General features: G+C 67.3%; 40 protein-coding genes. 20 read left to right on the top strand and 20 right to left on the bottom strand.

Annotated features, from left to right (window positions below):
- The first annotated feature begins 139 nt into the window (after positions 1-139).
- From ACYZGB_RS20110 to ACYZGB_RS20100, 3 genes are all read left to right on the top strand, one after another.
- Positions 140-3,637: a transglutaminase family protein gene (locus tag ACYZGB_RS20110; RefSeq protein ID WP_462390615.1), complete on the top strand. Its 3,498-nt coding sequence runs from the start codon at positions 140-142 to the stop codon at positions 3,635-3,637.
- Between the two features lie 184 nt (positions 3,638-3,821).
- Positions 3,822-6,452 carry a circularly permuted type 2 ATP-grasp protein gene (locus tag ACYZGB_RS20105; protein WP_462390614.1) on the top strand — a complete coding sequence of 877 codons (2,631 nt, stop codon included), beginning with the start codon at positions 3,822-3,824 and terminating at the stop codon, positions 6,450-6,452.
- Between the two features lie 144 nt (positions 6,453-6,596).
- Positions 6,597-7,529 (top strand): transglutaminase family protein, encoded by a 933-nt coding sequence (locus ACYZGB_RS20100; protein ID WP_462390613.1) that lies wholly within the window; start codon positions 6,597-6,599, stop codon positions 7,527-7,529.
- On the opposite strand, the gene ACYZGB_RS20095 is transcribed toward ACYZGB_RS20100, so the two are convergent.
- The 8 genes from ACYZGB_RS20095 to ACYZGB_RS20060 all read right to left on the bottom strand — a co-directional run bounded on the left by ACYZGB_RS20095 (position 7,495) and on the right by ACYZGB_RS20060 (position 13,025).
- Complete coding sequence (locus ACYZGB_RS20095) at positions 7,495-8,457, bottom strand: alpha-E domain-containing protein (RefSeq protein ID WP_462390612.1); 963 nt, start codon at positions 8,455-8,457, stop codon at positions 7,495-7,497. The two genes, ACYZGB_RS20100 and ACYZGB_RS20095, sit on opposite strands and share 35 nt — an antisense overlap.
- A complete protein-coding gene (locus tag ACYZGB_RS20090; protein ID WP_462390611.1) occupies positions 8,451-8,606 on the bottom strand; it encodes an alpha-E domain-containing protein in 156 nt (51 codons plus the stop codon). The genes ACYZGB_RS20095 and ACYZGB_RS20090 overlap by 7 nt, the downstream gene beginning before the upstream one ends.
- Positions 8,600-8,755 carry an alpha-E domain-containing protein gene (locus tag ACYZGB_RS20085; RefSeq protein ID WP_462390610.1) on the bottom strand — a complete coding sequence of 52 codons (156 nt, stop codon included), beginning with the start codon at positions 8,753-8,755 and terminating at the stop codon, positions 8,600-8,602. The genes ACYZGB_RS20090 and ACYZGB_RS20085 overlap by 7 nt, the downstream gene beginning before the upstream one ends.
- A gap of 104 nt (positions 8,756-8,859) precedes the next feature.
- Positions 8,860-10,017 (bottom strand): zinc-binding metallopeptidase family protein, encoded by a 1,158-nt coding sequence (locus ACYZGB_RS20080; protein WP_462390609.1) that lies wholly within the window; start codon positions 10,015-10,017, stop codon positions 8,860-8,862.
- 253 nt (positions 10,018-10,270) lie between these two features.
- On the bottom strand, positions 10,271-10,588 hold the full coding sequence (locus ACYZGB_RS20075) for a BON domain-containing protein (RefSeq protein ID WP_063459148.1): 318 nt from the start codon (positions 10,586-10,588) through the stop codon (positions 10,271-10,273).
- 129 nt (positions 10,589-10,717) lie between these two features.
- Positions 10,718-11,110 carry a hypothetical protein gene (locus ACYZGB_RS20070; RefSeq protein WP_462390608.1) on the bottom strand — a complete coding sequence of 131 codons (393 nt, stop codon included), beginning with the start codon at positions 11,108-11,110 and terminating at the stop codon, positions 10,718-10,720.
- A 70-nt stretch (positions 11,111-11,180) separates the two neighbouring features.
- Entirely contained in the window at positions 11,181-11,345 is a 165-nt protein-coding gene (locus tag ACYZGB_RS20065) for a DUF1328 domain-containing protein (RefSeq protein WP_082836264.1), read from the bottom strand.
- A gap of 276 nt (positions 11,346-11,621) precedes the next feature.
- On the bottom strand, positions 11,622-13,025 hold the full coding sequence (locus ACYZGB_RS20060) for a sensor histidine kinase (RefSeq protein WP_462390607.1): 1,404 nt from the start codon (positions 13,023-13,025) through the stop codon (positions 11,622-11,624).
- Between the two features lie 121 nt (positions 13,026-13,146).
- Between ACYZGB_RS20060 and ACYZGB_RS20055 the strand changes: the two genes are divergently transcribed.
- The gene (locus ACYZGB_RS20055) at positions 13,147-13,779 is read left to right on the top strand and encodes a response regulator (RefSeq protein WP_063458834.1); all 633 of its coding nucleotides are present in this window, start codon (positions 13,147-13,149) and stop codon (positions 13,777-13,779) included.
- Positions 13,780-13,909: 130 nt separating this feature from the next.
- Here ACYZGB_RS20055 and ACYZGB_RS20050 read toward each other — a convergent pair whose 3' ends face one another.
- The 4 genes from ACYZGB_RS20050 to gpmA all read right to left on the bottom strand — a co-directional run bounded on the left by ACYZGB_RS20050 (position 13,910) and on the right by gpmA (position 17,600).
- Positions 13,910-14,332: a response regulator gene (locus ACYZGB_RS20050; protein WP_462390616.1), complete on the bottom strand. Its 423-nt coding sequence runs from the start codon at positions 14,330-14,332 to the stop codon at positions 13,910-13,912.
- A gap of 113 nt (positions 14,333-14,445) precedes the next feature.
- Positions 14,446-15,195, bottom strand: coding sequence for a HesA/MoeB/ThiF family protein (locus ACYZGB_RS20045; RefSeq protein WP_462390606.1), 750 nt, complete (start codon positions 15,193-15,195; stop codon positions 14,446-14,448).
- 103 nt (positions 15,196-15,298) lie between these two features.
- Positions 15,299-16,735: a S41 family peptidase gene (locus tag ACYZGB_RS20040; RefSeq protein ID WP_462390605.1), complete on the bottom strand. Its 1,437-nt coding sequence runs from the start codon at positions 16,733-16,735 to the stop codon at positions 15,299-15,301.
- Between the two features lie 121 nt (positions 16,736-16,856).
- A complete protein-coding gene (gene gpmA / locus ACYZGB_RS20035; protein WP_137748153.1) occupies positions 16,857-17,600 on the bottom strand; it encodes a 2,3-diphosphoglycerate-dependent phosphoglycerate mutase in 744 nt (247 codons plus the stop codon).
- A gap of 87 nt (positions 17,601-17,687) precedes the next feature.
- On the opposite strand from gpmA, the gene ACYZGB_RS20030 reads away from it, so the two are divergent.
- From ACYZGB_RS20030 to ACYZGB_RS20015, 4 genes are all read left to right on the top strand, one after another.
- Positions 17,688-18,095: a rhodanese-like domain-containing protein gene (locus ACYZGB_RS20030; protein WP_462390604.1), complete on the top strand. Its 408-nt coding sequence runs from the start codon at positions 17,688-17,690 to the stop codon at positions 18,093-18,095.
- Between the two features lie 79 nt (positions 18,096-18,174).
- Entirely contained in the window at positions 18,175-18,435 is a 261-nt protein-coding gene (gene grxC / locus ACYZGB_RS20025; RefSeq protein ID WP_063458839.1) for a glutaredoxin 3, read from the top strand.
- 107 nt (positions 18,436-18,542) lie between these two features.
- A complete protein-coding gene (secB, locus tag ACYZGB_RS20020; protein WP_063458840.1) occupies positions 18,543-19,001 on the top strand; it encodes a protein-export chaperone SecB in 459 nt (152 codons plus the stop codon).
- A gap of 63 nt (positions 19,002-19,064) precedes the next feature.
- Complete coding sequence (locus ACYZGB_RS20015) at positions 19,065-20,078, top strand: NAD(P)H-dependent glycerol-3-phosphate dehydrogenase (protein ID WP_462390603.1); 1,014 nt, start codon at positions 19,065-19,067, stop codon at positions 20,076-20,078.
- Positions 20,079-20,098: 20 nt separating this feature from the next.
- On the opposite strand, the gene ACYZGB_RS20010 is transcribed toward ACYZGB_RS20015, so the two are convergent.
- Together ACYZGB_RS20010 and lysA are read right to left on the bottom strand one after the other, a co-directional pair.
- Positions 20,099-20,785 carry an N-acyl amino acid synthase FeeM domain-containing protein gene (locus ACYZGB_RS20010; protein WP_462390602.1) on the bottom strand — a complete coding sequence of 229 codons (687 nt, stop codon included), beginning with the start codon at positions 20,783-20,785 and terminating at the stop codon, positions 20,099-20,101.
- 181 nt (positions 20,786-20,966) lie between these two features.
- The gene (gene lysA, locus ACYZGB_RS20005) at positions 20,967-22,211 is read right to left on the bottom strand and encodes a diaminopimelate decarboxylase (protein WP_462390601.1); all 1,245 of its coding nucleotides are present in this window, start codon (positions 22,209-22,211) and stop codon (positions 20,967-20,969) included.
- 113 nt (positions 22,212-22,324) lie between these two features.
- Here lysA and ACYZGB_RS20000 point away from each other — a divergent pair, with 113 nt between their 5' ends.
- Positions 22,325-23,272 carry a LysR family transcriptional regulator gene (locus ACYZGB_RS20000; RefSeq protein WP_462390600.1) on the top strand — a complete coding sequence of 316 codons (948 nt, stop codon included), beginning with the start codon at positions 22,325-22,327 and terminating at the stop codon, positions 23,270-23,272.
- An 87-nt stretch (positions 23,273-23,359) separates the two neighbouring features.
- Here ACYZGB_RS20000 and coaD read toward each other — a convergent pair whose 3' ends face one another.
- Both coaD and ACYZGB_RS19990 read right to left on the bottom strand, forming a co-directional pair.
- Positions 23,360-23,863: a pantetheine-phosphate adenylyltransferase gene (gene coaD, locus ACYZGB_RS19995; RefSeq protein ID WP_462390599.1), complete on the bottom strand. Its 504-nt coding sequence runs from the start codon at positions 23,861-23,863 to the stop codon at positions 23,360-23,362.
- 175 nt (positions 23,864-24,038) lie between these two features.
- Positions 24,039-25,265 carry a helix-turn-helix transcriptional regulator gene (locus ACYZGB_RS19990; protein ID WP_462390598.1) on the bottom strand — a complete coding sequence of 409 codons (1,227 nt, stop codon included), beginning with the start codon at positions 25,263-25,265 and terminating at the stop codon, positions 24,039-24,041.
- Positions 25,266-25,498: 233 nt separating this feature from the next.
- On the opposite strand from ACYZGB_RS19990, the gene ACYZGB_RS19985 reads away from it, so the two are divergent.
- The 8 genes from ACYZGB_RS19985 (at position 25,499) to ACYZGB_RS19950 (ending at position 33,629) form a co-directional block, all read left to right on the top strand.
- A complete protein-coding gene (locus ACYZGB_RS19985; RefSeq protein WP_462390597.1) occupies positions 25,499-26,425 on the top strand; it encodes an IPTL-CTERM sorting domain-containing protein in 927 nt (308 codons plus the stop codon).
- 186 nt (positions 26,426-26,611) lie between these two features.
- Positions 26,612-27,406, top strand: a complete 795-nt coding sequence (locus ACYZGB_RS19980; protein WP_462390596.1) for a DUF3667 domain-containing protein — start codon at positions 26,612-26,614, stop codon at positions 27,404-27,406.
- Positions 27,407-27,481: 75 nt separating this feature from the next.
- On the top strand, positions 27,482-28,747 hold the full coding sequence (locus ACYZGB_RS19975) for a helix-turn-helix transcriptional regulator (RefSeq protein ID WP_462390595.1): 1,266 nt from the start codon (positions 27,482-27,484) through the stop codon (positions 28,745-28,747).
- A gap of 73 nt (positions 28,748-28,820) precedes the next feature.
- The gene (locus ACYZGB_RS19970) at positions 28,821-30,560 is read left to right on the top strand and encodes a TPM domain-containing protein (protein WP_462390594.1); all 1,740 of its coding nucleotides are present in this window, start codon (positions 28,821-28,823) and stop codon (positions 30,558-30,560) included.
- Between the two features lie 16 nt (positions 30,561-30,576).
- Positions 30,577-30,897 (top strand): hypothetical protein, encoded by a 321-nt coding sequence (locus tag ACYZGB_RS19965; RefSeq protein ID WP_462390593.1) that lies wholly within the window; start codon positions 30,577-30,579, stop codon positions 30,895-30,897.
- Positions 30,898-30,967: 70 nt separating this feature from the next.
- Positions 30,968-31,438, top strand: a complete 471-nt coding sequence (locus tag ACYZGB_RS19960; protein WP_462390592.1) for a lysozyme inhibitor LprI family protein — start codon at positions 30,968-30,970, stop codon at positions 31,436-31,438.
- Positions 31,435-31,875: a hypothetical protein gene (locus ACYZGB_RS19955; protein ID WP_462390591.1), complete on the top strand. Its 441-nt coding sequence runs from the start codon at positions 31,435-31,437 to the stop codon at positions 31,873-31,875. Before ACYZGB_RS19960 ends, ACYZGB_RS19955 begins: the two co-directional genes overlap by 4 nt.
- A 56-nt stretch (positions 31,876-31,931) precedes the next feature.
- Positions 31,932-33,629: a DUF4832 domain-containing protein gene (locus ACYZGB_RS19950; RefSeq protein ID WP_462390590.1), complete on the top strand. Its 1,698-nt coding sequence runs from the start codon at positions 31,932-31,934 to the stop codon at positions 33,627-33,629.
- A gap of 71 nt (positions 33,630-33,700) precedes the next feature.
- Here ACYZGB_RS19950 and rsmD read toward each other — a convergent pair whose 3' ends face one another.
- From rsmD to ACYZGB_RS19935, 3 genes are read right to left on the bottom strand one after another with little or no spacing between them, the layout of a single operon-like run.
- The gene (rsmD, locus tag ACYZGB_RS19945; protein WP_462390589.1) at positions 33,701-34,387 is read right to left on the bottom strand and encodes a 16S rRNA (guanine(966)-N(2))-methyltransferase RsmD; all 687 of its coding nucleotides are present in this window, start codon (positions 34,385-34,387) and stop codon (positions 33,701-33,703) included.
- Entirely contained in the window at positions 34,384-35,733 is a 1,350-nt protein-coding gene (locus ACYZGB_RS19940) for a M16 family metallopeptidase (RefSeq protein WP_462390588.1), read from the bottom strand. The genes rsmD and ACYZGB_RS19940 overlap by 4 nt, the downstream gene beginning before the upstream one ends.
- Positions 35,734-35,755: 22 nt before the next feature.
- Complete coding sequence (locus ACYZGB_RS19935; RefSeq protein WP_462390587.1) at positions 35,756-37,213, bottom strand: M16 family metallopeptidase; 1,458 nt, start codon at positions 37,211-37,213, stop codon at positions 35,756-35,758.
- A gap of 28 nt (positions 37,214-37,241) precedes the next feature.
- On the opposite strand from ACYZGB_RS19935, the gene ftsY reads away from it, so the two are divergent.
- The 3 genes from ftsY to ACYZGB_RS19920 all read left to right on the top strand — a co-directional run bounded on the left by ftsY (position 37,242) and on the right by ACYZGB_RS19920 (position 42,621).
- Positions 37,242-38,654, top strand: coding sequence for a signal recognition particle-docking protein FtsY (gene ftsY, locus ACYZGB_RS19930; RefSeq protein ID WP_462390586.1), 1,413 nt, complete (start codon positions 37,242-37,244; stop codon positions 38,652-38,654).
- A 141-nt stretch (positions 38,655-38,795) separates the two neighbouring features.
- Positions 38,796-41,444 carry an EAL domain-containing protein gene (locus ACYZGB_RS19925; RefSeq protein ID WP_462390585.1) on the top strand — a complete coding sequence of 883 codons (2,649 nt, stop codon included), beginning with the start codon at positions 38,796-38,798 and terminating at the stop codon, positions 41,442-41,444.
- Positions 41,445-41,547: 103 nt separating this feature from the next.
- Positions 41,548-42,621: a hypothetical protein gene (locus ACYZGB_RS19920; protein WP_462390584.1), complete on the top strand. Its 1,074-nt coding sequence runs from the start codon at positions 41,548-41,550 to the stop codon at positions 42,619-42,621.
- Positions 42,622-42,693: 72 nt separating this feature from the next.
- Here ACYZGB_RS19920 and cutA read toward each other — a convergent pair whose 3' ends face one another.
- Entirely contained in the window at positions 42,694-43,041 is a 348-nt protein-coding gene (gene cutA / locus ACYZGB_RS19915) for a divalent-cation tolerance protein CutA (RefSeq protein WP_462390583.1), read from the bottom strand.
- Positions 43,042-44,007: the final 966 nt, after the last annotated feature.

Below are 44,007 nucleotides of genomic sequence, written 5' to 3'. Positions count from 1 at the left end.
GTAAAAGACTTGGACAAGAAGCTCATGCGCTATATCCGCCACTACAACAAAGACCCCAAGCCCATCAAGTGGAAGCACGACGATCCGCAGCGCCGATACCGCCAATTTCAATGATTCAGTGGACTAGCATGGCCTGCATATGCCCATCCACGCCGCGCTCCACCACGTCACGCATTACCAATACGACCGGCTGGTAGGCCTCGGGCCACAGACCATCCGATTGCGGCCCGCGCCCCACTGCCGCAGCAATGTGATTTCGTACTCGCTCAAGGTCGAGCCCGCGCAGCACTTCATCAACTGGCAGCAGGACCCGTTTGCCAACTACCAGGCACGGCTGGTCTTCCCCGAGAAGACGCGCGAGTTCAAGGTCACGGTGGACCTGGTGGTGGAAATGGCGGTGTACAACCCCTTCGACTTCTTCCTGGAGCCCGAGGCCGAGAACATCCCGTTCAACTACAGCAGCGATGTGCAGCAGGAGCTGGCACCCTACCTGGCCACCGACCCGATGACGCCGCTGGTGCAGGCCTATCTGGACAAGGTGGACCGCAGCAAGCAGCGCACCATCGATTTCCTGGTCAAGCTCAACCAGCAGGTCTCGCAAGACATCCGCTACCTGATCCGCATGGAACCCGGCGTGCAGACGCCCGAGGAAACGCTGCAAAAGGCCAGCGGCTCGTGCCGCGACTCGGGCTGGCTGCTGGTGCAGCTGCTGCGCCACCTGGGCCTGGCGGCGCGGTTTGTGTCGGGCTACCTGATCCAGCTCACACCCGACGTGAAGGCGCTCGATGGCCCCAGCGGCACCGACCACGACTTCACCGACCTGCACGCCTGGTGCGAGGTCTACCTGCCCGGCGCGGGCTGGATCGGCCTGGATGCCACCAGCGGCCTGATGGCGGGCGAGGGCCATATCCCGCTGGCCTGCACACCCCAGCCCTCGGGCGCCGCGCCGATTGAAGGCGGCGTGGACAAGGCCGAGGTGGAATTCAGCCACGAGATGCGCGTGACGCGCATCTTTGAATCGCCCCGCGTGACCAAGCCCTACACCGAAGACCAGTGGCAGGCCGTGCTGGCGCTGGGCGAGCGGGTGGACGCCGACCTGGTGGCGGGCGACGTGCGGCTGACCATGGGCGGCGAGCCCACCTTTGTGGCTGTGGGCGACCGCGACGCGCCGGAGTGGAACACCGACGCGCTGGGCCCCACCAAACGCGGCTTTGCCACCGAACTCACGCACAAGCTGCGTGCCGAATATGGACAGGGCGGCTTCCTGCACTTTGGACAGGGCAAGTGGTACCCGGGTGAGCAGCTGCCGCGCTGGGCCCTGTCCATCTGCTGGCGCGCCGACGGCCAGCCCGCGTGGCAGAACCCCGCGCTGTTTGCCGACGAACGCAACCCCTCGCACTACACCAGCGCCGACGCCGAGCGTTTTGTGCGCCACCTCACTCGCAAGCTGGGCGTGACGGACCGCTACATCCAGCCCGGTTACGAAGACACCTTCTACTACCTGTGGCGCGAGCGGCGCCTGCCGGTCAACGTGGACCCGTTTGACGCGCGCCTGGACGATGAGCTGGAGCGCGCACGCCTGCGCCGTGTGTTCGAGCAAAAACTCGACAGTGTGGTGGGCTATGTGCTGCCGCTGCAGGCAGGCGAAGGCGCGGGCACGCTGGCGGGCAGCGTGTGGAGCACCGGGCCATGGTTCTTCCGCGACGACCGCATGCTGCTCATCCCCGGCGATTCGCCCATGGGCTACCGCCTGCCGCTGGACGCCCTGCCCTGGGTGAAGGCATCGGACACCGAGCACCTGATCCCGCAAGACCCGACTGCGCCCCAGGGCCCGCTGGCCGCTGCCACCACGCTGCGGGCGCGGTATTCCGTGCCATCCGGCCCGATCACTGGCGACCGCGACCTGCCCTACCTGGCGGGCGCCACCGCGCCTGGCGAGGCACGGCGCGTAACGCAGAGCACTGCGGGTGGTGATAACGCGCGCCTGTCCGGTCAGCCCGACCCGCATACGGGCGTGCAGCCCCCGGGCAAGTTCCAGTCGGCCGCAGGCCTGTCGCGCACGGCGCTGTGTGTGGAGGTGCGCGACCCGCGCCGCGCCAGCGGCCCCAAGGCCGAGAAGGTGGGCGAGAAATACGGCGTGCTCTATGTCTTCACGCCACCGCTGTCGCGCCTCCATGATTACCTGGACCTGCTGGCCGCCATCGAAGCCACGGCCGAAGAGCTGGGCATGAAGATCGTGCTGGAAGGCTACCCGCCCCCGCGCGACGCACGCCTGAAGGTGCTGGCAGTCACGCCCGACCCGGGCGTGATCGAAGTGAACATCCACCCCGCCAGCCATTGGAAGGAGCTGGTGCAGCACACCGAGTTTCTGTACCAGGCCGCGTGGGAGACGCGCCTGTCGGCCGAGAAGTTCATGACCGATGGCCGCCACACCGGCACCGGTGGCGGCAACCACTTTGTGATGGGCGGCGCCACACCGGCCGACTCGCCGTTCTTGCGCAAGCCCGAGCTGCTGGCCAGCCTGCTGCTGTACTGGCACAACCACCCGAGCCTGAGCTATCTGTTCAGCGGCCTGTTCATCGGCCCCACCAGCCAGTCGCCGCGTGTGGACGAGGCGCGCAACGACCAGCTGTACGAGCTGGAGATTGCACTGCGCGAGATCGAATCCAACCGCGCGACCTATGGCCAGGACATGCCGCCCTGGCTGGTGGACCGCACGCTGCGCAACATCCTGGTGGACGTGACGGGCAACACACACCGCAGCGAATTCAGCATCGACAAGATGTTCTCGCCCGACAGCAGCACCGGCCGCCTGGGCCTGCTGGAGCTGCGCGCGTTCGAGATGCCGCCCCATGCCCAAATGAGCGTGGTGCAGCAGCTGCTGCTGCGCGCCCTGATCGCCCGCTTCTGGAAGACGCCCTACCGCGCGCCCGCCGCCCGCTGGGGCACCGAGCTGCACGACCGCTGGATGCTGCCCACCTTCATCCAGCAGGACATGCACGACGTAGTGGCCGAGATGAACGCCGCAGGCTACGCGTTTGACGCGGCCTGGTTTGCGCCACAGTTCGAGTTCCGCTTCCCCATGGTCGGCACGGTGAAATCGATGGGCGTGGAGCTGACCCTGCGCAACGCGCTGGAGCCCTGGCATGTGATGGGCGAGGAAGGCTCGGCCGGTGGCACCGTGCGCTACGTGGACTCGTCGCTGGAGCGCATCGAGGTGCGCGTGACGGGCATGAACGAAAGCCGCCATGTGGTCACCGTCAACGGCCAGCCGCTGCCGCTGCAAAGCACGGGCACCACCGGTGAATTTGTGGCGGGTGTGCGCTACAAGGCCTGGAACCCGCCCTCGGCCCTGCACCCGACCATTGGCGCCCATGCGCCGCTCACGTTCGACATCGTGGACACCTGGATGAACCGCTCGCTGGGCGGCTGCCAGTACCACGTGGCGCACCCGGGCGGGCGCAACTACGACACCTTCCCGGTCAACGCGTATGAGGCCGAAAGCCGCCGCCTGGCGCGCTTCTCGCGCATGGGCCACACGCCGGGCAGGCTGGCGGTGCCGCCTGCGACCATCGAGCTGCCGGGCAGCCGGGAGTTTCCGTTCACGCTGGATCTGCGGCGAAAAATGCGGCCGTAGAGCCCCCCCCTGAGTCGCTGCGCGCCGTCCCCCCCAGGGGGACGACGCCCTTGCTGTGGGGCGGCCCTTGCTTGGCGTCTCTGGCCTGGGCCGTGCCGGTTTCGACGGGGGTGGGTAACCCGCAGAGTGCCGGAGACCAAATGCCCGAAAATCGAGTGCAGTGACAAACCCCAACGACCGCCTCTTGCCCAACGACCTCCCCGAAAGCGCGGCCCAGCTGGCTGCTGCGCTGGCGCCCACCGCTGCGGCCGGGCATTTTGATGAGCTGCGGGGCGCTGCGGCTCCCGCGCGCACGGCCCCCACCGACCGCATGGCGGGTGCCGCATCCGCTCCTGTTTCAATAGCTAACAACCAAGACCTGTCGCGCCCATGGGCCGATTTTTTTGAACAACTGGGGCCCGACGGCTTCCCCGACCTGGACCGGCGCATGGCGAGCCTGCAGCGCCAGGTGCGCGACAACGGCATCACCTACAACGTCTATGCCGACGCCGACGGCCCGCAGCGGCCCTGGTCGGTGGACCTGTTCCCGCTGATCCTCTCGCAGGGCGACTGGGCGCACATCGAGCGCGGCGTGTTGCAGCGCGCGCGCCTGCTTGACCGCGTGATGGCCGATGTGTATGGCCCACAGGAGCTGCTGCGTACGGGCCTGCTGCCCAGCGCGCTGGTGCAGGGCCACCCCGGCTACCTGCGCCCCATGCACGGCGTGCAGCCGGTGGGCGGCACGCACCTGCCGATTGCCGCGTTCGACATGGCGCGCGACGCGCAGGGCGGCTGGTGGGTGGTCACGCAGCGCACGCAGGCGCCATCGGGCCTGGGGTATTTGCTGGAGAACCGGCTGCTCATCTCGCGCCTGTTCCCCGAGGCCTTCAGCCAGATGCATGTGCAGCGCCTGGCCGCCACCTACCGCGCGCTGCTCGACGGGCTGCGGCAGATGAGCCCGGCGGGGCAAGATGCGCGCATCGTGCTGCTCACGCCCGGCCCGTACAACGAGACCTACTTCGAGCACGCCTACCTGGCGCGCTACCTGGGCCTCACGCTGGTGGAGGGCAACGACCTCACCGTGCGCGATGCGCGCCTGTACCTCAAGACGCTGCACGGCCTGCAGCCGGTGCACGGCATCCTCAAGCGCCTGGACGACGAGTTTCTGGACCCGCTGGAGCTGCGCAGCGACTCGCGCCTGGGCGTGCCCGGCCTGCTGCAGGCCATTCGCGCGGGCAATGTGCTGGTGGCCAATGCGCCGGGCTCGGCCTTCCTGGAGTCGTCGGCCATGCTGGGCTTCATGCCCGCGCTGTCGCGCCACCTGCTGGGCGAGGAGCTGGCCCTGCCCTCGCTGCCCACCTGGTGGTGCGGCGAGCAGGCGGCCCAGCAGGCCGTACTGCCCCAGCTGCCCCACAGCGTGATCCGGCCCACCTGGCCCAGCCTGCAGCGCCCGCCCGTGCTGGGCGGCACCTTGTCACCGCAAGACCTGGCCCGGTGGACGGAACGCATCCAGGGCCAGGGCGACGAATACACCGTGCAAGCCTACCTGCCGCTGTCGCAGTTGCCCACCTGGCGCACCGAAGGCGGTGGTGGCAATGGTGGCGGCAGCCACATCGCGCCACGCTCGGTGATGCTGCGCGTGTTTGCCGTGTGCGACGGCCCCGGCTCGTGGCGCGTGCTGCCTGGCGGGCTGGCGCGCATTGCCACCGACGAGCGCGAGATCGCCTCGATGCAGCGCGGCGGCAGCAGCGCAGATGTGTGGGTGCAGACCGATGGCCCGGTGGACACCACCACACTGCTCGCGCACAACCAAAGCGCCCCTGCCGTCGTGCACCGCAGCCGCCAGGTGACCAGCCGCGCGGCCGAAAACCTGTTCTGGCTGGGCCGCTACACCGAACGCACCGAAAACGTCACGCGCCTGGCGCGCATTGCGCTGCAGTGCCTCAATGGCGAAGACCAGTCATCCCAGCCGCTGCTGGCCTGGCTGAGCGCCCTGGCCGTGGGCCAGGGCCTGGTGCTGCCGTCGGTGCCACCCGCCACGCAGGCGCGGCGCGTGTTCGAGCGCTCGCTCATCGCCGGGCTCACCCAGCCCGCGCTGGTCACCAGCGTGGGCTACAACCTGCGCGGCATCCTGGGCGCGGCATCGGCCGTGCGTGACCGCCTGTCGCAGGAGCATTGGCACCTGATCGTGAGCACCGAAGCCGAGTTTTTTGCGCAACGCCCGAACGGCACCGACGACGGCGACTATTCACCGCTGGAGGCCCTGCGCCAGCTCGAAACCCTGAGCGGCCGCACCGCCGCCATGACGGGCCAGCAGACCGACCGCATGACGCGCGACGATGGCTGGCGGCTTCTGTCCATCGGCCGACACCTGGAGCGCCTGGGCTTCCTGGCGGCAGCGCTGGAGGGCGGCCTGCAGACCGGAGCGGTGTTCGATGAAAGTGGCTTCGAGGCCATGACAGGGCTGTTCGACAGCACCATCACCTTCCACGCGCAATACCAGCAGCGGCGCGACATGCCCGCGCTGCTCGACCTGCTGGTGATCGACCGGGACAACCCCCGGTCGCTGGCCTGGGTGGCACAAACGCTGCGCGGGCGCATTGCCAAGATCGAGACAGCCGCAGGTACACCTGGAGAGTCGGCCGCTGCGGGCATTCCCGAAGCGTCCGAGCTGTCGCTGGTGGCCTTGTGTGCGCAGGATGCCGAGGGGCGGTACGCGATGCTGGACCAGTACCTGGGGGCTTGTGTGCGGGGCGTGATGGGCCTGTCGGATGTGCTGGCCACGCGCTATTTCACCCATTCAGCGGATGCCCTCCGTCACAGCGTAGGGGCTTGAAGTGGAACACCCCCTGAGTCGCCTTCGGCGCCTTCCCCCTCAAGGGGGACGCAGCCCTCGCTGCGGGGCGGCCCTTGCTCGGCTGCCCTGGCCTCGGGCGTGTCGGTTTCACACACTGCCTTCGGTCTCCAAGCCTGGATTCCTATGAAACTGCGCGTCATCCACGAAACGGTGTACCAGTACACCCCCGCAGTGCAGAACGCCCAGCACATGGCCCATTTGCGGCCACGCACCGGTGTGGTGCAGCGTGTGCTCACCCACGCGCTCCAGATCGACCCCGCCCCTGCCCAGTGCGAAGCCACGCAGGACGTGTTTGGCAACACCCGTGCGTTTTTCAGCCTGCCTTTTACCCACGAGCGGCTGCATGTGCGTGCCGAGACCTTGCTGGAAACCGCCCCGCCGCCACCCGCCCCGCCCGGCGAGCCCTGGGAGGCGGTGCGCGAGCGGCTGGCCTACCGGCGGGGCATGCCCTACCACCCCGCCACCGAATTCAGCTTTGCCTCGCCCTACATCCCCCGGCACGCCGACTTTGTGGCCTATGCCCGCGCGAGTTTTGCGCCGGGGCGCCCGCTGATGGATGCAGCACGCGACCTGATGGCGCGCATCCACGCCGACTTTGCCTACACCGCCAACGCCACCGATGCTGGCACGCCCGCACTCGAATCGCTGCGGCTGCGCCGGGGCGTGTGCCAGGACTTTGCCCACGTGATGATCGGCTGCCTGCGCAGCCTGGGCCTGGCGGCGCGCTATGTGAGCGGCTACCTGCTGACCGCGCCCCCACCGGGCCAGCCCCGGCTGGTGGGGGCCGATGCCTCGCACGCCTGGGTGTCGGTGTGGTCGCCAACGGCCGGGCAGGACGGGGATGCGCCAGACAACGCGGCGTGGTGGGACCTGGACCCGACCAACGACCGCGCCGCTGGCGAGGACTACGTGACGCTGGCCATCGGGCGCGACTATGCCGACGTGTCGCCGCTGCGCGGCGTGATCCATGGCGGCGACCACCATGTGCTGCAGGTGGCGGTGACCGTGGAACCCATCGGCTTTACACCGCCGACGGCACCAGGAAATCCCGGCTGATCCGCGCGCCCAGGTCGTTCACCCGCTCCAGGAACTGCGTGAGGTAGGCATGCAGGCCGTTGGTGAAGATTTCGTCGATGCGCGCAAACTTGAGGTGCGCCAGCAACCGCCCCGCATGCCGCTGCGTCTCGCCCGACTGGCTGCTGCCCAGCATGTCGAGGTTGCCCAGCACCTCCTTCATGCAGGCGTGCAGTGATCGGGGCATGTCGGCCCGCAGGATCAGCAGCTCGGCCACGCGCTCGGGCGTGATCACGTCGCGGTAGACCTTGCGGTAGGTCTCGAAGCCCGAAACACTCAGCAGGACGGCGCTCCAGTGGTAAAAGTCATGGTCCTGGTCCTGCGCGGTGGCCGCGCCCATGAAATCGCTCTGCACGGCGTGGAACTTCACATCCAGCAGGCGCGCCGTGTTGTCGGCCCGCTCCAGAAACGTGCCCAGGCGCATGAAGTGCAGGGCTTCGTCCTGCAGCATCATCGTGCCCACCGTCGCGCCCCGCGACAGGTGCGAGCGGAACTTCACCCACTCAAAAAAATGCGCCGGGTCGCTCTCCAGCGCACCACTGGCGATCAGCCGGTTCACCTCCAGCCAGGTCTGGTTCTGGATCTCCCAGGCCTCGGTGTTGAGCGCGCCGCGCACGGCCCGCGCGTTCTCGCGCGCGGCCTGCAGGCAGGCCACGATGGGCGAAGGGTTGGACGGGTCCTTGACCATGAAGTCCAGCACCTTGGCCGGGTTCACCTCGCCGTGTTGGGCCGTGTAGGCGGGCAGCAGTTCGCTGATGGATAGCAGGCCCTGCCAGCCCTGCAGGGCCACGTCGGCGGATTGGGGCAGCAGCGCGCTCTGGTGGTTCACATCCAGCATGCGGGCGGTGTTCTCTGCCCGCTCGGTGTAGCGCGCCATCCAGAACAGGTGGTCGGCAGTGCGGCTCAACATACAGCCTCCTTGTTCAGCGAGGGCAGAGAACCCCGGGCGTGCTGCGCACGCTGGCGGTGTTGTGTCGAAAGCCCTGCTACGCAGGACTTTTCTGCCCGCTCGGTGTAGCGTGCCATCCAGAACAGGTGGTCGGCAGTGCGGCTCAACATACAGCCTCCTTGTTCAGCGAGGGCAGAGAACCCCGGGCGTGCTGCGCACGCTGGCGGTGTTGTGTCGAAAGCCCTGCTACGCAGGACTTTTCTGCCCGCTCGGTGTAGCGTGCCATCCAAAACAGGTGGTCAACAGTGCGGCTCAGCATGGGGATGTCCTTCCTGGAGTCTGTGTAGCGCTGCTCGCACCGAGCAAATTCCAGGCCCCAACCATCAATACTGAACAAAAACAGGCTTCACCGCCTGTCCCTATTCACATTTTTGCTATATTTTTAATAGCATATGGAGCAACAGGTGCAGGGGCCTGCTGCCGGGTGGCCACCGCTGCAGCGGGAGCCACCGGCCGCTGGCCTGCGGCGCGCACCACGTCGTGCACAAAACGGAGCTTGGCGAGTGCCTGCTCGGCCAGGGCAAAAGGGTAGGCATCCAGCTGCCCCAGGCTGCGCGTGAGGCTGTTGAGCAGCAGCGTCAGGGGCACGAGGTGCCGCAGCATGGTGTCGAAGTCGGGCGCCGGGGCGTCAAAGGGATCGACGGCCCGGCTGTGCTGCGCGCCGTAGATGCCGGGCACGGTGACCTCGGTGGCATAGCTGGCCGATGTCTCCAGCAGGTCGATCATGTGCAGGTAATGGGCCCAGGTCTCGGCCCAGTCCTCCCAGGGGTGGGCTGCGGCATAGGCACTGACGTAGTTCTTGGCCCAGTCGCCGCCATCGTTGCCTTTGGCGTAGTGGGCTTCCAGCGCGGCGGCATAGTCCTGGCGCTCATCGCCAAACCGTTGGCGAAAATCATCCAGCCACCCGCCGTCCCGCACCAGCTGGTCCCAGTAGAAATGGCCCGACTCGTGGCGCAGGTGGCCGATGAGTGTGCGGTAGGGCTCGCCCAACGCGATGCGGCGGCGCGCGCGCTCGTCATCGTCCGCCTCGGCCACGTTGAGCGTGATGGTGCCGTTGTGGTGGCCCGTGAGCACCGGCGGGCCTCCTGGCACCTCGGCCAGCAGGTCGAACACGGGGCCGCTGCGCCCGGGCGCGGGCTCCAGGCCCAGGCGCGCCAGGCTGTAGAACAACCGCCGCTTGGCCGTCTCGATCTGCATCCAGCGGCCCATGTGGGCCGGTTCTGCCACATCGGGCATCAAATGGGTCTGGCGGCACGAGGGGCACAGCGCCTGCGCGTCGTCAGCAGGCACCGCAAAGTTGCAGGCTTGGTACTCGGTCTGGTTGTGGCACATGCGGTAAAGCGCACCGCCCCCGCCCGGCCCCACCCGCTGCCACAACCCGGGGCCTTGCTGCGGTGCAGGTACCAGGGCCGCCATGACCAGGGCGTCGGGCAAGAAGGCCAGCGCATTGCCGCAGTGCAGGCACTGCACGCTGTCAAAAAACACCAGATGACCACAGTGGTCGCAATTGAATACCCGCATGGATTGAGCTTAACCCCAGACGCGATGCGACAGTGGGCTCAACAGAGGGTCTTCCATGCCAATGGAACTCCAGGCCATGCCGCAATGGCCAAGCCGGGCCCGCTGATTCGTCTTGTCCTTTGCAATGGGCGTGGCCAATGCCAGTGCCCCCGCGCAAGGGCCGCCCCGCCGCGCTGGGGGCGTCCCCCTCCCAGATTGCGAAGCAATGTGAGAGAGGGGTGAAGGCGCGCTGCGCCTCAGGGGGTGTCCTCGCTTACGGCCGCACAACAATGCTGTTGCGCACTTCGCGCACATGCTTGGTGTTGCGGGCGATGTTTTCGGCCTGGTTCTTCTCGGCCTGCGACTTCGCAAAGCCCGACAGCTGCACCGTGCCGTTGAGTGTCTCCACACTGATGGAGCTGGCCGATACGCTCTTGTCTTCGACCATCTTGGCCTTGACGGCGGTGGTGATGCCCGCGTCGTCCACATAGGAACCCACGGTCTGTTGCTCGCGGGCCACCGAGCAGCCCGTGGCCGTGACGATGGTGATGCCGGCAACAGCGGCGAAAGCGAGGGCACGTGCGTATTTCATGGTGTTTTCCTTGTTCAAGAAGGGTTGGGAACGCGGGTGCAGGAACATGTGCAGTCTACCGGTCTGTGGCACCCGCCGTCACCGGTGGACTGTGGAGAAAAGCCAGGCCTTCGTCCGATGGCGCCGTGCTCAGTAGGCGCGGCGGCGGCGGGACAACCACAGCGCCAGGGTGGCCACGGCGGCGCCGGTTGCTGCGGCAATCACCAGCGACTTGCCGGGCTGCTCCGCCACATAGCGCCCAGTGGCATCGGCAGCATGCTGGATCTGGCGGCGCGCACGGGCACTGGTGTCGGCGCAATATTCAATGCTGCGGGCAGCCAAGTCCTGGGCGCGGGCGGCCAGGTCATCGATAGCGGGGTCGGCCCGACGGCGCAGGGCGCGTACTTTGTCTTCGGCCTGGTCCAGTGATTGGTCTGCTGCCGCACGGGTGGCCATCACGGCGTCTTGCGCGCTTTGCAGCACGTCGTCGGCCAGATTGCGGGCGTTGTCGGTCAAATTGTGGGTTGCGGTGGAAAGGCTCATCAGAAGCTCCTTGGAATCATGTGTTTGGGGGAAGGCCGCAGCTGCGGCCCGCAGGGATCAGTGCGGGGTCCTACCCCTTCTTGAGCAGACCCAGGACAAAGGTCACCACGGCCATGATCACAAACACGAAGAACAGGATCTTGGCGATGCCCACGGCACCGGCAGCAATGCCGCCAAAGCCAAAGAGCGCGGCGACCAGGGCGATCACCAGAAAGACGACTGCGTAGTGCAACATTTTTTCCATCTCCTTGTGGGTGGCCGGAACACCGGCGTTGGGATGGCGCGAGAACCTCAGCGCCTGCACTCCACTGTAGGCAGCAGGCCCAGCCGTAGATGCCGGTGCCCGGCGCGCACCGCTGTCGGCGCCGCTGCGGCGGTGCTGTAGGACGGAACGCCACAGCCAGCCAGTGCGGGCGTGCGCTGGAGCAGCGTGCGTGGCAGCCTGCGCTGGGGCCCATGTCGGCCCCACGGGTCGTGGTGGGCTGATGGGGGCCTGGGGGGCGGAGAATCTTCAGTCGCCCAGGGCGGCGATGGCCTGCACGGCCACAGGCGCACGCTGCAGCGGCAGCACTGCCGACAGCAAGGTGCCATTGCCGGGACGCGAGGTGAGCGCCAGCCGCCCCCCTGCCGCTTCGACGCGGTGGCGCATGCCCGCCAGCCCGTGCGAGGTGGGGCGCACGGTGGCGAGGTCAAAACCCACCCCGTCATCGCGCACCTGCACCGCCACATGGGTGGGGTGGGCATGCACCGACACCAGCACCTTCTTGGCCTGGGCGTACTTGCCGATGTTGGTCAGGGCCTCCTGCACCATGCGGTACACGGTGAGCTGGGTGGCATCGGGCAGCTGCACGGCCTCCAGGCTGGTCTCCACCTCGATGCCCGCACGCTCGGCATATTCGCGCGTCAGGATCTCCAGCGCGGCGGTGAGCCCCAGGTTGGACAGGGACGAAGGGCGCAGGTCTTCGATGATGCGACGCTTGAGTGCAATGCCGCTGTTGAGGGTGTCCGTGAGGTGCTTGAGGCGCTCAGCCACATCCGGCGCCGTGGCATTGATCTTGGACTTGAGGCGGGCGACATCGAGCTTGGCAGCGGTCAGCAAGGCGCCCAGTTCGTCATGCAGCTCGCGCGCCAGGTGCCCGCGTTCTTCCTCGCGCACCTGCTGCAGGTGGTTGGCTAGCTCCGACAGCGTGGCGGTGCGCTCGCGCACCAGGCCTTCCAGGCGGTCCCGCTCGCGCTCCAGCAGCGCCTGCTCACGCAGATTCACGGCCTGCACGGCCTGCGTCTGGCGCAGGTACATGTAGAAGGCCAGCAAGCCAATCACCGTGACGGTGGCAATGCCGATGCGCGACAGCGTGAGCGACTGCTCAATCTGCTGCTGGCCTTGCGACAGGCGCAGGTCGCTGCGTGCGATCAGCTCCTGCGCATGGGTGCGAATCGCCTCCATGTGCTCCTTGCCCACGTCGGTGTTCAGGATGAACTTCCAGGCGTCTTCATTGCCCTTGCGGCGCAGGCGCAGGCTCAGCTCCATCTCGGCGAGCTTGCGCGAGATCTGCCGCGACAGCAGCGCGAACTCCTGCATGTCGTCCGGCGAATTCATGAACTGGTTGCGCAGCCGGTCCAGATTGGTCTGCACGGTGGCCACGGCCTTGTCGTAGGGCTCCAGGTAGGTCTCATTGCCAGTCAGCAGGTAGCCCCGCTGGCCGGTCTCCGCATCCAGCATGCTCTGCAGCAGCTTGTTCACATCGCCCCGGGTGGCCATGCTCTGGTCCATCTGCTCCAGCGCATCCTGCGACCGCATGTGCCCCGTTTCATTGATGCCCACCAGCACCATGGCGGCCAGCAAGGCCATGGGCAGGCTCAGCGCCATCTTGCGGACCTTGGGCAGCCAGCGCTGGGTGTTTTCCTGGAGATTCATAGGCTTATTCTGGATAATGGACCATCACCTGACCATGGTTCTGTCTGTGCTTGCACATGCCGGACCGCCGCACACCCACACGCACCGGCAGCACAGCAGCTGCATCACGAAAGAAACACCAATGATCAAGATCGGCATTGTGGATGACCATGCAATTGTTCGCTCCGGCCTGCGCCAGTTTCTGTCGGAGCATGTAGACCTGCGGGTCGAAGGCGAAGCCGCCAACGGCCGCGAAGCCATCGACCTGGTGCGCAACAAGGAAATCGACGTGCTGCTGATGGACCTGTCGATGCCCGGCCAGAGCGGGCTCGACGCATTGGCCATGCTGCGCGCGAAGGCGCCGGACATGGGCATCCTGATCCTGAGCGGCTACCCCGAAGAACACTATGCGATCAACCTGATCCGCCAGGGCGCCAGTGGCTACCTGAACAAGGAGTGCGAGCCTGCAGAGATCGTGGAAGCCATCCGCACCATCGCGCTGGGCCGCCGCTACCTGACCCCCACCGTGGCCGAGTTGCTGGCGCAGCAGCTCAACCGCAAGGACGATGCACCGCCCCATGAGCAGCTGTCGGAGCGCGAGTTCCAGGTGTTCCTCAAGCTCGCCAAGGGCGAAACCGCAGGCGACATCGCCAAGGCCTTGTCGCTGAGCGTGAAAACCGTGAGCACCTACCGCACCCGGCTGATGGAAAAGATGAGTCTGTCGTCCAACAGCGACCTGACCTACTACGCGCTCAAGAACCGCCTGATTGATTGACATGGGGAAGGCTTCGCCTGGGGCCTGGGCAGCTAGGGATCCAGGCGAGGTTGGCTGAAGCGGGCAAGGTGAATTGGCACGGGCTCCAGCGGATGTGCTGCATTTCGCCCATGCGCCTGCAGCACGGGCGTCACGCGCCCGAAGGCGGGCTCAAAGAGCCGCTCGCATCCACGCCGGCCGGGTGGCTGCTGTGCAGCACGCAGTAGTCCACCAGCGCATCGATCTCGTTGGATTTGTCGAACACGGCATCCACCCCCAGTTGCGCACAGCGCATGCGCACATCGGGGGTCGCATAGTTGCTCAGCACCACCATCTTCTGCCCCGGGCGGCGCGTGCGGCAGGCTGCCAGCACCCCCAGCCCGCTGCCTTGGCGCAGGAACAAATCGACGATGGCCAGATCCCACTGCTCACCATGGGTAGAAAGCCACTGCGTACCTTCGTCCTCGGTTTCTGCCACACCCACGGCTTCCACAGACGCCAACTCTTCCAGAGTCCCGATCAGGTTCTCACGGATGGTTGCGTTGTCTTCAACAATGTAGGTGCGCAGCTTCACAGACGGGTCCATGTTGGCGATCAGCGCAGGGGCACGCTGCTCTCACCCCGAATTTAAGCGTTGGGGTGTCCGGATTCTGCCAGCGGCCACAGGCTGGGGTTGTAGGAGCAGTCCTACCGCGCCACACACACCGGGCAATGCGGAGCACGCTGCACACGCATGGTGTTCCACTCCATCGAACGCCCATCCAGCATCAGCAGCCGCCCCGCCAGCGAGGGCCCAATGCCTACCAGCAGCTTGAGCGCTTCGGCTGCCTGCATCGCCCCCACCACGCCCACCAGGGGGGCAAAGACGCCCATGGTGGAGCAGCGCGCCTCTTCAAATTCCGCGTCGGGCGCAAAGATGCAGGCATAACAAGGCGACTGTTCGTCGCGGGGATCCACCACTGTGATCTGGCCGTCAAACTGAATCACCGCACCCGCCACCAGGGGCTTGCGGTGCCGCACACAGGCGGCGTTGACGGCATGGCGTGTGGTGTAGTTGTCGCAGCAGTCGAGCACCACCGTGGCGTCTTGCACCAGGCGCTCCAGGGACGCCGCGTCCACCCGGGTCTGCAGCCGGGTCACCCGCACGTCGGGGTTGATGGCTGCAATGGCCTCGGCGGCCGAATCCACCTTGGGGCGCCCCACCCGCGCCGTGGTATGCGCAATCTGGCGCTGCAGGTTGGTGAGATCCACCACATCATCATCGACCAGCGTGATGTGCCCCACACCCGCCGACGCCAGGTAGAGCGCCGCGGGAGACCCCAGCCCGCCCGCGCCGATGATGAGGGCGTGCGCCGCCAGCACCCGCTCCTGCCCCTCGATGCCCATTTCATCGAGCAGGATGTGGCGGGAATAGCGCAGGAGCTGGTCGTCGGTCATGGGGAGTCGGGCGCCAAAAGGTGGCGGGGCAGAGACACGGAGAGGAAAGGAAAAAGGCTGGATTCCTCGCGAAATCCAGCCCGCAGAGCAGAGCGCGAAAGGCTCAATTCTCTTTCTTTTCTTCCTTGCGTTCAGTCAGGGTCTTGCTGACGAGCACCGGGCGGCCCTTGAGCTGGTTGAGCGCCTGCACCAGCTGGAAGTCCTTGTCGGTGCCGAACTCGGGGATCTTGCGGTCAGCGGCAGGCTTCTTGGCTTCCTCTTCCAGGCGCTTGCGGGCGTCCTCGCGGGCCTTTTCACGCGCCTCGTCCTTCTTCTCTTCGCCCTGGCCGCTGCCCAGGTGCTTTTCAAGATCGGCCTCGCGCATGCGCAGGGCGGCAAAGGGACTGCCCTCTTCCGACTCGTCGATCATCACATCAGGCACGATGCCCTTGGCCTGGATCGACTTGCCGCTCGGGGTGTAGTAACGCGCCGTGGTCAGCTTGATGCCGGTGTCCGGCCCCAGGGGGCGCACGGTCTGCACCGAGCCCTTGCCAAAGGTCTGGCTGCCCATGACGGTGGCGCGCTTGTGGTCTTGCAGTGCACCCGCCACGATTTCGCTGGCCGAGGCCGAGCCTTCGTTCACCAGCACCACCAGCGGCACGGACTTGAGCGCAGCGGGCAGGCGCTTGAGCGGGTCACCACCGCCACGGCGCTGGTAGTAGTCGGGCGAGGCTTTGTAGGTGGCCTTGCTGTCGGCCAGCTGGCCATTGGTAGAGACCACGGTCACGTTTTCGGGCAGAAAGGCGGCCGAGATCGCCACGGCAGCATCCAGCAGGCCACCCGGGTCGTTGCGCAGGTCCAGCACCAGGCCCTTGAGGTTGGGCTCCTGCTTGTAGACCTCTTCCACCTTGCGCACGAAGTCATCCACCGTGCGTTCCTGGAACTGCGACAGGCGGATCCAGGCGTAGCCGGGCTCGATCACCTTGCCCTTGACGGACTGGGTCTTGATCTCTTCGCGCGTGATGGTGACGGGGAAGGTGCGGCCTTCGTCCTTGCGGAAGATGGTGAGCGTGACCTTGGTGTTGGGCTCGCCGCGCATGCGCTTGACGGCGTCGTTGAGCGCCAGGCCCTTGACGGCGGTATCGTCAATCTTGGTGATCAGGTCGTTGGTCTTGAGGCCTGCACGGAAGGCCGGCGAGCCCTCAATGGGGGAAACCACCTTGATCAGGCCGTCTTCCTGCGTGATCTCGATGCCCACGCCCACAAAACGGCCCGAGGTGCCTTCGCGAAATTCCTTGAAGGCCTTCTTGTCGAAATACTGGGAGTGCGGATCCAGGCTGGACACCATGCCCGAGATGGCATCGGTGATGAGCTTCTTGTCGTCCACCGGCTCCACATAGTCGGTCTTGACCAGTCCAAACACGGCGGACAGCTGCTGGATTTCTTCCAGCGGCAGCGGTGTCATGGCACCGCGCGCCACGGTTTGCAGTGACACCGTGGTGAGCGCACCCGCCACCACCCCCACTGACACCCATCCTGCAATCTTGAGTTTTTGGCCCATACAACACCTTTACCGCATCAAAACCAATATACACCTTGGAAGGGCCAAACCCGCCGCAGTTCCGCATGGATGCTCACTTTGGCGGCGATCAGCGGGGTTTTCCCCCGCCTTTACCAACGATTTACGCTTTGCCCTGCGAAGCCACGGCTGCGGCGGCCTTGGCAGCTGCCTCGGCGTCACCCAGATAGTAGTGACGGATGGGCTTGAGGTCGGCGTCGAGTTCGTATACCAGTGGAATCCCATTGGGAATGTTCAGGCCCACGATGTCGGACTCGGAAATGTTGTCCAGGTACTTCACCAGCGCACGGATGGAGTTGCCGTGCGCGGCCACCACCACGCGCTTGCCCGAACGGATGGCGGGCGCCATGGCCTCGTTCCAGAACGGCAGCACGCGGGCCACGGTGTCTTTGAGGCATTCGGTCAGGGGCACGTTCTCGGCCGCCACACCGGCGTATCGGCGGTCGCCGCGCTCGCTGCGGGGGTCGGTGGCTTCCAGCGCGGGCGGGGGGGTGTCATAGCTGCGGCGCCACACCAGCACCTGCTCGTCACCGTACTGTTTGGCCATGTCGGCCTTGTTCAGGCCCTGCAGGGCGCCGTAGTGGCGCTCGTTGAGGCGCCAGTCCTTCACCACGGGCAGCCAGGTGGAATCCATCTCGTCAAGCGTGTACCACAGGGTGTGGATGGCGCGCTTGAGCACGCTGGTGAAGGCCAGGTCGAACTCGTAGCCCTCGGCCTTGAGCAGCTTGCCGGCCGACATGGCCTGGGACACGCCGGTGGGCGTCAGATCCACATCGGTCCAGCCGGTGAAGCGGTTTTCAAGGTTCCAGGTGGATTCGCCGTGGCGGATCAAAACGAGCTTGTACATGGTTTCCCCAGGAAAGGCGGGTCAAAAGAAAGCGGGCCAAAACCCAGCATTCTAGAATTACGCCGTTCGCCAACCCAAGGAAACTTCGTGAAATTCATTATCGACAACTGGTATCTGATCTTTGTTGCACTGGCTTCGGGCAGCATGCTGCTGTGGCCGGTCCTCAAGAACGCCAGTGGCGGCTCGCTGACGCCCGCACGCGCCGTGCAGCTCATCAACCGCGAAAAAGCCGTGGTCATCGACGTCTGCGAGACCGGGGAATTCGCCGCTGGCCACGTGGGCGGCGCCAAGAACGTGCCCCTGGGCCAGCTGGAAGAGCGCCTGCCCACCGTGGTCAAGAACAAGGCCCTGCCCGTGGTGCTGGTCTGCGCCAGCGGCGCCCGCGCCAACCGAGCCGTGGCGATTGCCAAGAAGCTGGGCTACGACAACGCCCAGGCCATGGCCGGTGGCCTGAAAGCCTGGCGCGAAGCCAGCCTGCCTGTGGAAAAAGCCTGACCTGCCCCCAGTTATTCGGTCAGCGCTACGCTTGCCGCTGGTTTTTCAGCCCCCACAGGAAGAAAGAGGAAGGTCCGACATGCAACCCGTGAAGATGTACACCACCGCCGTCTGCCCCTACTGCATCCGGGCCAAACAGATCCTCAAGTCCAAGGGCGTGGAGCAGATCGAGGAGATCCGCATCGACACCGACCCCGCCGCGCGCAGCCACATGATGGAGATCACCGGCCGCCGCACGGTGCCGCAGATCTACATCGGCGACACCCACGTGGGTGGCCACGACGACCTGGTGGCGCTGGACAGCCGTGGCGAGCTGATGCCCCTGCTGGGCGCCGCCTGACCCCACCCCTGGGCGCTGCATAATGCAGCCCCATGTGCCCGCTGCGGGAGCTGCTCCCCGGCGGGTTTTGTTTTGCCAAAACCCCCTCGCAGAGAGACTTGTCACCCATGGCCGACCAAGAAAACCCCGTGTTCCAGATCCAGCGCGTCTACCTCAAGGACATGTCGCTGGAGCAACCCAACTCCCCCGCCATCCTGATCGAGCAAGAGCAGCCCAGCGTGGACATCCAGCTCGGCGTGGAAGCCACCCCCGTGGCCGAAGGCATCTTTGAAGTGTCCGTGACGGCCACGGTGCAGACCAAGATCAAGGACAAGACCGTGTTCCTGGTCGAAGCCAAGCAGGCCGGCATCTTCGAAATCCGCAACGTGCCCGAAGACCAGATGGGCCCCATCATGGGCATCGCCTGCCCCCAGATCGTGTACCCCTACCTGCGTGGCAACGTGGCCGACGTGATCAACCGCGCAGGCTTCCCACCCGTGCACCTGGCCGAAATCAACTTCCAGGCCATGTACGAGCAGCAGCAAGCGCAAGCCGCTGGCCAGGCTTCCCCCATCATCACGCAGTAACTAACCATCAGCGTTTAGAGGCTTTTTGGGCCTCTACCGCCTGATACATAAGCGCAAGCAGCTATGAAAATCATAGTACTAGGCGCTGGCGCCTGGGGCACGGCCGTCGCCATGAGCGCGGCCCAGCACCCCGCCGGGCACGCGGTCACCCTCTGGGCCCGCGATGCAGCCCAGGCGCGGAGCATGCGCACAGAGGCGCAGAACACCCGCTACCTGCCGGGCATCGCCTTCCCCCCTTCTCTTTCCGTGGCCGACGGCGACCTGGGCCCGCTGCTGCCCGGCTCCGACCTGGTCATCGTGGCCACGCCCATGGCGGCGCTGCGCGGCATGCTGCAGGCGCTGGCTGGCTGCACCGCGCCCGTCGCCTGGCTGTGCAAGGGTTTTGAAGCCGTGCCTGCGGGTGCAGATTCAGCCTCTTTTGGGCTGCTGGCGCACGAGGTGCAAGCGCTGATAGCTCCCAATTTGATAGCAGGCGTATTCAGCGGCCCCAGCTTTGCGCAAGAGGTGGCGCTGGGCCAGCCCACGGCCTTGGTCGCTGCCAGCCCCCATGCGCAGGTGCGCGATGCACTGGTCAACGCCTTCCACAGCCCCAGCGTGCGCGTGTACGCGAACGAGGACATCGTGGGCGTGGAAGTGGGCGGTGCCGTGAAAAACGTGCTGGCCATTGCCACCGGCCTGTGCGACGGGCTGGCTTTGGGCCTCAACGCCCGCGCCGCGCTCATCACGCGCGGCCTGGCCGAGATGACCCGCCTGGGCCTGGCGCTGGGCGCGCGGCCCGACACCTTCATGGGCCTGTCGGGCTTGGGCGACCTGGTGCTGACCGCCACCGGCGACCTGTCGCGCAACCGCCGCGTGGGCATGCTGCTGGCCGAAGGCAACAGCCTGCAACAAGCCGTGGAATCCCTGGGCCATGTGGCCGAAGGCGTCTACAGCGCCCGCACCGTGGTGCAGCGTGCGCAGAGCCTGGGCGTGGACATGCCCATCGCCGAGGCTGCGGTGGCCCTGCTCGACGGCCGCCTGCGCCCTGCCGAGGCGGTGGCCCAGCTCATGGGGCGCGGTCCCCGGGGCGAACTTTGACGTAGGCCGCGCCTCGGGGCTCATCCCACCGACAGGCGCCGCAGCAGCCCCTCTTCATCGTCGGGGTGAAAGAAATACGGGTAGAAGCTACGCTCCTCGCTCGACAGCTGCGGCTGCCCGCCAAACTGGTTGATCAGGCTGCGCCCCTTTTCCGCACTGATGTGCAGCAGCACGGCGGGGGCACCCACCCGCTCGCACAGGCGCTCCGGCCCCAGCAGGTCAAAACGCAGCATGCGCCGGTAGAACGGGGCATGGCGCGGGTTCACCTCGATGACCAGGTCGGTAGCGCGCCGGGCGCGGAAGGCCGTGATCCACGCGATGTGAAAGATGGCGCCCAGCACATGCTTGGAGCGCACGCCCGGGTCCATGGCGAGCTTGCCCATTTCGCAGATGCGCGCACCGCGCTGGCGCAGCGCGGCGATGTATTCGGGGTAATGCTCTTCTGCGGCCAGGTAGCCATCGTCCATGCGGACCGAGATCGTACCCTGGGCCTGCCCGTCGATCTGCACCACCAGGCTGCTCAAATCGCAGTCATGCGACAGGGTAGCCTGCATGTTGTAGCCCCGGCTGGCATACATGCGCGCCAGCAGGCCCTGGCCCTTGCGCGAGAGGCGGATCTTGCAGGTCTTGGTTTCCGCCTGGCCCAGGCGGCTCAGGTATTCGCCGGGGTAGGCCAGCTCGACGATGGTCTGCTCTTCTGCGGGCATGACAGGCTCCGTGGACGGGGACTCGCGCCCCCGGCATACGACAAGCCTAGAGCGCTGGAAGCAGCCAGCGTAGCCGCATCCCGCAACACCTGCACCAACAGCCGAGGTGGCTCCCGACCAACGGTGGCGCCGCATTCGCCAATGGCAAGGCAGAACCACCCGGGCGGCCCTCAGCCAGGTGTTACAGCCCGGCTTCGAGCGCCAGCAGCTCGTCCACCGTCTGGCGGCGGCGGATCAGGCGGGCCTGGCCGCCATCCACCAGCACCTCGGCAATCAGGGGCCGGGTGTTGTAGTTGGAGGACATGCTGGCGCCGTACGCCCCGGTGTCGTGGATCACCAGCAGATCACCCACCTGCGCGGCGGGCAGGTCGCGCGGCAGCACCACGCCGCCATCGCCCTGGGTGAACACGTCGCCCGATTCGCACAGCGGGCCCGCCACCACGCTGGGCTGCTCTGCCGCCTGGGTACCATCGCGGCGCAGCACGCTCATGGCGTGGTAGCTGCCGTACATGGACGGGCGCATGAGTTCGTTGAAGCCGGTATCGACCAGCACAAAGTGGTTGTTGCCCGCGTTCTTGGTGGCGCGCACCTGGCCCAGCAACACGCCGGATTCCGCCACCAGGAAGCGGCCGGGCTCGATCTCCAGGCCCAGCTTGTGGCCCACGATGGCCTCGGCCTGCTGGCGCGCTGCGTCCCACAGGCCGTGGTAATGCTGCGTGTCCACCACCGGGTCGCCGCTGCGGTAGGGGATGGACAGGCCACCACCGGCCGAGATGGCGTGCAGGTCGTGCCCCGCTGCATGCGCCGTGCGCACCAGGTTGACCATGGCGCCACACACTTCCTGCAGGTGGCTGTAGTCCACGCCCGAGCCGATGTGCATGTGCAGGCCCACCAGCTTCAAGCCATGCTGCTTGATCGCCGCCAGCGCCGCAGGCAGGTCGGTGTGCCAGATGCCGTGCTTGCTGTGCTCGCCACCCGTGTTGGTCTTGTTGCTGTGGCCATGGCCAAAGCCGGGGTTGATGCGCAGCCACACCGCATGGCCCGGCGAACGCGCGCCCAGCTGGTGCAGCATGTCGATGGAGCCTGCGTTGACCGGCACGCCATGCTCCACCACGCAGTCCAGCGTGGCCGCGTCGAACAGGTCGGCGGTGAAAACGATCTCCGACGGCTCGCCACCGGCCACGTAGCCCGCCGCCAGCGCGCGCAGGATCTCGCCGCGCGAGACCGCATCCACCTTCACACCCTGCTCGCGCATCAGCTTCAGGATGTGGATGTTGGAGCAGGCCTTCTGCGCAAAGCGGATGGTCTCGAAGTTGGACACCTGCGCAATGCGCTGGCGAATAGTGGCCGCGTCATACACCCACAGCGGGGTGCCAAACTGGTCAGCCAAGGCCCAGAGCTGGGCGGGGGAGAAGGGGTTGGACATGGGGAGGCTCCGAAGGCAGAGGGCGTGAACGATGCGCGGATGATGCCCCCATCCATGCATTCAGTCGAATGCTTTGATTTACGCTATCCATTCAATATTGATATGCTCCATGCATGACCGGACTGACCGATACGCCCCTGGCCCACCGCATCACCCACCGCCACATCGAGGTCTTCCGCGCCGTGATGACCGCAGGCAGCGCCACGGGCGCCGCCGACCTGCTGCACAGCTCGCAGCCCACCGTGAGCCGCGACCTGGCGCGGCTCGAATCGCTGCTGGGCTATGCGCTATTCGAACGCGTGCAAGGCCGACTGCGCCCCAACGCGCGGGCGCTGGCGCTGTGGGACGAGGTGCAGCGCTCCTGGCAGGGGCTGGAGCGCGTGGTGGACCGCGCCGTGGCGCTGGGCCGGCCCGACGCCGTGCAACTCTCGGTGCTGTGCCTGCCCGCGCTTGCGCACGCCTTGTTGCCCGGCGCGGCAGCGCGGCTGATGCAGCACCACCCGCAGGCGCGCCTGTCGGTCACGCCGCAAGAGTCACCGCTGCTCGAAGAATGGATGAGCGCCCAGCGCTTTGACCTGGGCCTGTGCGAGCAGACCAGCGCCCCGCCCGGCACCCGCGCCGAGGTGCTGCTCACGCTTGACGAGGTGGCCGTGTTGCCCGCCACCCACCCACTGGCCCGGCAGCGCAGGCTGCAGTTGGAAGACTTTGCCGGTGAATATTTTGTGAGCCTGTCGACCGACGACCCCTACCGCCGCCTGATCGACGCACGTTTTGCCGAGGCCGGGGTGGCCCGCACCCTGCGCATGGAAACCCACAGTGCCGCCGCCGTCTGCGCCATGGTGCAGCAGGGCCTGGGCGTGGCCATCGTCAACCCGGTGACGGCCCTGGCCGCCGCCAGCGACCAGCTGGTGCTGCGGCCCCTGGCGTTTTCGATTCCGTTCAGCGTCACGGCGCTGCTGCCGCTCTACCGCCCGCCCCTGCCCGAGGTGGCACCCATGCTGGAAGCCTTGCGGGCCGAAGCCGCCGCCATTGCACAGCGCCTGGCACAACAGGATGCCTAGCTACTATTTGTATAGCTACAAACCCTTTACCATTGCGCGGAAACGGCTATTTTCTTGCCCAGAAGCGGGCCCCACCCGCAGAGCCGGTCAGCCCGGCGCCGCCAGGCTGCGCACCTTGACGGCCAGCCGCTCCTCGACCGAAGGCGACACGAACTTGGTCACCTCGCCGCCCAGCACCGCAATCTCGCGCACAAAGGTGCTGCTGATGAACTGGTACTTGTCGCTGGGGGTGAGGAACACGGTTTCCACCTGCGGCATCAGGCTGCGGTTCATGCCTGCGAGCTGGAACTCGTAGTCAAAGTCGGTCACGGCGCGCAGGCCACGCACCATGGCCTTGCCGCCGCGCGACACCACAAAGTCGCGCAGCAGCCCCGAGAAGGGCTCGACCTGCACCTGGGGATACATCTTCACAGCATCGCGCACCATCTCGATGCGCTCTTCCAGCGAAAACAGGGTCTTCTTGTGGTGGCCCGCAGCCACGGCCACGATCACGCGTTCGAACAACTGGGTGGCCCTGCGCACCACGTCTTCATGGCCCAAGGTGATCGGGTCAAAGGTTCCGGGGTACACGGCGAGCACGTTCTGGGCCATGGCTGGTTGTCTCCTGTCTGGCGAATGACGTTGGCCCCCGGCCCCCGGGGCATTCCCCCCGCAGGGCCCGCCGGGCCGCGTGCGCGCATTATGCAGTGCAGTGCAACATGAACTAGCGGCGTACATGCCAGGCCCGGCGCCCATGGACTGAGCAGAGCGCCCCTTACACAACCTCTCAGACCATGGGAATGCCTTGCAAGGACACCTGCCCCGGCGCCAGCAGCATCAGCCGGGCCACCAGCGCCACCAGGTCTTGCTGGCGCTGGGTGCGTGTCTTGGCCAACAGGGCGCTCATCTGGGTGCGCACCGTCGATATGCGGGAGCCGCGTGCATCGGCAAAGTCCTGCGGGGTCTGCCCACGCATCAGGGCCAGCAGCAGGTCCGACTCCGACGGGCTCAGGCGGTAGGCCTGGCGGGCCAAGGCCACGGCCGCCTCGGCCCCCAGGCTGCGCTCCAGCACCGCCCAGGCCACACCGGGGGCGCGGTGGTGCAGGCCCAGCGCGGCCAGGTCGCTGAGCGGCAGCGTCACCAACAGCAGCCCGGCGTCTGGGCCAGGCAACTCCATACAACCGCTGCGCCCCTGCAGCGACTGCTGGAACAGCGCGCGCAGCGCCCCATCGCCCGTGCTGGCCAGCACCGGCCCGCGCTGCAGCGTGCGCAGCGCGATGCTCTCGGGCCGGGCGCTCAACAGCCGGGCACGGGCATTGGCGTGCAGCAGTCGGCCTGCGGTGTCAAAAAACAAGAGCCCCATGGGCATCTGCTCCATCAGTGACTCCAGGCCCTGGGTTCGCGCGCGCAGGGCCTGCATCTCACGGTGCAGATAGGCCGCGCGCTGCACGCCGCCGAACTCAGCCCGAAAGCGGCCCACCTCTTCAGGCGCAAAGCCTTCGTCGTCGCCCTGGCGGTATACCGACAGGAACAGATTGCCAACGGGGTGCGATGCGCCCTGGCTGCCGCCGAACATGCGGGTGCCAATGCCGTACTCGCGCAAGAAGTCACTGTAGATCTCGGTGCGGCGAAAGCTGCGCATGGCCTGCACCGGCGCGTCCGTCGCCACCCAGACGCCCGCTGCCGTGCCCAAGTGCGCACGCTGCGCCATGGCGTCATCCCACAGCGGGTCTTGCAGGCGGTAGTGCGTGGCGTAGCGCTGCGCCGCCTCGGGTGTCACACCCATGGCCAGCAACGCAGGCGCTCCATCGCTCGATGGCGACTGCAGCCAGTAGTCAGCCACTGGGTGGGCGGCAAATTCCGCCCCCCACTGCGCCAGCTGATCCAGATCGCGGGCCAGGAAGGCGCCACCGAGCAGGTCCGCACGAAAGCTGGCGGCATAACGGGCCAGGGCGTCGCCCCAGCGCGCGTCATCGGCAACAGAACACAGCAGATCACCCAAGGCTTGGTGCAACGGGGGCCTTTCAGAAAAAAACAGCGGATGGTAGGGGCAACACTTCTGCACATCATCCGTCATGTGAACGACGTGTTGCGTCCAGGCACAGACAGCGCTTTTCCTCCTTCAGGCAGAGGATGTGCGGCACCCCTCTGCCGCCCTAAATTTCCGCCATCGCACCTGCACCAGCCCCACGGTGCCGGGACTCACCAGCGATATCCATCGCTACTTTCCAACGTTCACCCATTCACATGAAACTGCCTTGTTCCCGCCTTCTGCTGCGCATTGCGCTGGCATCCGCAACACTCGCCACCACCGCAGCCCAGGCCGCCGTGCCTGCACCCCAGCGGCAATACCTGCTGGACTTTTACGTCGCCACCAACGGCGCAGGCTGGACGACCAGCACCAACTGGAACGGAGCTCCCGGCACAGAATGCACCTGGCACGGCATTGTTTGCGATGCAGGGCAAAACACCGTGATCCGGCTGAATCTGCCCGGCAACAACCTGGTGGGCACGGTTCCGGATTGGTCAGCACTGCCAGACCTGCAACTGATCGGCCTGGCCACCAACACGCTCTCCGGCACGATGCCCGCCATCTCCAGCCTCTCTGCGCTCGTCACCTTTGATGTGTCGGCCAACCAACTGAATGGTGCTCTGCCTTCTCCCGCCAACCTTGCCCTGCTGAATGCCTATTACGCCTTCAACAACCAGTTCACCGGGTCCATTCCCGCACTTACCGGCCTGCCCGCTCTGCGGGACTTTCGGGTTCACCAGAACCAGCTCACCGGCACCATTCCCGCGCTGGGAGGTGTGCCCAACCTGGAAACACTCTCGTTCCGGGACAACAGCCTCACAGGCAGCATTCCCGCACTCCCGCCAACCCTCCTCCAACTGGTCGCCCGCAACAACCAGCTGACGGGAGCAGTGCCCGCACCGCCCGCCACGCTGACAGCTGGGAATACCTCGCTATGCCCCAACAACCTCACCCCTTCGGCCAGTGCGGCCTGGGACACCGCCACCGGCAGCACCCCCTGGCATGCCGCCTGCGCTGCGGTGCCCCCCGCTGCCGGCGGCGCCACCTCCATCCCCACACTCAGCGAATGGGGCTTGATCCTGATGTCTCTGGCAGCCGCTGCATGGGGCATGGCGACATTGCGCCGCAGGAACCCTATGTAGCCTTTCTCGGCCTTCACCCATTACCCACAAGCGCTAAAGCTATACAAAACATAGCAACCTCAGGATCCACTCACCTCTGGAACAGCACCCGAGGCTTCCACGCCACATCGTTCATCTGAACGATGGCACAGACGGGCTCGCGGCCTACCATCCGCAGCCCGTTTTGCTGCACGGTATGCCCCGCCTGTGACCTCTGCACCCACCACCCCCGCCCCGATCCACGACGCCCTGTTCGACACCTCGGCCTGCCTCAACTGCGGCGCGCCGCTCACGGGGCCGTTTTGCGCGCACTGCGGGCAGAAGAAGGCGGCGCGCATGGGCACCCGCATGGTGCGTAAGGAGGCCTGGGAGCGGTTCCGGTGGTTTGAGTGGAGCGCCATCCGCAACGCGCTGCGGGTGCTGCCGCAGCCCGGCACCATGGCGCGCGAATACGTGCTGGGGCAGCGCAAGGACCACCCGCACCCGCTCACGCTGCTGTTCCTGTCCATCGGCTTTTTGCTGATCGTGCTGGGCCACACCGACTACCTGCGCCCCACGCTGCCCAGCGAGGCGGCGCAGCGCATGTATGCGCTGGTCACCGGGTATTCGAAGTGGTCGTTTTCGCTGGGCGCGGTGGCTGCGCTGGCCAGCACCTGGCTGGTGTTCCGGCGGCGCGGCTACAACCTGGCCGAGCTGCTGACGCTGGCGTTGTACTGCCAGGCAGTGTTCATTGCGCTGCAGATGGTGAACCAGCTGCCGCTGGTGCTGGTGCACTCACCAGAGCTGCTCAAGTGGCACAAGCAGTGGTCGCCCTGGTACATGACGGCGCTGCAGACGCTGATGTTCATGCTGGCGCTGCGGCAGTTCTTTGTGCTGGATCTGCGCCGCGACGCGGGCTGGCTGCTGCTGGCCGGGGCGCTGTTTGCCGGGCTCAAGTGGCAGGCGACGCAGCTGTATGCCCGGGGCGTGGTGGAGCTGGTGCTCTGGCAGATGGGCGGCTGAGCCACCCGGCGCCCGCTGAAAAATGTGAACCAGTTCACGATTGTGTGTCGGAGTGCCACCACATCCTTCACCTGAATGATGTTGCCCTGGCGGCAACGCACCTACGATCCGCCGCAGTTCAACCAAATCAGCGAAAAGGAGGCCGCCTTGGCCGGTCAGGAGTGGGATACGCAACGCATGGGGCAACACCCGGGCATCCCTGGTTTTGAGGCCTTGATGGCCGAAAGCCTGGAGTCCCTGGGCGAGCCCGGCATGGTGGAGCGCCTGCTGCGCCGCCTGGGCGAGGCGCTGGGCAGCCACAAGGTGGTGCTGTTCTGCCCCCTGCCCGGCTCGGACGACCCGCTGGCTGCCTACCAGTGGGGCATGCCCGACGATTTTCTGGCGCGCTACGCCCAGCTCATCCAGGGCTGCGACGCCTGGAGCGAGGCGCTGGAGCGCCAGCAAGGGCAGGCGCTGGCGCGCGGCGGCTCGCTGAGCCAGCAGCTGGTCACCACCCCGGCGCTGCGCCGGGGCGCGTTTTATGCCGACTACCTCAAGCCCCTGGGCATCGACGCCATGGTCAACAGCATCGTCGAGGCCTCGCCCGAGGTCGGCATGCATGTGCTGGCGATGTACAACGACCTGGGCCAGAGCGAGTTCACGCCCGAGCAGTTTGTCCGCCTGCGCGCCGCCACGCCCTGGGTGCGCAGCCTCATGCGCGCCCAGCGCCGCCTGCAGCAGGCCCAGCGTCACACCAGCGCGCTGGAGCGCACGCTGGACCAGCTGCCCCTGGGCGTGATGCATGTGAACCGACGGGGTGAGCTGCGCTACCTGAACGAACACGCCCGTGCATGGCTGGGCATTGAAGACGCCTGCCGCATCCTGCTGCGCGGCGCCACAGGCTGGCAGGCACGCCAGCCGCTGCAGCTGGCGCAGATCCACCCCGCGCTGGTGCCGCTGCTGGGCACCAGCCTGCGCACGCAGACACCCGTCTCTGCCCGCCTGCAGCCCCAGCACCCCGGTGCCCCTGCCACGCTGGTGGCCCTGGCCGCGCCCCTGCGCGGCGGTACGGCCCCCGCCACCGGCGAGGCGCTGGCCCAGTTCATCCTGGTGCCCGAGACGCCCCCGCATGCGGGCGCCACCGTGTCGGTGTGCAGCGCGCTCTACGGCCTCACCCCCGCCGAAGCGGCCCTGCTGCCCCTGCTGCTGCAAGGCATGACACCGCGCGAAATGGCCGACAACCGCCAAGTGAAGATGCCCACTGTGCGATCACAGCTGGCCAGCCTGTACGCCAAGACCGGAACCCGGGGCCAAGCAGAGCTGGCGCAGCGCGTTCTGCGCGTGGCGGCCTTGGTGGCTTGACGTTCGTTTTTCTGTTTTTTGTCTCTGCTCATTTTTTGCGCGGCGCAAAGCGCTGCATGAAAGGCCCCTGTCCATGACCTTGTCTCGCCACTCCCTGCCCCAGCTTCGCCAACTGCGCCCGGTCGCCCTGGCCTGCTTCGCCCTCGTCGGCCTCGCTGTCGGCGGCCTGGCCATGGCCCAGAAGACCGCTGCCGTGGCCAAGCCCAGCAAGGCGCAGCTGGTGGCCGACCTGGCCGCCACGCTGCAGGCCTGCTCGTACGACGGCAGCCCGCTGGCGTTTTCGCCGCCCGACCTGTCCAAGGGCGGCGGCACCGGCAAGCAGGTGGTGGCCGAGATCATGAAATACACCGGCCTGCCCGCCAACTTTGTGGTGGTGGAGGGCAAGGTGCCCAACGCGGCCGCCGTGATCATGCAGGGGCCCGACCAGGTGCCGCGCCGCGTGATTGCCTACAACCCGGCCTTCATGGGCCAGGTGATCGAGGCCACCAAGTCCAACAACTGGGCGCCCGTGAGCATCATGGCGCACGAGATCGGGCACCACCTCTCGGGCCACACCATCGTGCCCGGCGGCAGCCAGCCGCCCATCGAGCTGGAGTCCGACAAATTCAGCGGCTTTGTGCTCTACAAGATGGGCGCGCCGCTGGCCGACGCCCAGCGCGCCATTGCCACGCTGATCCCCGAGAAGGACGGCGAAACCCACCCCGGCCGCCGAAAGCGACTGGCCGCCATCGAGGCGGGCTGGAAGGAAGCCTGCGAGCTGCAGGGCGGCGGGCCGCAGTGCTCTGGCGGGCTGCCGGTGCGCACGGCAGCGGCATCGCCTGCGGCGGCGGCACCCACAGCCCCATCCCCCGCCCCGGCACCCACCACCCCGGTGGCCAAGGCGCCTGTTGCCACCCCATCGCCCGCGCCCGTGGCCGCACCACCCGCCAAGGCCCCGGCCCTGGCGGCAGCGCCTGCGGCCGAAACCCTGCCCAAGGCCGATGTGGCCGCCATCCCGTCCAAGGGCACGCAGTTCACCTACGACGAGTTCGGCATCCTGGACCCGGCCATCCGCGCGCAGTTTGAAAAGCAGATGTACGAGCATGCGCAAAAGACGGGCGTGGAGATCGTCACCCTGCTGGTGAAAGACCTGGGCGGCAAGAGCGCCGAGGACTATGCCCACGCCATGATGCGCCAGCTGCGCGTGGGCAAGCTCGACGTGGGCAACGGCGCCGTGCTAGTGGTGGCGCCCGAGCAGAACCAGGCAGCTGCCGTGCTGGGCGCGGGCGTGGCGCTGGAGATGCGCGGCCACGACAAGGCCGAGCAGCTCAAGCGCTGGACCAGCATGGCCTGGCCGCTGTGCAAGAAGAAGAACGCCTGCGGCAACTGGACAGAGAACCTGATGCTCGCAGCCGACCACATCCGCCGCGACACCCGCCACGCCGACTGGACCATTGCCTACAACACGCTGGGCGACCTGCAAAAGGCTGACGCGGCGGAAAGCGGCAAGTCCGTCAAACCGCAGGACAGCAAGACCTGGCAAAAGATCACCCGCCTGTCGGGCACCGTGGAAAACCTGAACCCGCCCACGGGCGTCAAGAGCGCGTACGTGACCGAGTCCAAGTTGAAGGACGGCAAGAAGGCCGTGCTGATGCGCAGCGCCGAGGGCCTGACCACCATGCTTTACGTCGATCCGCGCACCGAGGCGATGATGCCCGGCGGCAAGCTGGTGCAGGGCAAGACCTACACCGTCATCGCACGCTCGGACTTCCTGTCGTGGAACCCTAAAGACACGCAGTCGCTGGACGTGCTGAGCTACGCCGTCACGGAGTAAGGCGCAGGCCCACCGCATGTCAGCCACGACCTTCACCATGCTCCTGGCGGGCGCTGCCAACCTGCTGCCCGCGCTGTTCTTCATGTTCACCGCACTGCTGGGCAGCAACGGCATGAACCCCGCGCAGGGCGGAAAGCTGCTGGGCACCCTGGCCGTGCTGCTGGTGCTGGGCTGGCTCGCCGCGCTGTGGCTGGCCCGCCACCTCGCCCACTGGGGCCAGGCGCGCGGCTGGTCCACCGTGGCCAGCGTGGCGGCCGCCAGCGGCGGTGCGGTGGCCGCCTTCACCGTGCTCGCGCTGCTGTCCACCTTGGTGGCGCTGCTGTGGGTGGGGGCATGAGCGGGCTGCACCGCATCTGAAAGACCCAAAAAATCACGCCAGCCAAAAAGACACAGAGGGACACACCACCATGCACCACCGCCTCCTCCCCCCCTGGCACCGCACCGCCCTCGCGCTGCTCGCCGCGTTCACGCTGCTGGCCGCAGGCACGCAGGCCGTACACGCCGCCGAACATTTCTGCGGCCAGCGCACCGCCCACCCCATCGACAAGGCCCTGGGCGCCGCCTCCGAGCGCAGCGGCGGCGTGACAGTGGACCTGATCGACGCCCAGAACGCCGCCTACGCCGCGTGGGACAAGGAACTCAACCGCATCTACGCCCAGGTGCTGAAGGCCGCAGGCCCTGGCCGGCGCGACACCCTGCGCGTGGCGCAGCGCGCCTGGCTGGCGTTTGACACCGCCCAGGGCCAGTGGGACAGCGCCGTGTTTGCCGACCAGGGCAGCTCGGCCGCGCTGAACATTGGCGGCGCGGCGCTGGAGCGCCGACGCGCCCGCGTGTGCAAGCTGAGTGAAGACCTGGACAGCCTGAAGGATTCGCAATGATGCGCCGCACCTGGCTGCAGCGCCTGCCCCTGTGGGCGGCCGTGTTGGCGCCACTGCTGCGCCCCACTGGAGCCCACGCGCAGGGCAGCGCCCAGGTGTGGCTGCGCATCCGCAACAGCAGCCAGGAGGCGTTCACCCATGTCTGGCAAGGCCTGCCGCAGCAGGGCACGGATGTGGACCTGGGCCCGCTGCTGCCGGGCGACACCAGCCGCTGGCACGCGCTGCCCGCCACGCTGGCGCACTACCGCAAGACCCGCATCCAGATCGGCCAGCGCCAGTTCACCCACGTGACCGACACCTCCTTCCCCGGTGGCCGCGCCACGCTGGCGCCAGGCCACTACACCTTCACCTACACGCTGGAAGGTGGCGCGCTGCGCCTGACCGTGGTGGCGGAGCCCAGCGCCTCCGGCCCCGACCGATCACATCAAAAACAATAGCAACAAGCGCTTACCAGACGCGCAAAAAGGCCGAATTTCACTCAAGAAAGCCGCCCATGAACCCTCTCAGCACCCTGCACCCGGCCCGCATGGCGCGGCTCTCGGCCCTGGCGGCCGCCCTGCTGGCGTCGGCCTGCGGCGGCAGCGACACGAACACGGCCGAGGCGCCTGCGCCCACACCGGGCAACGCCACCACGCCTGCACCCGCGCCGCAGCCGGGCAACCCGCCGGTGGCGCCTTCGCCGACATCGCCTTCGGCACCTGCACCCTTTCCAACGCCTGCGCCATCACCGTCGCCAACGCCCGCACCCAGCCCTGCGCCCGCGCCCGCCAGCCCGGGCTGGACGGTGGTCTCGGTCAACACCACGCTCGCGCCCCTGCCCATCGCCAGCGACCTCACGCCCAACCCCGGTCGGGGCTACCACCGCTGGCGCGCCAACCCGGCCGCCGTGCCGCTGGGCGATTCGGCCCCGCCGCTGGCCGCTTTCCAGCGCTACCGCTGGAACGAGCTGGAGGGCGCCACGCCGGGCCAGTACACCCTCAGCAGCCTGGTGGCCGCACGCGATGCGGCGCGGGCGGCGGGGCAGCAGTTTGCGTTCCGCCTCCAGGCCATGCGCGGCTATGGCACCGAGACGCTGGATGTGCCCACCTACCTCTATGGCGCAGGCACGGCGCGCCCCGAGTGCACCGCCCCCAACCCGGCCTGCGTGTGGGCAGCCCCCATGCCCGCCACCGTGCCTCCCACCCCGCCCACGCTGGTGCCCAACTGGAACCACCCCTACGTGCTGGCCCGCATGCAGGCGCTGCTGCAGGCGGTAGCGGCCGCGCTGGGCGACACCTCGGACCTGGCCTGGATCGACGTGGGCCTGTATGGGCAGTACGGCGAATGGGCGCAAAGCAGCACCAACGCGGTCTACACCCCGGCCGTGCAGGCGCAGGGCATTGAAGCAGCCACCAACGCCACCAAGCGCAGCATCGCGCAGATGCACTTCGACGTGTTCCCGCATGCGCAGCACGCGATGTTCATCCCCTACTCCAACCTCGATGCGCTGCAGTACGGGCTCTTCCAGCAGACCACCACCACGCTGCCCGTGGGCCTGCGCTGGGACTGCCTGGCCCAGGCGGGCTACATGAACCAGTGGACCAACCGCCCGGCCGACTGGGCGCTGATTGCAGACCGCTGGAAAACCGCGCCCTGGGTGGCCGAGTTCTGCCCCTTTGGCCCCGGCGGCGCGCAAACCAACGCCGCCACCGCGCTGCAGCAGGTGCGCGACTTCCATGTGTCCACCGTGGGCAATGGCAACCTGAACGCGCCCTGGACCAGCTTCTCGGCCAGCGAACAGGCTGACCTGGCCGCCGTGGGGCGCGAGGCGGGTTACCGCTTTGCGCTGGGGCCGGTCAGCGTCACCGCCCTGTCGGCCACCACGGTGCAGCTGCAGCTGCGGGTGGACAACACCGGCAACGCGCCGCTGTATGCGCCCTGGCAGCTGCAGGCCCAGCTGCGCAATGCCTCAGGCCAGGTGGTGGACCAGCAGGTGCTGTTGAGCGCGGCCCAGGCGCGCGGCGTGCTGCCGGGCCAACCCGCCCAGATCAGCACCACATGGACCCCGCCCAGCCTGCCCGCGGGCGACTACACCGTGCACCTGGCCTGGGTGCGCCAGCCCGCGCTCGCGGCGCTGCCGCAGACGCTGCGCTGGAACATGGCGGGCATTGAAGCCGACGGCAGCGCGCGGCTGGTGACGCTGAGAAGGTAGCGGGAGGACGGCCGTCGAGCCGCCCTGCCTCAGCCGCCCTGCCTCAGCCGCCCTGCCTCAGCCGTGCTGCGTCAGCCGCGCTTGAGCAGGTGCGCATGCACCGCCCCCGCCTTGAGGTGCCGGTACAGCACCAGGCCACTCGGGGCCAGTTCTTCGTCGGTCCAGGCGCGGGGGGCTTCGAGGTAGATAAAACCCTCTGAGGCCACGGCTTTGGCGGCGGCCTGCAGGGCGGGGGCAAACAGGTCGCCGTCAAACGGCGGGTCGAGCAGCACCAGGTCCACACTGGCGGGCGCGGCCTGCTTCAGCGCGGCCACGCCGTCGCCGCGCTGCACGCGCACGGCGCTGGCCTGCAGCTTGGCCTGCAGCACCTGCAGCTGGGCCACCAGCGCGGCATCACTTTCCACCAGCTGCACCGACGCAGCGCCGCGCGATGCGGCTTCGAGCCCCAGCGCGCCCGTGCCCGCAAAGGCGTCCAGGCAGCGCCAGCCACTCAGGTCCTGGCCCAGCCAGTTGAACAGCGTTTCGCGCACGCGGTCGGGCGTGGGGCGCAGGCCGGGGCGCTGGGCCACGGGCAGGCGGGTGCGCTTCCACTGCCCGCCGATGATGCGGATTTCGCCCGCGCCCTTGGGGCCAACAGCGGCGGCAGCGGGTTTGTCTTTGGCGCCTTTTTTGGGGGCCACGGGGGCCGCAGCGGCTGCGGCCTGGGCCTTGCGGATTTCAGCGGTGATGGCGCTGCCGCGCAGGGTCGATCGGCTCATGGCTGCTTACCTCCCACCACCACGGTGACCATGCGCTCGGGCTGCAGCTTTTTGGCCATGGCGGTGCGCACATCGGCCACCGTCAGGGCTTCGACCTTCTTTGTCCACTGGTCCAGGTAGTCGAGCGGCAGGTCGTTCCAGGCGATGTTGGCCACGTTGCCCAGCAGCTTTTTGTTGCTGTCGATGCGCAGCGCAAAGCCGCCGATGAGGTTGTCCTTGGCGGCGCGCAGCTCGGCCTCGGTGGGGCCTTCGGCCACAAAACGGGCGATCACGTCGCGCGAGACCTGCACGGCCTGCGCCGCCTGGTCAGGCCGCGTCTGCAGGCCCACGGTGAAGGCGCCCGCGTGCAGGCCAGAGGCGAAGTAGCTGTAGACGCTGTACGAGAGCCCGCGTTTTTCGCGCACCTCGTTGGTCAGGCGCGAGACAAAACCGCCGCCGCCCAGGATGTGGTTGCCCACCAACAGCGGCACAAAGTCCGGGTCGCGGCGCTGAAAGCCGGGCTGGCCGATCAGCACATGGGCCTGGGCCGAGGTGAAGGGGATGTTCTGCTCGGCCGGGGCCGTGAGCGCAGCGATCTCGCCCACAGGCGGCAGCGGCGCGCAGCCCGTGCTGGCGGGCAGACGCGACAGCAGCGTGGCGACCAGCGTTTGCGCCTGGGCACGCGTCACGGCACCCACGATGCTGACCTTGGCGCGGCAGGCGGCGATGTGCTGGCTGTGGAAGGCCTGCATGTCGGCCACGCTGATGCGGGCCAGGGTCTGCTCGGTGGTGCGCACGCCATAGGGGTGGCTGCCGTAGACCGCCGTGCCGAACGCGTGGGCAGCCACGGTGGAGGGGCGGGTGAGTGATTCCTTGATGCTGGCGCTCCAGCGCGCGCGGTCGCGCGGCCACAGGTCGGCGGGCCAGCTGGGCTCGCCGATCTGGCGCGCAGCCAGGCGGGCGGCCTGGTCGAGCAGGGGTGGATCGGTGAGCGAGCGCAGCGTGTAGTGCAGCGCGTCGTTGTCGGCCGCCGCCTCGAAGTTGGCGCCCAGGTCGGCCCAGGCTTCGCCCAGGCCGTTTTCGTCCAGCGCGGGGGCACTGCCCTGCACCTTGACGCCCTTGCTGGCCATCATGGCCACAGCACTGGCCAGGCCCGACTGGCCCGCCGGGTCGCGGCGCGTGCCAGCGTCAAAGTCGATCTGCACGTCCACCATGGGGATGACGGGGCTTTCGACCAGGTACACCTTGGCGCCGTTCCCCTCCGTCCAGTGCTGGATGGGCAGCAGCGCCCAGGCAGAATGTGAATAAAAAACGGCTCCTGCGCCCGCTAGTAAAGCGCGAACAGCTATCTTTTTAATAGTAATCATGGATGGACTGCGCAAATCGGGTTCAGTGGCGGGCCGCACCGGGCGCGGGCTGCGCGCGGGGGCGGGGGGCGTCGAGCGGCTGGGGCAGCAGCGTGGCCACGGTGAGCTGGTCGTCACCAAAATATTTGGCGGCCACAGCCTGCACCTGGGCGGGTGTCACGGTGCGCAGCAGCGCCAGCAGGCGCTCGTTGGCGTCCAGCGGGAAGCCCTGCACCCAGTTGCCGCCCAGCTCCTGCGCCTGGCTCATCACCGAGTCGCGCTCGTACACGGTGGAGGCAATCCACTGCGTTTTCACGCGGGTCAGCTCGGCCTCGCTCACGCCATCACGGGCCACGCGGGCCACCTCGGCGCGCAGCGCGTCTTCGACCTGCTGGGCGGTCTTGCCTGCGGCAGGCACACCGCTGAGCATGAACAGGCTGGGGCCGCGCCCCGTCACCATCGCGCTGCTGCTGGCGCTGTCGGCCACGCGGTTGTCGCCCTGGGTCAGGGCACGGTCCAGCCGCGCGCCGTCGTAGCCGTTGAACACGGCCGACAACACCATGAGCGCAAGCGCATCGCGGTCGGCATCGGTGAGGTTGTCCACCCGGCGCAGGTTGGGCGCACGGAAGGCCAGCGCCACATAGGCCTGCTCGGCCGGGGCCTTGACGGCAATGCGGCGCAGGCCCTTCTGCTCGGGCTCCATGCGTGGCTTGCGCGCGGGCAGCGCGTGGGTGGGCAGGCTGCCGTAGTACTTCTCGGCCAGCGCACGCACCTGGGCCACGTCCACGTCGCCCGCCACCACCACGGCGGCGTTGGTGGGCGTGTACCACTGGCGGTAGAAGGCGCGCACGTCGTCGGGCGTCATGGCGTCCAGGTCGCTCATCCAGCCCACGATGGGGCGGCGGTAGGGCGCGGCGATGAAGGTGGTGGCGAACAGCTGCTCGGCCAGCATGGCGCGGGGCTGGTCTTCGGTGCGCAGGCGGCGCTCTTCCTTCACGACCTCGATCTCTTTCTTGAACTCGTCATCCGGCCACTGGTTGTTGGCAAACCGGTCGGATTCGAGCTTCATCACGTCTTCGAGCCGGTTGGACGGAATCTGCTGGTAGTAGCCCGTGTAGTCGCGGCTGGTGAAGGCGTTTTCGCGCCCCCCCAGGGCCGCCACGCGGCGCGAGAACTCGCCCGGCTGCAGCGTCTTGGTGCCCTTGAAGAGCATGTGCTCCAGCACATGGGCCACGCCGGTCACGCCGTCCACCTCGTCCATGGAGCCGACCCGCAGCCAGACCATGTGCACCGCCGTGGGGGCGCGCCGGTCGGGCTGCACGATGAGCTGCATGCCGTTTTTCAGTGTGAACTGCTGCGCACCTGACGCCGTGGCTGGGGCTGTCGCGGGTGCCACGGCAGGCGCTGCAGCGGGGGTGGTAGGCACCGGTGGCGTTGCCGCAAAGGCAGCCCCGCACGAGAGGCAGGCCATGAGGCCCAGGAGGTTGAAAGCGCGTTTCATAGAATGGAGTGATTCTAAGAACCCTCCAATGTTCAGTTTCTTCAAGAAAAAACCAGCCCCCACCCCGGCCGACGCACCCGCCCCCGCCGAGGTGCCCGCCCCGGCCTCGCCGGTAGACGCCCAGGCGCCCGCTGCCCCCGCACCTGCCCCCACGCCCGCACCCGCAGCGCCCCCGCTGACCGCCCCGCCCCCTGCCGCACAGCCTGCCCCGCCGGTGGCCGCGCCCGCACCTTCGGGCTTTGGCTGGCTGCGCAACCCCTTTGCGGCCAAAACGCCGGAGGCCGAGGCCCCGCCGCCTGTGGCACCTGCCACTGCACCGGTGGTGACACCCGTTCCGGCGCCTGCTCAGGCACCCGTTGCAGAGCCCGTTGCAGTGCCTGTGGCGGCGCCCACTGCCGCCCCAGCCATCGCCCCGATGGCCCCGGCTGCGCCAGCCCCTGCGCCCACCGCGCCCCCGGCCCCCCTGCCCCCTGTTGCACCAGCTATCGCCCCCGTGCCACCGCCTGCAGCCCCCATGCCCGCACCGGCCCCTCTGGCGGCCGAACGCAAGGGCTGGCTCGACCGCCTCAAAGCCGGGCTGCGCAAGACCGGCAGCAGCATTGCCACCGTGTTCACCGGCACGCAGATCGACGATGCGCTGTATGAGGAACTGGAAGAGGCCCTGCTCATGGCCGACACCGGCGTCAAGGCCACGGCCCACCTGCTGGCCGACCTCAAGCGCCGCGTGAAGGAGGCCAAGGCCACCGACCCCGCCGCCGTCAAGGGCCTGCTGGCCGATGCGCTGGCCGACCTGCTGCGCCCGCTTGAAAAAGCCCTGGTGATTGGCGAGCACACCCCCACCGTGATCATGGTGGCGGGCGTGAACGGCGCGGGCAAGACCACGTCGATTGGCAAGCTCACCAAACACCTGGCAGACGAAGGCGCTGCCGTGCTGCTGGCCGCCGCCGACACCTTCCGCGCCGCCGCGCGCGAGCAGCTGGGCGTGTGGGCCGACCGCAACACGGTCGAGATCGTGAGCCAGGAAGGTGGCGACCCCGCCGCCGTGAGTTTTGACGCCGTGACCGCAGGCAAGGCACGTGGCAAGGACGTGGTGCTGGTGGACACCGCCGGGCGCCTGCCCACACAGCTGCACCTGATGGAAGAGCTGAAAAAGATCCGCCGCGTGGTGACCAAGGCGGACGCCACCGCCCCGCACGAGGTGCTGCTGGTGATCGATGGCAACACTGGCCAGAACGCGCTGGCCCAGGTGCGGGCGTTTGACGATGCGCTGCAGCTCACCGGCCTCATCGTGACCAAGCTCGACGGCACCGCCAAGGGCGGCGTGCTGGCCGCGATTGCGCAGGAGCGCCCCATCCCCGTGTATTTCATCGGCGTGGGCGAAAAACTCGAAGACCTGGAAACCTTCAGCGCCCGCGAGTTTGCGCAGGCTTTGCTGGCCTGAACCCGCCTTCAACCGCACCCCAGCGGGTGGCCCTGCGGGCCTGGTTTGACATCAAATGGCCCCATCTGGGGCCATTTTCACGTTTACGGATCGCAACAATTCGCCCATGATGGGTCTTCCCCGGAAAAAGCACGGAGGCCCATGTTCATTGAGCTGGTCAAAGGCGTTGCCTTGCTGTTGGCGCTGTGTTTTCTGCACGGCTTCAACATCCGCCTGTGGCGCCACCGCCCGCTGGTGGGCCAGGCTTTTTCGGGGCTGATCTTTGGCGGCATCTGCGTGGTAGGCATGCTCACCCCGGTGGTGCTGATGCCCGGCGTGATCTTTGATGCGCGCTCGGTCGTGCTCAGCATGGCGGGGCTGTTTGGCGGGCCGCTGGTGGCCTGCATCGCAGCGGCCATGGCGGCCACGGGGCGCCTGTGGTTGGGTGGCGCAGGGGCCGAGGTGGGCCTGATGGTGATTGCACTGTGCACCGTGATGGGCTTGGTCTATCGCGAGGGGCGTGCGCGCGCGCGGCTTGGGGTGCGACCGGTGCCGCTGGCGCTGTTCGGGCTGCTGCTGCACACCGCCGTGCTTGCAGTTTTTCAACTGCTACCCGCCGAAGTGGCCCAGCGCGTCAACCAGACCCTGGCCCTGCCCTTTTTACTCACCTTCACCCCCGCCACCGTGGTCCTGGGCCTGCTGCTGCGCGATGTAGAAGAGCGCATGGCCACCGAACATGCACTGGCGGGCACGGCCGCGCGCCTGCACGCCATCGCCCAGGCCATCCCCGACGTACTGCTGGTGCTGGACGCACAGGGGCGCTATGTGGAAGTGCTCTCGCCCGACGACACGGCGCTGGCTGCCAGCGCGCCTGCGCTCATCGGCAAACGCCTGCACGAGGTGCTGCCCGCAGAGCAGGCCGATGGTTTCATGGCGCTGATCCGCGACACCCTGCAATCGGGCCAGACCCACACCATCGAGTACGAGATGCAGACGCAGGCGGGACGGCGCGAGTTCGAGGGACGCGCGCAGCCCCTGGGCGTGAAGGTGGGCGGCCAGGCCGCCGTGGTGTTCCTGGCCCGCGACATCACCAAACGCAAGCAAGCCGAAAGTGCGCTGCGCGAGTCGGAACTGCGGTTTCGCTCGCTGTTGCGCAACATCCCTTCCATCTCGGTGCAGGGCTACCTGGAAGACGGCACCACCAGCTACTGGAACAAGGCCTCCGAGCACCTCTACGGCTACACCGCCGAAGATGCACTGGGCGCCAACCTGCTGGACCTCATCATCCCGCCCCCCATGCGCGAGGCTGTGCGCAGCCATGTGGCGCACATGTTCAAGACAGGCGAGGTCATCCCGGCGGGCGAGCTGCAGCTGCAGCGCAAGGACGGCTCGCCGGTGGATGTGTTCTCCAGCCACGCCTACATCCAGGTGCCCGGCCACCCGCCGGAGATGTTCTGCATCGACATTGATATCTCGGGCCGCAAGGCCGCCGAAGATGAAGCGCGCTACCTGGCGTTCTACGACGCGCTCACCCAGCTGCCCAACCGCCGCCTGCTGGTGGACCGGCTGCAGCAGGTGCTGGTCAACGGCGCGCGCTCGGGCATGACCACGGCCGTGCTGTTTGTGGACCTGGACAACTTCAAGACCCTGAACGACACCCGGGGCCACGAGGTGGGCGACCTGCTGCTCAAGGAAGTGGCCCAGCGCCTGCGCGGCTGCGTGCGCGAGCAGGACACCGTGGCCCGCCTGGGCGGCGACGAGTTTGTGGTGGTGCTGCAGAACCTGAGCAGCGACGCCACCGAGGCCGCCGCCCAGACCCGCACCCTGGGCGAGTTGATCCTGGCCCAGCTGCGCCAGCCGTATGACCTGGCCGGGCATGAGCACCATTTTTCGGCCAGCATCGGCGCCACCTTGCTGCGCCACCACCGCGACTCGGTGGACGAAGTGCTCAAGCAGGCCGACATGGCCATGTACCGCGCCAAGGACGCGGGGCGCAACACCCTGCGCTTTTTTGACCCCGACATGCAGCAGGCTGTGAACCGCCGAGCTCTGCTGGAGACCGAGCTGCACAACGGCCTGCGGCAGGCGCAGTTCCTGCTGCTCTACCAGCCGCAGGTGGACAGCCAGGGCCACATCATCGGCGCCGAGGCCCTGGTGCGCTGGCGCCACCCTGTGCACGGCATGGTCTCGCCCGCCGAGTTCATCCCGCTGGCCGAAGAATCCGGCCTGATCCTGCCGCTGGGCCACTGGGTCATGGAAACCGCCCTGCGCCAGCAGGCCCGCTGGCGGCAAGAGCCGCACTTCGCCCAACTCAGCCTGGCCATCAACGTGAGTGCCCGCCAGTTCCTGCAGGAAGATTTTGTGGCCCAGGTGCTGGCACTGCTGCAGAGCACGGGAGCCAACCCTGCGCAGATCAAGCTGGAGCTGACCGAAAGCCTGCTGCTGGACAACGTGGACAACGTCATCGCCACCATGCAAGCCCTCAAGGCCCATGGCCTGGGTTTTTCGCTGGACGACTTTGGCACCGGCTACTCGTCGCTCAGCTACCTCAAGCGCCTGCCGCTCGACCAGATCAAGATCGACCAGGGTTTCGTGCGCGACGTGCTGCTGGACCCGAGCGACGCCGCCATCGCGCGCTCCATCATCGGGCTGGCCGGCAGCCTGGGCCTGGACGTGATCGCCGAGGGCGTGGAAACCACCGAGCACCACCAGTTTCTGCTCTCGCACGGCTGCCGGGCGTTCCAGGGCTACCTGTTCGGCCGCCCGCTGGCTCTGGAGGACTTCGAGCGCCAGGTGCTGCAGGCTGCATAGCCCCCCGGTCTTCGCGCGTCCCACAGCCCTGCCCCCACCAGGGTCAATCAAGTTCTTGCGCCCACTGGCCGATATCTCCTTGTGGCAACCGCGGAGGTGTCCCATGAAGATCGAATCATCCGCCCTGCAGATGCAGGCCCAGCACGCAGCAACGCGCGTGCACACCCAAAGCAGCCGCTTTGAAGCCTGGGTGGGCGACCGCCGCCCCGCCAACGCCCCCAGCCCCGCCCGAGCGACCCCGGCTGTCCAGATCTCCAGCGCCGCCCGCCTGGCCGAGGCCGCGCAGGCCACCACCACGGCCACCGAGGCCACTGAGGCCCCCCGTGAAACCGACGCCGACGAAGGCCTGACGCCCCAGCTCGCCCTGATGCGCGACCTCATCGCACTCATGACCGGCGTGCGGGTGCGCGTTTACACCGGCCCAGAAGCATCGGCCGAAGCCCCCAACCCACCCAGGCGCCCAGCGCAAGCCCAGGCAGACTCCGCCCCCGGGCGCCAGCGCGCTGGCTTTGGCCTGGTCTATGAACAGCGCGAGGTCATCGAAGAAACCGAACGCACCCAGTTCAGCGCCCAGGGCGTGGTGCGCACCGCCGACGGGCGCGAGATCCGCTTCACCCTGCAGCTGGACATGCAGCGCAGCTACCGCCAGGAATCCTCGTTCAGCCTGCGCCTGGGCGACGCCACGGCCTTCGACCCGCTGGTGATCAACTTCGACGGCACTGCCGCCCAGCTGCAAGACCAGCGCTTTGCCTTCGACCTGAACGGCGACGGCGAAACCGAAAACGTGCCCCTGCTGGCAGGCAACCGGGGCTACCTGGCGCTGGACACCAACCAGAACGCACTCATCGACAACGGCCTGGAACTCTTCGGCCCCGGCACCGGCAACGGCTTTGCCGAGCTGGCCCGGCACGACAGCGACGGCAACGGCTGGATCGACGAAGCCGACCCCGTCTACCAACAACTGCGCGTGTGGACCCCCAGCGCCGATGGCGCCGGCCGCCTGCAAACCCTGGCCGAACTCGGCGTAGGCGCCGTGCAGACCGCCGCATCGGCAGCCACCCCGTTTGCCCTGCGCACCGCCGACAACACCCCCCTGGGCGCCGTGCGCTCCACAAGCGTGTACCTGCGCGAGGACGGAGGGGTGGGGACAGTGCAGCAGATTGATTTGAGTGTGTAAATCAACCGAGGAGTTAGAGGGCCCACACCGACGGCCCGGGGCCCGAACAACCGGTTGATGCCCAACCCCTCTTCAGGGCGGCCCTGCGGCGTGGGTAACTTGCGCGTCCACCCATTCGGCATACTCCGCCGAACCCTGCAACGCCTGCACCACCAGTTGCGGTAGCACATAAGGATGGTGCGCCCTCACGATGGCCAGCAAGGGATGAAGGGCCCGGGGTGCGGTTTTGCACACCAGCCGAAATTCACGATCCTCCTGCAACGCACCCTGCCAGCGGAAATAGGCCGTGATCGGCTCCACCTGCACACAGGCAGCCAGCCGGGCCCGCAAAACCAGCTGCGCCAGCTGCTGCGCTTCCGTCTCGGTGGCCACGGTGGTGGTGACAACTGTGATGTCGCAAAGGGTGGTCGGCTCGGTCATGCACGTCTCCCGAAGGCGTTGGGCGGAGCAGTCTGCCATGGCGGAAGGTGCAATGCCAGCGCCGCAACCAACCACACCCAAAGCGTGAAAAGACAGTTCCGTTTGTCGCAACAATCGAAAAAACCTGGAGCAACGGTGCGCGGAACCCTGGGCTTTTTGCTTGCTCAGATACAAGGAAAACTTCTGAAGCTTGATGACCTCATCGATAAAACCCTTTTTGAATCAACGATTTACACGACAATCCGGTGTTTTCGCTCCTGTTGTCGATATGCGCTGAGTGTTGTACTGCCGAATTCGAGAAATCAACGACTTGGAACAACACCAAGGGCCTACCTTTGTACTTTTTATTCCTTCAGTGTTGTACTTTCCCGGGCGTTTCTCACTGAGTCTTGTATTTTTTCCAGTCGGGCCGTTCGGTACGCAGTCAGCTCGGGATCTTTCTACTCAGCGCCGCGCCTAAACGCTTGACGCGAAGGGCAGCGATTTGGCCATGCGGCGGCTTCAGGCTGTCTGCAGTCGGTCACGGTGCGCCGGCGAATGTCAGCGGGCGCCGATACCTGACTTTGGCCGATCGCCCTGCCGGCAGTCAGCTGTACCTCGGAACCTGACCTCCGTTGGCGGCAGGACCCGCAGGAGGGTCAGGACCTCGGGGATGGCCAGCCAACGACTGCTCCCGCCGGCGACGACCTGGTCCTTTCGACCTAACAGGCTGTTGAATTTCAACGCCTTCGAGTGAAAGCACTACCTTCCGATCAGCGCCCGCGGCAGATGACTTGTTTGGTTGGCACTTGAAGCAGCCTTGCAGGGCGAGCAATCGCTCGCCAAGGCTGTCTGTTGCGCTGTTGATTTCCACGCAGAAGTGACCCACTAACCCCCAGGACTTCCATCCAAACCTGACCCACGTACTAACCCTAATCTGCTGCTTTGTTGAGCAGCAGGAGACCAGGAGTGATAGACGTGGCAACA

It is taken from the genome of Acidovorax sp. Q11 (assembly GCF_054950075.1).
Note: the sequence above shows the minus strand (reverse complement) of the source record. Positions and strands in the feature narration are given on the sequence as shown.

Excerpts from the sequence above, each read along its gene's own strand:
- ACYZGB_RS20110 (WP_462390615.1), top strand. The coding sequence starts at position 140 with ATGCCCATCCACGCCGCGCTCCACCACGTCACGCATTACCAATACGAC.
- ACYZGB_RS20100 (WP_462390613.1), top strand. The coding sequence starts at position 6,597 with ATGAAACTGCGCGTCATCCACGAAACGGTGTACCAGTACACCCCCGCA.
- ACYZGB_RS20095 (WP_462390612.1), bottom strand. The coding sequence starts at position 8,457 with ATGTTGAGCCGCACTGCCGACCACCTGTTCTGGATGGCGCGCTACACC.
- ACYZGB_RS20090 (WP_462390611.1), bottom strand. The coding sequence starts at position 8,606 with ATGTTGAGCCGCACTGCCGACCACCTGTTCTGGATGGCACGCTACACC.
- ACYZGB_RS20085 (WP_462390610.1), bottom strand. The coding sequence starts at position 8,755 with ATGCTGAGCCGCACTGTTGACCACCTGTTTTGGATGGCACGCTACACC.
- ACYZGB_RS20080 (WP_462390609.1), bottom strand. The coding sequence starts at position 10,017 with ATGCGGGTATTCAATTGCGACCACTGTGGTCATCTGGTGTTTTTTGAC.
- ACYZGB_RS20075 (WP_063459148.1), bottom strand. The coding sequence starts at position 10,588 with ATGAAATACGCACGTGCCCTCGCTTTCGCCGCTGTTGCCGGCATCACC.
- ACYZGB_RS20070 (WP_462390608.1), bottom strand. The coding sequence starts at position 11,110 with ATGAGCCTTTCCACCGCAACCCACAATTTGACCGACAACGCCCGCAAT.
- ACYZGB_RS20065 (WP_082836264.1), bottom strand. The coding sequence starts at position 11,345 with ATGTTGCACTACGCAGTCGTCTTTCTGGTGATCGCCCTGGTCGCCGCG.
- ACYZGB_RS20060 (WP_462390607.1), bottom strand. The coding sequence starts at position 13,025 with ATGAATCTCCAGGAAAACACCCAGCGCTGGCTGCCCAAGGTCCGCAAG.
- ACYZGB_RS20055 (WP_063458834.1), top strand. The coding sequence starts at position 13,147 with ATGATCAAGATCGGCATTGTGGATGACCATGCAATTGTTCGCTCCGGC.
- ACYZGB_RS20045 (WP_462390606.1), bottom strand. The coding sequence starts at position 15,195 with ATGACCGACGACCAGCTCCTGCGCTATTCCCGCCACATCCTGCTCGAT.
- ACYZGB_RS20040 (WP_462390605.1), bottom strand. The coding sequence starts at position 16,735 with ATGGGCCAAAAACTCAAGATTGCAGGATGGGTGTCAGTGGGGGTGGTG.
- gpmA (WP_137748153.1), bottom strand. The coding sequence starts at position 17,600 with ATGTACAAGCTCGTTTTGATCCGCCACGGCGAATCCACCTGGAACCTT.
- grxC (WP_063458839.1), top strand. The coding sequence starts at position 18,175 with ATGCAACCCGTGAAGATGTACACCACCGCCGTCTGCCCCTACTGCATC.
- secB (WP_063458840.1), top strand. The coding sequence starts at position 18,543 with ATGGCCGACCAAGAAAACCCCGTGTTCCAGATCCAGCGCGTCTACCTC.
- ACYZGB_RS20015 (WP_462390603.1), top strand. The coding sequence starts at position 19,065 with ATGAAAATCATAGTACTAGGCGCTGGCGCCTGGGGCACGGCCGTCGCC.
- ACYZGB_RS20010 (WP_462390602.1), bottom strand. The coding sequence starts at position 20,785 with ATGCCCGCAGAAGAGCAGACCATCGTCGAGCTGGCCTACCCCGGCGAA.
- lysA (WP_462390601.1), bottom strand. The coding sequence starts at position 22,211 with ATGTCCAACCCCTTCTCCCCCGCCCAGCTCTGGGCCTTGGCTGACCAG.
- ACYZGB_RS20000 (WP_462390600.1), top strand. The coding sequence starts at position 22,325 with ATGACCGGACTGACCGATACGCCCCTGGCCCACCGCATCACCCACCGC.
- coaD (WP_462390599.1), bottom strand. The coding sequence starts at position 23,863 with ATGGCCCAGAACGTGCTCGCCGTGTACCCCGGAACCTTTGACCCGATC.
- ACYZGB_RS19985 (WP_462390597.1), top strand. The coding sequence starts at position 25,499 with ATGAAACTGCCTTGTTCCCGCCTTCTGCTGCGCATTGCGCTGGCATCC.
- ACYZGB_RS19975 (WP_462390595.1), top strand. The coding sequence starts at position 27,482 with ATGATGTTGCCCTGGCGGCAACGCACCTACGATCCGCCGCAGTTCAAC.
- ACYZGB_RS19970 (WP_462390594.1), top strand. The coding sequence starts at position 28,821 with ATGACCTTGTCTCGCCACTCCCTGCCCCAGCTTCGCCAACTGCGCCCG.
- ACYZGB_RS19965 (WP_462390593.1), top strand. The coding sequence starts at position 30,577 with ATGTCAGCCACGACCTTCACCATGCTCCTGGCGGGCGCTGCCAACCTG.
- ACYZGB_RS19960 (WP_462390592.1), top strand. The coding sequence starts at position 30,968 with ATGCACCACCGCCTCCTCCCCCCCTGGCACCGCACCGCCCTCGCGCTG.
- ACYZGB_RS19955 (WP_462390591.1), top strand. The coding sequence starts at position 31,435 with ATGATGCGCCGCACCTGGCTGCAGCGCCTGCCCCTGTGGGCGGCCGTG.
- ACYZGB_RS19950 (WP_462390590.1), top strand. The coding sequence starts at position 31,932 with ATGAACCCTCTCAGCACCCTGCACCCGGCCCGCATGGCGCGGCTCTCG.
- rsmD (WP_462390589.1), bottom strand. The coding sequence starts at position 34,387 with ATGAGCCGATCGACCCTGCGCGGCAGCGCCATCACCGCTGAAATCCGC.
- ACYZGB_RS19940 (WP_462390588.1), bottom strand. The coding sequence starts at position 35,733 with ATGATTACTATTAAAAAGATAGCTGTTCGCGCTTTACTAGCGGGCGCA.
- ACYZGB_RS19935 (WP_462390587.1), bottom strand. The coding sequence starts at position 37,213 with ATGAAACGCGCTTTCAACCTCCTGGGCCTCATGGCCTGCCTCTCGTGC.
- ftsY (WP_462390586.1), top strand. The coding sequence starts at position 37,242 with ATGTTCAGTTTCTTCAAGAAAAAACCAGCCCCCACCCCGGCCGACGCA.
- ACYZGB_RS19925 (WP_462390585.1), top strand. The coding sequence starts at position 38,796 with ATGTTCATTGAGCTGGTCAAAGGCGTTGCCTTGCTGTTGGCGCTGTGT.
- ACYZGB_RS19920 (WP_462390584.1), top strand. The coding sequence starts at position 41,548 with ATGAAGATCGAATCATCCGCCCTGCAGATGCAGGCCCAGCACGCAGCA.
- cutA (WP_462390583.1), bottom strand. The coding sequence starts at position 43,041 with ATGACCGAGCCGACCACCCTTTGCGACATCACAGTTGTCACCACCACC.